Raw genomic sequence first — 53,397 nt, forward strand, 5'->3', positions numbered from 1 at the left:
CTGGTGGCGATGATCATCTCGGTGATCTCGCCGGCATCGAGCCGCTGGCCGAGCAGCTCCAGACCCAGTTCGCGCGGGCCGATGCCATCCAGCGGCGACAGCCGGCCCTGCAGCACGAAGTACACGCCACGGAAGCCGGTTGCATTCTCGATGGCCAGGCGATCCGCGGGGGATTCCACCACGCACAACTGGCTGCGCTCGCGGCTGTTGTTGGCACAGGTCGCGCACAGCTCGCTTTCACTGAAATCGCGGCACTGCGCGCAATGGCCGATGCGCTCCATCGCCTGCGCAAGCAGCGAAGACAGCTTCTGGCCGCCCTCGCGCTCGCGTTCCAGCAGGTGGTAAGCCATGCGCTGGGCGGTCTTCTGGCCCACGCCGGGCAACACGCGCAACGCGTCGATCAACTGGTCAAGCAGGGGTGCGGACATCATTCGGCTCGGGTAGAGCCGGGCCATGCCCGGCTGCGCTGCATCAGAACGGCAGTTTCATGCCCGGGGGCAGCTGCATGCCGGCCGTGGCCGAACCCATCTTCGTCTTCGACTCGGCATCGATCTTGTTGGACGCATCATTGAAGGCTGCGGCCACCAGGTCTTCCAGCATTTCCTGGTCGCCCAGCAGCGACGGATCCAGGCGTACCTTGCGGCACTCCTTGGCACCGGTGAGGGTGACGCTGACCATGCCGCCGCCGGCACTGCCGGTGACTTCAAGCTTGGCGATTTCTTCCTGGGCCTTCTGCAGGTTCTCCTGCATCTTCTGGGCCTGCTGCATCATCTGGGCGATATTGCCGCGCATGGTTCTTTACTCTTCAAAGGGACGGATGGAATCGGACACGAGCCGCGCGCCGTGCTGTTGGATCAGCACCTGCACTTCCGGATCGGCCATGAAAAACGCCTCGGCCGCCTGCTGGCGTTCACCACGCTGACGGTCCGATCGCTGGTGCAGGGTCTCGGCCGGCGCCTGCGTGGCATCGACCACGATCTTCGGCGGCGAACCCAGCGCCTTGCCCAGCATTTCCGACAGCGCGCCCAGCGCGCGTTCGGAACTCAGGTACTCAAATCCGGGCGACAGCCCCAGTTTCAAGACCCCGTGCTGGAAACTGATGAACGCCGCGTTGGCCGCAAGCTGGCGCGACGGCCCGCTCAGGCCGCTGGCTGCGACCAGTTCCAGCCAGTCTTCGGCGCAGGCCAGCGCCACCGACGCACCACCCGGGGCAGCTGCTTCGGCCCCCTTGGCGGTGGGCGCGATATCGATGCCTTCGGCGCGGAACGGCTTCGGCGGTGCCACCACCGCAACGGCGGGTGCAGCGCGCGGTACCGGTTCGGCAGGCGGCTGCCACGGCGCCAGCATGGCCGCATCCGGACCGGCCAGTTCGGCCGCCAGTGCGTCGTCGCGCTGGTCGCTGTCATCGGCCGCCTCGATCTCCCACGGCGGCAGATCCGGCTCGTTGGACGCCGGCGGTGGATCTTTCACCGGTGCCGGCGGCGCCGGCTCGGGATCTTCCACCGGCGTGGTGTCCGGCAGCGGACCGGGCTTGGGCGCTGCGGCCTGCACGCTGGCTTCGGCAACAGGCGCCGGTGCGGCAGCCCCTGCGGCGGCGATGCCGGTCGAACCCGCCGAGCCGCTGGCCGATCCTGTCGAGCTCCCCGACTGCACGCCTTCGCCCCCCTCCGGCGCACGCGGTACCGGCGGCACGGCGGCGGCCGGACGGAACGCCAGCATGCGCAGCACGGCCATTTCAAAACCGGCGCGCGGGCTCGGCGCCAGCGGCAGGTCGCGGCGGCCGTTGAGGGCCATCTGGTACCAGAGCTGCACCACTTCCGGACGCACCCGCGCCGCAAAGCCGCCCAGGTCCAGGCCATCGGCGGCAATGGCGCCCGGCACCAGCTGCTGCACCTGGATCCGGTGCAGGGCATCGGCCAGCGCTTCCAGCACGCCGCTCCAGTCCGGCGAGAACTCCGCCAGCGCGGCCACCACCTTCAGCAGGCGCTGGCCATCGCCTTCGGCCAGCGCGTCGAGCATGGCCGCCACCTGGGTACGATCCACCGTGCCCAGCATGGTGCGCACCACGTCCTCGCGCAGCGCACCGCCGGCGTAGGCGATGGCCTGGTCGAGCAAGGACAGCCCGTCGCGCAGGCTGCCATCGGCGGCCTTGGACAGCTGCACGATGGCACTGTCGTCGGCTTCGATTTCTTCCGCCGCCAGGATCCGGGTCATCTGCCCCTGGATCTGGTCTTCGTCCAGACGCTTCAGGTTGAACTGCAGGCAGCGGCTGAGCACGGTCACCGGCAGTTTTTGTGGATCGGTGGTGGCGAGCAGGAATTTGACGTGCTCCGGCGGCTCTTCCAGCGTCTTCAGCAGCGCATTGAACGCCGCCTTGGACAGCATGTGCACTTCGTCGATCAGGTAGACCTTGTACTTGCCGCGCGAGGGCATGTACTGCGCGTTTTCGATCACTTCGCGGACATCGTCCACGCCGGTGTTGGACGCCGCATCGATTTCCAGCAGGTCGATGTAGCGGCCGGAATCGATGTCCAGGCAGGCCGGACACTGACCGCAGGGATCAGCACTGGTGCCCTGTTCGCAGTTCAGCGATTTGGCGAAAATACGCGCGATGGTGGTCTTGCCCACCCCGCGGGTACCGGTAAACAGGAAAGCGTGATGCACGCGACCGCTGTCCAGCGCATTGGTAAGCGCGCGGACCACGTGTTCCTGGCCCACCAGCTCGGCAAAACGCTTTGGACGCCACTTGCGGGCAAGGACGAGATAGGACATCAGGCCACCGTCTTCATCAGGACGACCATTGTGCCACGCCTGTCCAGCCCCCTACGTCGGCAACTGCAGGGCCTTGTGTCCTGCCGCGCAGCCAGCTAGAATCTGCGGCCCCTGCAACGGCATTGTCGTTCCGCGGGGGAATCCGGAGAGGTGTCCGAGCGGTTGAAGGAGCACGCCTGGAAAGTGTGTAAGCGTCTAAACCGCGCTTCGGGGGTTCGAATCCCCCTCTCTCCGCCAGACAAATAAAAAGGGCTGCCCGATGGGCGGCCCTTTTTATTTGCCTGGCGGGGAGAGCGGCAGATGAGAAGCCACGGGGTTCGACGGATCTGCAGGAGCAGATCCGGACAGCCGAAGGCTGGCCCCGAAGCGCAGCGTAGGGGCTGGGTGCAGGGATGCACCCAGCAATCCCCTCTCTCCGCCAGACAAATGAAAAGGGCTGCCCATCGGGCGGCCCTTTTTATTTGCCTGGTGGGGAGGGCGGCAGATGAGAACCCCCGTGGTTCGACGGATCTGCAGGAGCAGATCCGGACAGCCGCAGGCTGGCCCCGAAGCGCAGCGTAGGGGCTGGGTGCAGGGATGCACCCAGCAATCCCCTCTCTCCGCCAGACAAATGAAAAGGGCTGCCCATCGGGCGGCCCTTTTTATTTGCCTGGTGGGGAGGGCGGCAGATGAGAACCCCCGTGGTTCGACGGATCTGCAGGAGCAGATCCGGACAGCCGCAGGCTGGCCCCGAAGCGCAGCGTAGAGGCTGGGTGCAGGGATGCACCCAGCAATCCCGCGGCCCTCAATCCCCCGACGCGTACAACAGCGCGATGTCCCGATGGTGCGACTGGCATTGCGGCCCCTCCTGCTTGACCACCGCTCGCTTGGCTTCGACCACCACCACGCAGCCGTTGGCGAAGCGGTAGGAACGCTCGCCCGACGCGGTCGCCTCCTCGCGCGGCACCTCGTCCATCGGGCGCTCCGGCGCCGGGGCCGCTGTGTCGGCTGGATGCCCGCCATCGGCCGCCACGGGTGCAGGGTCCGCTGCAACGGGAGCCGCAGGCGCCGGCGCCTGTGCCGTGCATGCGGTCATCAGGCACAGCGCCGCTGCCGACCCGACGATGTGCAGCAGGTGGGTCGGCGCACGGCGCTGCAGGGCGGTATCGGGTGAAAACAGCATCGGCAGTCCTCGCGTAATGGGTGATCACCCGACACTACCTGCGCGTGCATTGGCATCCTGCGAACAACGCGTTGTGCCCTGCCATACCGGCCTTGCTACGCTGGCCAGCCGTTCCCCCTCCGTGTACCGCATGCCCTCTAACCCGCCGTCCAGCCCAAGGCTCTACCAGTTCTACGTCGGCGGCACCGCAGGCCGCGCCAACATCGAACTGCACGACGTGCAATTCGCTGCCGTGCGGCGCGTGCAGGACGCCTACCCTGCCCTGCGCGAAGCCTGGTTCGGCGACCCCGGCAGCCTGCACCTGGACGGCTACAGCGTCATCGACTGGGCCGACGGCTTCGACGTGCATCTCGCGCCCGGGCCCGACCCGTCCGGACTCACGCTGTTCTTCGTCAATATGGGCGGCTATCGCGAGGACAGCCTGGCCGAGTTGCATGCGTTCGGGCTGTTCGTGGCAGCCGATGCCGCAGGCGCCAAGGCGAAGGCACGGCGCAGCCTGCTGCAGGGCGCGCGGCAACTGCACAAGGATGATCTGCGCGAGGTCGACAACTGCCTGGCCCTCGGCGCATTCGGCGAGCTGCACGTGCATCTGCGGCCCAACGGATCCGGCAAGCCGCCGCGCCCGGAATGGCAGGGCTACCGGCCTATTGCGCGCAAAACCGGGACCGGATGAGGTGGCAGCGTTCCACCAGAAGGGCTGTCGCGGCATTGATAACTACTTATAGTAAGTTACTTAAAGTAACCAACTGAAGGCTATCCATGCACACGCTCATCGTGGTTCCCCACGCCAATCCTGACGCTCTCACCCACGCCATTGCCAAGCGGGTGGCAGAGGGCATCATGCACGCCGATCCCAGCGCCAGCGTCGAGATCGCAGACCTGTCCGCGGAACGCTTCGACCCGGTGTTCAACACGGCCGACATCGCCCATTTCGAAAAGCGCGCCGCCGCCCCCGATGACGTGGCCAGGGAACATGAGCGGCTAGACCGCGCCGATACGCTGGTGCTGGTATACCCCCTTTACTGGTGGTCGTTCCCCGCGCTGCTGAAAGGTTGGATCGACCGTGTTTTCACCAACGGCTGGGCCTACGACGAGAGCCCCGACGGAAAGGTGTTGAAGAAACTGCAGCGCCTGCGGGTACACCTGGTCGCCAATGGCGGCGCCGACGCAGGGATGATCGAACGCCACGGTTACGCCAAGGCCATGACGACCCAGATCGACCACGGCATTTTCGACTACTGTGGTGCGACGGTTGCCGGTTCTACGCGCCTGCTCGCATCGGATCCCGGCTTCCCGGCCGCGCACCTGGACACCGCTTTTGCGATTGGACGCCGCATCGCCACCCCCGAGGACTGAGTCGTTGTCAAAGCACCCTGCCGCCACCACGCCGAGTGCGCGCCGTCGCCTGCCGCGCGAACAACGCACACGCCAACTGCTTGACGTGGCGTGGGCGCTGATCAGCGAAGAAGGCACCGACCAACTGACCTTGGCGCGGCTGGCCGAGGCGGCGGGTGTCACCAAGCCGGTCGCCTACGATCACTTCGGCACCCGCAATGGCCTGCTGGCCGCGCTGTACGAAGATTACGACGCGAGGCAGACGGTGGTGTTCGATGCCGCCGTCGATGCGGCGCGCGCCACCCTGCCGGAAAAAGCGCGCGTGGTTGCCACCAGCTACGTCGAGTGCGTGCTGACCCAGGGACAGGAGATCTCCGCGGTCGTCGCCGCGCTGGGCGGCTCACCGGAACTGCAGGCGGTGAGGCGCCGCTACCAGCAGGCGTTCATCGAAAAATGCCAGCGCATTCTTGCTCCCTTCGCAGGCCCGGGAGGGGTTACGGCTGCCGGCATGTGGGCGGTGCTCGGCGCTGCCGATACGTTGTCGCAGGCCGCAGCCGATGCCGATATCAGCAAGGCGCAGGCCTGCGACGAACTGCTGCAGACCCTGCTTGCGGTGGTGAAGCGGAGCGCGTGACGCCCCGCCATCACCTTGTCGCGCATCAACTGCTGGACAGCTTCATCAGCACCAGTCCACACACGATCAGCACGGCCGCGCCGATGCGCATCGCACTGACCTGCTCGCCCAGGAACACGATGCCCGCCACGAATGCACCGACCGCGCCGATGCCGGTCCAGATGGTATACGCCGTGCCAAGCGGCAGGCTGCGCATGGCCACGGCCAGCAGCCAGAAGCTGGCAATCATGCCGACCAGCGTGATGAGCGTGGGGGTGAGCTTGCTGAAGCCCTCGGACTGTTTCATCGAAACGGCCCAGACAATTTCCAGCAGGCCGGCGAACAGAAGGTAGATCCAGGCCATGGCGGCCTCCTTTGCAGGGGCCAGGCCGTCCTGGACATTTCAACCCGGTATGGGGGAGGCCGTTCCTCCGGGGTGGATTCTAGCAACAGCAGGATCACCGCCCCACGTGGGGCCTTCCGTGGTTACAACGGATTCATGCAGTTCAGGCATACAGGATGTCGGCAAGCACGGTCAGCTGACCTATGTGCCGTGGTCGCTCCGGCGCGACGATATCGTCGCCCACCTTCAATGCGACGCATTTGATCAGTTCGGTCCTGGTCAACGAGGAGCGCTGCAGGACCGTCTCGATGCGCTCATTGGCGAAGGCACTCAACTTCATCGACAACCGCTTGGCCGGTCCGCCCGCCTCCAGTTCTGCCGATCGTTTGGCCAGCGTCGCGAGCCCGGCTGATGTCTCCTGGCCGTGCGCGTAGCGGTTTACGTAGAAGAAGAACAACCGTTTGCGGAAGTCAGGCGTCGCCAGGGGCGTGATGCGGGCGGCAGCGGCATCCAGCATTTCAACGAACACTGATGGCACGTTGACCTCGAACGAGCACTGCTGCGCCGAACGCGCATTGGCCACCGCCGGCGTTGACTGGGCCGGGACAAGGATCACATCACCGCAGGTGTCGCACCGCCCCACCAGAATGTCGCGCGCGATCGCGCGCCCATCAGAGAACGGCACGTCACGGTATTCAAAGGTCGCGGTGACCCGACCGTCCTGATGACATAGGGCCTCCCTGTGATCCCCTTCGCGGTAGAGCTTCATGGCCGTGTGGACTCTTGTCGGTGAACGCTGATGAACGTCGTATCGAAAAGGAAGTAGAACTTCACGTACCAGCCACCGGTGAGGATCTCGTGCACCCGGATGCCAGCATCCCTGTGGTGGGGCGAACTGCGGTGATCCTGCCCCCGCGCACGCTTGAGAATTGCGGCTAGTTCCGAGGCTCCGATACGCCCGGTCAGCAGCAGATTCTTGCTGCTGATGTCGCGGCGGACTTCGTGCAAGAAGTTGCCCGCCTGCAGGTCTCGGATCACCTGTTGCTTGGCTTCGTTGAATCCCACCATACACCATCCCATACGATACGTATCGTATCGAACACAGGCGCGAGCACCGTGTTCAGCGTAGGCATGGGGCGCAGCGCCGGAAGTCAGCCAATCCATTGTCGTGGTGCAGGGGAACATCGCTGAGTGCGTGCTGGCTAACGCAGGCGCGCATGCGCTAGAATGCGCGCCTGCCATCGCCCAGCGATGTGCAGTCCGGACCGGGTTCCAGGCGCTTCGCGCTGCGCCCCATGGCCGTGACAGGTCGCCAGCAAGGTGACCACGTCTCTATGGTGGCCCCGTCGGCCCCTCGCGACGCTAGATCGAAAATCCCGCCAGGGCCGGAAGGCAGCAACGGTATCGATCGACGCGGGCGCCGAGGTCAGCCGGCGGGGTCGCCACCTTTTCAGCCCCACCCTTCCAGCGCCGAAGGCTGCGGCAGGAGCCGCTGCCAACGTCGCTTGCGACGGCCCGAAGGGTGCCGGTCAGGAAGACCGGCATAGCCATGCCCGGCGAGCGCGAAGCGCGGCCAGCGTCAGTTCCTGCGATCCCGGAAAAATCCCGCCGCCGAGCACGGCTCGGCGCTGCCTGTTCGTAGCGCGCGTCAGGGCGCCTGCATCGCCGTCGGCGCTGCCAGCGGCACGCATTCGCCCGGCATCGCAACGCGGTGGCCACGCGCGCGCAGTGCATCGCCGTCGGCCTCGCTGGCGTAGTGGTAGAGCATCATCCGCGCCTGCAGTGCCGCGCTGTATTCGCGCTCCAGGTCATCCACGCCGGTGTGCGACGGGTTGCCGTGCAGGCCGCAGTCATGGGCGATCAGTTCGTTGTCATCGGCAAAGCGCGCGAGCATTTCCGGGATCGGGCGGGTATCCCCGCTCCAGGTCAGCGCGCCCTTCAGGCGCAGCCCATAGGCCGTCTCCGGCCAGTGATGGCGCGCGGGGAATACCTCTAGCCGCACCCCCTCGTGCCAGAACGCATCACCGACCACGATCAGCTGGAAGGCATCCCAGAAGTTGGCGCCGCCCTCGGCCAGCACGTTCGGGTAATCGCCGATGCGCCTGTGCAGCAGCGGCACTACCGGCGCCGGCACATACAGCCGCACCTTGCCGCGGCGCTGCGCACTGAAGAAGGTATCCACGAACAGGCGCTCGAAGCCTGCGACGTGGTCCAGGTGCACATGGGTGACGAACAGCGCCTGCGGCATGTGGCCGTAGTGCGCCTGGAACGCGGTCAGTCCTTCGCCGCCGCAGTCGATGGTCAGCCACGGCCGGCCATCGCGTTCGATCACCGACATCGGCGAACCCAGCTCCACCGCCGACGCATTGCCGACGCCGAGGAAACGCAGCGACCAATCCATCAGGTTCCCCGGTTCCACGCCAGGTCGTAGGCACGGCGCAGGCGGGCGAAATCTTTTTCCACGTCATCGGTGCTGCGCTCGCCGCGCAGTTTCAGCAGTGAACGAAGCAGGCGCTTGAGATTGCGCTCGCGCCAGGCGGTGGCCGGGATGCGCTGCACGCCCCGATCGAAGTCGATCAGCCAACCATGCCCGTTGCCATCGAACAGGATGTTGTGCGCGTTGAGGTCGGCGTGGTCCAGCCCGGCGCGATGGAAGCGCGCAATCAGGCGTCCGGTTTCTTCCCACGGCGCGCCGCGGCCGGCGACCAGGGCACGGTCGGCCAGCGAACGGACGTCTTCGATGCGCTCCATCAGGATCGCGCAGCGGTAACGCAGGCCTTCGCGCATGTAATACGCAGCGATGGGCCGTGGCACCGGCAGCTTGAGTTCGCGCAGGGCACGCATCAGCCGGAATTCGGCGAAGCTGCGGGTGTGCTGCGAGCCGCGCCACAGGTACCTGTCGCGGCTCAGCTTGGCCACCAGGCCACCGCGCAGGTAGTGCCGCAGCACGCTGGGGCCGAACGGCGCGTCGATGAACCAGGCACTGCCGCGGCCGCCCTCACCCACCGGCCGCGCCCGCTCTCCCCAGTGCTGGGGCGAGAACAGACTGGCGTCGGCTTGCCGCAGCCGTTCGCGGTCGAACAGAATGGCACCCATCCCGCGACCATCACGGCAAGGCGTCAGCGCTTCATTGGCGTCGAATGCGACCATTCCTTCGAGTCTAACAACACCATGGCATCACCGTCCCCTTCCCTGTGCCTTTTGCGTTTGTCCGCGCTGGGCGACGTGACCCATGTCGTGCCGCTGGTACGCACTTTGCAGGCCGCGCGGCCGGGCTTCCCGATCCACTGGGTGATCGACAAGGTCGGCTTGAAACTGCTGGACGGGCTGCCCGGAGTGACCTTCCACGCCTACGACAAGAAGACAGGACTGGCAGGCATGAAGGCCCTGCGCGCGGAGCTTCCGGCCGAGCGCTTCGATGCCCTGCTGCAGATGCAGGTGGCGTTCCGGGCCAACGTGTTGTCGGCCTTCATACCCGCCCGTCGCCGGATCGGTTATGACCGCAGCCGCTCCAAGGATCTGCATGGGCTGTTCATCAACGAACGCATCCCGGACCGCCCCGGCATCCATGTGCTGGATGCCATCGGCAGCTTCTGCGAGCCGCTGGGCCTGACCCAGACCGAGGTCAGCTGGGACCTGGCGGTACCGGACCAGGCGCATGCCTGGGCGCAGGCGCAGTGGCAGGACGATGGGCGGCCGGTGCTGATGATCTCCCCGTGTTCCAGCCATGAGCGCCGCAACTGGTATGCCGAGCGCTACGCCGCGGTGGCCAACCACGCCAGCGCGCGCGGGTGGCGGGTGGTGCTGTGCGGCGGCCGGAGCGAACTGGAACGGCGCACCGCCGATGCCATCCAGGCCCAGCTGGTGCAGCCGGCGCTGGACCTGGTCGGCAAGGACACGCTGAAGCAGTTGCCGGCCCTGCTGGCCCGCGCGGCGCTGGTGATGACCCCGGATTCCGGGCCGATGCACATCGCCAACGCGATGGGCACCAAGGTACTGGGCCTGCATGCGGCCAGTAACCCGCACCGCAGTGGGCCGTATTCGGACCGCCGCTACTGCGTGGACCGCTATGACGATGCGGCGCGCAAGTACCTGGGCAAACCGGCCAGCGCGCTGAAGTGGGGCACCAAGATCGAGTTCGACGACGTGATGGAACTGATCACCGTGGAGGACGGGATCGCTGCGTTCGAACGCTACGCCGCCGACCGGCAGTGACGGCCCGGTAGTGACGGCCGCTGGCCGTCACCCTGGAAGCATGACGGCCAGCGGCCGTCACTACCCGTCAATCTTGAAGCATGACGGCCAGCGGCCGTCACTACCCGGGCTGTCAGCCAGCGCGGTAGTCCTTGTATGACTTCTCTTCCACATACGCCGAACCCAGCGCCAGGTTGATCGCCTTCTTGATGCGCGCGCGTTCGTCGTTGCGCAGGTAGACGCTGCGCGCCAGCGCGACGAAGGCATCACCGAAGTCACCGGCCTTGTCCTGCAGGCGGATGTTGTCTTCGATGTCCCACAGTTCTTCGTTGACGGCCTTCAGCTCGGCACGCAGCTGGGCCACGTCCTTGCCGCCGGCCGGGTGGGCCATCCAGGTCTTTTCCAGCGCGGAGAGCTCGGTGCGCACGTTGGCCAGCTTGGCCTCGTCACTGATGCGCTCGGACTTGATCTGCAGGATGGAGATCTTGTCGAGCAGTTCGCCGAAGGCGACGGGGACGAGGATTTCAGCGGTCATGGGAGCACTCTCTGGAAGCAGAGGGACATGATAGCGCGCGGGGGATGGTGGGCCAGCCTGCGGCTGTCCGGTTCTGCTCCTGCAGAACCGTCGAACCCCGCGGGGGTCTCTCTCCTGCCCCGCTCGGCCAGGCAAAAAAGAAAAGGGCCACCCGTTGGGTGGCCCTTTTCTTATTGTCTGGCGGAGAGGGGGGGATTCGAACCCCCGAGGCGCTATAAACGCCTGCCTGATTTCGAGTCAGGTACATTCAACCGCTCTGCCACCTCTCCGGTTCCCCCGGCGTACCGGGGACGCGCATGATACGAGGATGCGCGGATATTCACAAGCCATCACCAGCAAGAAAGTGAAACTGCGCTGACTTCGCGGCTTGTCGGATGTCCGCCCCACCGCGATGATGGCGTTCTCCCTGCTGCATCCCCCTTTCCTGCGCGCTCCCCCATGATCGAATTCGGACACCTGACCCACCCCGGCCTGCGCCGCGCGCTGAACGAAGACACCTACTACGGGGACGGTGAGCTGGCACTGTGGCTGGTCGCCGATGGCATGGGCGGACACGCCTGTGGCGAGGTGGCCAGTGCGCTGGCACGCGAAACCATCGTGCGCGAGATCCGCCGCGGCGCGCCACTGGCCCAAGCCATCCGCACCGCGGACGAGGAGATCATCCGTGCCTCGCGCCGCCGCAACGACACCCTGCCGATGGGCACCACCGTGGTGGCCGCCCGCGTGCAGGGCAACCGCTACGAAGTGGCGTGGGTCGGCGACAGCCGGGCCTACCTGTGGCGCGACGGCCAGCTGGCCCAGCTCAGCCAGGACCACAGCGTGGTGCAGGAGATGCTGGCCCAGGGCAACCTGACCCCGGAACAGGCGCGCGCGCACCCGCATCGCAACGTGGTCACCCAGGCACTGGGGGTGACCGATCCGGCGCATCTGAACGTGGCCACCACCGCCGGCGAGCTGCGCCCGGGCATGCAGCTGCTGCTGTGCAGCGACGGGCTCACCGAAGAGCTGGACGACAGCGGGATTTCCCGCACGCTGGCCTTCGATGACACCAGTGCGCAGGAATGCGTGGATTCGCTGGTGGCCGCCGCACTGGATGGCGGCGGTTCGGACAACATCACCGTGGTGCTGGTGCGCTGCCACTGAGGCAGCGGTCAGCGACAGGCAGTGCCGACGCCGGGCGTCAGGCGACGGCGGCCTCTTCCTGCTTCGGGCCATCCCACAGCGCGTGGCCGGCCTTCTTGCGCAGGCGCTCCAGGCGCGCGGCGTGGGCTTCCAGTTCCGATGCGGTGGCCTGCACGCGCGGGCGCGGCAGCAGCTTGGCCGGGTCGAACCCTGCCAGCGCCAGCGCCGCCGCACTGCCCTCTTCGCCCAGGTCGAAACCGAGGTCGTCCTGGCCGGAGGTCAGCGCGATGTACACATCGCCGAGGATCTGCGCATCGAGCAGCGCGCCGTGCAGCTGGCGGTGCGAATTGTCCACGCCCAGCCGCTTGCACAGCGCATCCAGCGAATTGCGCTGGCCGGGGAACCGCTCGCGCGCCAGCGCCAGCGTATCCACCACCGTGCAGCGGTCGGTGATCTTGCCGAACTGCGGCCCCAGCTTGGACAGTTCGTTGTCCAGGAAGCCCAGGTCGAAGGCCGCGTTGTGGATGATCAGCTCGGCGCCGTCGATGAAGGCCAGGAAGGCTTCGGCCACCTGCGCGAAGTCCGGCTTGTCGGCCAGGAAATCCAGGGTCAGCCCGGTGACTTCCTGCGCGCCCGGTTCGAAGTCGACGTCCGGCTTGAGATATTGGTGGTAATGGTTGCCACTGGGGCGGCGCTTGAACAGCTCCACGCAACCGATTTCAACGACGCGGTTGCCCTTCTGCCAGGCCAGGCCAGTGGTTTCGGTATCCAGGATGATCTGACGCATGGGCTCAGTTTACCGCCATGCCGGTGTCGCGCACCCGGGTGGCCGCTTCACGCGCCAGCACGTCCACGCGTTCGTTGTCCGGGTCGCCGGAGTGGCCCTTCACCCAGCGCCAGTCGATCTGGTGGCGCAGGGTCGCCGCGTGCAGGCGCTCCCACAGTTCGCGGTTCTTCACCGGCGAACCGCCGGCGGTCTTCCAGTTCTTGCGGATCCAGCCGGGCAGCCATTCGGTCAGGCCCTGGCGCACGTACTGCGAATCGGTGAAGAGCACGATCTGGCAGGGTTCGCTCAGCGCTTCCAGGCCGGAGATGGCGGCCATCAGCTCCATCCGGTTGTTAGTGGTGTTGGGCTCGCCGCCGCTCAGTTCGCGTTCGTGCGCCTTGTAGCGCAGCAGGGCCGCCCAGCCGCCCGGGCCAGGGTTACCGAGGCAGGAGCCGTCGGTGTGTACTTCAATGGTTTTCATGCGTTTCCAGGATCGAACGGGTCATGCCGGGGGTGGCGATCGGCCCCTGCCAGCGTACCTTCAGGGGCGTGGGCCCCGGCAAGGCAAACGTGCGCTTTTCGGCGCTGAACAGACACGCCGCGCGCAGCGGCGCCATTGTGCCGCCGCCAGCGCCGGACGGCCACAGCGGGCCGATGTAACGAGTGGGCCCGCATTCCAGGCCGACCTGCTCCAGCAGCTGGCGCAGGCGCTGCGGGGTGCGCACCACCATGCCATGCCGCCGCCACTGGGTGCGGTAGGGGCTGAACGGGTTGAGGCTGCTCAGGAACAGCTTGCCGCTGGGCATCAGCACGCGATCACACTCGGCCAGCAGCAGCGCCGCATCGGCGGCCGTCACGTGCTGCAGCACGATGGCGTGGACGCTTTCATTGGGCAGCGGCAACGGCAGCGCGCAGCGCGCTTCACCGGCATACCCGGTGCCGTCGCGGTACAGCCGCAGGCCACGCCCGCCCAGCGCCGCGCCCTGCAGCCAGCGCGGGCTGGGGCTGATCCACAACCACGGCTGCGCGGGCAGTCCGGCCAGCTGTGGCAGCAGCAACTGCTGCTCCAGCTGATACAGCAGCTGCGCCGGTTCGCTGTCGAACCACGTTTCGGGTGTCGCTTGACGGAGGCTCTGCAGCGCGGGCATGGTCCGATTCTATGCGACTCACTGCCCTGCCCGCATTGGCGGACAATTACATCTGGTGCCTGGCCGGCGACGACGGCGCGGCCGTGGTCGTCGATCCCGGCGATGCCGCGCCGGTGCTGGCTGCGGTCGAGGCCGGACTGCGGCCGCAGGCAATCCTGCTCACCCATCACCACGACGACCACATCGGCGGTGTCCGCGCGCTGCAGGCGCGTTTCCCCGGCATCAGGGTGATTGCGCCAGAGGAACCGCGCATTCCGATGGCGACCGAACGCGTAGCCGATGGTGAACGCGTTCAGGCAGTGGGGCGGACGTTCCACGTAGTATCCGTGCCCGGGCACACCCTCAGCCATGTCGCGTTTCACACTGATGAACACCTTTTCAGTGGAGATGCATTGTTCAGCCTGGGCTGTGGGCGCCTGTTCGAAGGTACGCCGTCCCAGCTGCTCGCCACCATGCGCAGCCTGGCGTCCCTGCCGGCCCAGCTGCTTGTCTGCTGTGCCCACGAATACACCGTGTCAAATGCCGTCTTCGCGCGGCATGTCGACCCCGCCAACGCTGCCCTGAGGCAGCGCCATGAGGAGGCACTGGCCATGCGCCGCGATGACCGCTCTACCCTGCCCGTGCTGTTGGCAGACGAATTACGAAGCAATCCGTTCCTGCGTACCCACACCGCGCCCATCCGTGCGGCGGTGTCGGCTCATCTGGGGCGGGAGATCACCGACGATGTCGAGGTGATGGCCGGACTTCGGCACTGGAAAGACGGCTTTCGCGCATGAGGCGCCGAAGTACATCGCTCGCCCTGGGGATCATGCTGGGGCTTGCCGGAACCGCCAACGCGCAGTCTTTGGGCGCGGGCCTGACCCAGAACCTGGCCGGCGCCGCCGCCTTGCCGCTGGATGCGTCGACCCTGCCCGCCCCCAGCGTGCGCAATGGCCAGGACATCTTCGCCAGCTTCCGCGAAGGCCTGGCTGAACCGACCTGCGATGCGGAGGCCACCAGCCCGCGCTGGCAGAAGCAGTTCGCCCATGCGCCGGCCCGGCTGGCCAACCAGAACGATGATGCGCTGGTGCTGTTCGGCTACGTGGTGGAAGAACTGCGCAAAGCCAGCCTGCCCACCGAGTTCGCCCTGATTCCGTTCGTGGAAAGCGGCTACCGTCCGAGCGCGCGCAGCGCGGCTGGTCCGGCCGGCCTGTGGCAGTTCATCGCCACCACCGCGCGCAACCATCGCGTGCCCATGAGCGAAGGCTATGACGGCCGTCTGTCGGCGGTGGATTCCACCCAGGCCGCAGTGCGCTACCTGAAGACCCTGCACGGGATGTTCGGCGGCGACTGGCGTCTGGCCACCATGGCCTACAACGCCGGCGAATACCGTGTGCTGCAGGGCCTGCGCAAGGCCGGCATGAATGCCACCAATGCGGTGCCGGCGGAGCTGCCGGGCCTTTCGCCGGTCACCCATGCCTATGTTGAAAAGCTGCATGCCCTGGCCTGCGTGCTGGAAAACGCGGAAGAGCAGCCGTCGGTGATGGCCTCGCTGGACCGCACCGTGCCGGTGCTGAAGAGCCACACCCTGCCGGCCGGCACCAGCGTGCAGCAATGGGCGGCCCAGCGTTCGCTGGACCCGGCGCGGATTGCCCGACTGAACCCGGCCGCCAGCGGCCGTGGCCGTCCGCAGAGCGCCCCGGTGCGCCTGCTGGCACCGGTCAATACGCCGGCCGTGGATGCGTCGGCGATGGTGGCCAGCCTGGATGAGGCCGCGATGCCGGCCGTCGCCGTTGCATCGGCCCAGCCGGCGCCGGCCGCAGCACGCAGCGTGGCCAGCGCGGCAGACCGCCCGCGCAACCGCCGCCATACCGTGCGCAACGGCGAATCACCATGGACCATCGCGCGCCGCTACGGCATGCCGGTCAAGGCGCTGCTCAGCCTGAACGGCCTCAGCGGCAAGGCCGTGCTGAAGCCCGGCGCGGTGCTGCGCGTCGAAGACTGATCGTCAACGTACCTCGGCGGCGCCGGGCACGGCTTGGCGCTACCAATGGAACGCGCAACAAAAAGCCCGGCAGTGCCGGGCTTTTTGTTTGCCGCCGCGGCCAACCCTTACAGGTTGGCTTCGGTGGTCTGTACGACGAAACGCTTGCGGGTCGACTTGATGAAGGCGTCGGCCGCGGCCATGCCGTCGATCTGGCTCAGCTGCTGCTTGAGCTGCTGGCGCTGTTCGGCGGTGACTTCCTTGACGTCGCCCGGGGTGACCTTGGTCACCGCGAACACCACCGCACGACCCTGCACGTCCACCTTGCCGTAGCTCGGCTTGCCTTCGGCCGGCAGCGCCGCACCGAACACCGCGCGGTTGATCTCCGCGGTCGGTACCGGCTGGGTGCGCGGCAGGCCCGGCATCGGGCTGACCTGCAGCTTCTCGCTTTCAGCAAGCGCCTGCAGCGTCTGGCCGCCCTTCAGCTTGGCCAGCAGCGCATCGGCGGCCTTCTCGGCGGCCTGGCGGGTGCGGTCGGCGTGCACGGCGGCGATCACCTGCTCGCGTGCCTTTTCCAGCGGGATGGCCTGCTCCGGGGTATGTTCGGCCACGCGGATCACCACGCTGTGGCTACCCGATTCGTCCAGCGCGATCGGATCGCTGGAGGTGCCGTCCTGGACCAGGATGTCGGAGAACGCAGCGCGCAGCACGGCCGGGTTGGCGGCGATGCCGGTGGCATCCTGGCGGGTGAACGGACCGACGGTCTGCAGCGGCAGGTTCACCGCCTTGGCGGCAGCGGCCAGGTCGCTGGGGCTCTTGTTGGTCGCATCGACCACGCGGCCGGCCAGCTCGGTGTAACCGCGCTCGCCATCAGCCTTGGTCTGCTCGGCCATCAGCTGGTCGCGCACGTCTTCGAACGAACGTCCTTCACCACCGCGCACTTCGCGCACCTGGATCACGTGGTAGCCGAAGTCGGTCTTGACCGGGCCGATGATGTCGCCGGCCTTGGCCGCGAACACGGCATCTTCGAACGGCTTGACCATCGCACCGCGATCGACCCAACCCAGGTCGCCGCCCTGCTCCTTGGACCCGGTGTCATCGGAGTTGGCCTTGGCCAGCGCGGCGAAGTCGGCGCCTGCCGCCTTGGCTTCGGCAGCCAGCTTGGCGGCCTTGGCTTCAGCGCCGTCGCCGGTGCTGATCAGGATGTGCGAGGTCAGGCGCTGTTCCGGCGTGGCGAAGCGTGCCTTCTCTTCGTCGTAGCGCTTGCGCAGGCTGGCTTCGTCCGGCGCGGCCGGTGCCGGCAGCGTGGCGCCATTGATTTCCACGTATTCCAGCTTGACCGACTCGACCTGGCGGAAGTCCTTGGTGTGCGCGTCATACCACTGCTTGATCTGCGCATCGGTGACCGGTGCGGTGTCGGCCGGCTGCTCGGGCAGCATGGCGATTTCGACGTCGCGGGTTTCACCCAGCAGCTTGAGCAGGCGCTCGGTCTCGGCTTCGGTGACGAAGCCGGAGTTCTGCAGCGCGCTGGGAATGATCGACTGCTGCAGGCTGGTGCGCACCAGCTGTTCGAACATCGCCGGGGTGCGCGGCGGATTGCCGCTGGCCAGCGCGATGCGGTACTGGTCGCCGTTGAACTTGCCATCGGGGCCAAGGAAAGCCGGGATGGTGGCAATGTATTCGCGCACGGCGGCATCGCCGATCACCACGCCGGACTGTTCGCCAGCCAGGCGCACGACCTGTTCGTCGATCAGCTGGTCCAGCACGGCGAGCTTGTTCTCGGCGCTTTCAAAGGCGCGCGGATCGAAGTCTTCACCCTGCTGCTGGCGCACGCGGGCGCGCTCCTGCTCGAAGCGCTCGCGGAATTCCTGCGACGTGATTTCGTGGTGCTTCCACAGCAGGCGGGCCGGCCACCAGGACGGTGCCGAGGACCACCAGGACGGCGGTGCCGATACTTTGGCCACGTTCTGCGCACCGACGCCACCGAGGTAGCTGCTATCGATGACGAACAGGAACGGGATCATCAGCAGCCCCAGGATCACGGTGACGATCCAGCCCGAGGTCTTGTCGCGAAGTTTCTGCAGCATGGGAAAAATCATGGCCTTGGTGGCGAGCCGCGCAGTGTAACCCGCTTCAGGCGCAGGCTCCAAAGCAGGTGCCACGCGGGGCGCGGCGCGGCCCTATGCAAGGCATAAAAAATGTCCGCTGTCAAGTCTTTGATGAAGGTATGCGGCGGTGCGAAAGGTCTTGCGGAGCAACAAGTTAGGCCAGATTTCGGCCATCGAGTGCTCTTGCTGCTTTTCTGGCTAGGTGCCGCATAGGTGCTTCGCGGTAGCAAGCCCAGGGGCGGCGCAGCGGGCAAGGTCGCACTGTCATCATAGCCGTGGCTTGTCGCAAGCAGCCTCTCAAAACGAAAGCGCAGCCGGTGGGCTGCGCTTTCGTTTTGGGGCGGATGGTGGATGCGTCCGCATCGTCAGCTTGGCTTCGGCGGCGCGCCCTTACCCGTGCCTCCCTTCCTGAATCCCCGGTCGCCCGCGATGAACGCCTCCAGCATGTGCGGGATCAGCGTCACGGCATCGACGGCCTCGCCATACGCCTGCGCGTGCAGCGCGGCGTAGTGATCGAGGTCGGCTTTCAGTCCGGCCGGGCAGGCAAAGGTCAGCTTTGTGGATTCCGTTTTCGGTAGCGGCCCGAGCCGCAGCTTGCGCGTCGTCATCGTGAAGTCCCCTTGTTGAAGAACAACGGCTGGTAGGGCCGCAGCACCAGGTCGCGGTTGGCGATGATGCGAACCGGCAGGCCCGGCCGCTCGGTCAGCGTCGTCTGGATGTTCATGTTCCGCCGGGTCATCTCCTGCCCGACCTGATTGATGCTGTCCTGCGCGCTGTCGCGCCCGGCGATGATGATGCGGTCGCCATTCTGGCGGTTCTCGGGCGCGGCCAACTCGGCGCCGACGCCCAGCAGCGTGGTCAACGCTGCGCCAGCGAAGATGCGGCCCCAGTGGTAGTCCACGTCGTCTTCCAGCCCGGCATAGCCGGCCGGGTCGGCTCCGACCAGGTTGTCGAGCGTGAGCGAAGACGTGTCAGGCAGGATGATCCGGTTCCACACCAGCTGCACGCGACTCTGCCCGTAGCTGACCTGGCTGTTGTAGCGACCCAGGATGCGCGAACCCTGCGGGATCAGCAGAAAGCGCCCAGTAGCTGTGTCATAGACCGGCTCCGTCACCGTGGCGATCACATCGCCCGGTAAATCCGACTTGATGCCCGTCACCAGCGCCCCGGCGATGACCGTCCCGGCCATCACCTGATACGGCGAGGCCGGCAGCGTCAGATTGCCGGAATTACGGGTTTCCGTGGTTCCGGCTTTCTGGAACGCCTCTTTCTGGTCTTGCCGGTTCTGTACCGCCGTCGGGTCGGCAGGCTGGGCCGCCGTCGAGGCCGGCCCGGCCGCGATCGGGTCGAACGCCGCATTGGCGGCGAAGCCCGGCGCGGCGGCGACCTGCGACTGAGCCGTCGGCGCGGCCTTCTGCGTGCCTGAGCGGAAGAACACCGACGAAGCCGCAGCCGCTTCGGCCTCTTTGCGCAGCGCATCGTTCGGGTCGTTGCCAGGCGCCGCATAGGTGGCCGTTACCGGCTGCTGCGACTTGACGATGGCCGGGCCAAGATCGCCTGGCAGCGGTGGCCCCAGCTCGGGAACGGCAGGCGGCAAGGCCGGCGGCAGCTTGGAGTAGTCCGCCGGCAGCGCATCCAGCCCTTCGGACTTGGAGACACGATCGACGTTGTAAAGCTCGGTCTGCTCGTTGGCCCCGCGCCGCTGCGGTTGCAGCGACCACATCAGCGCGCCGAGTACGGCGACCGACAGGCCGCCGGTGAGGATGGCCAGCGTGCGTCGGTTCAGGCGCGTGACCGGGCGCGGCTGGGCGCGCAGCGCCACCGCCTCGGGTGCGATCTTGCCCGCCGCCTGCGGCGCGGCAAGGTCGGGCGTGTCGTCCTGACTCATGGTCAGTTCCTCCGCGCCACGCCGTCGGTGCGCTCGATTCGCACCACGTCGCCGCCATCACCGCCCAGGCGCAATTCGGCCGCACCAAAGAGGCGATCCACGATGTAGTACGGCGAACGGAAACGGTAGTTGACGAGCTGGCCGTCACCCTGCGCGCCGATAACGAACAGCGGCGGCAGTTCGCCTTGCGCGATACCCGGCGGAAACTGGATATAGACCTTCTCGCCATCATCGAAGGCCCGCTGCGGTTTCCACGGCGGATTGCTGCCGCTGATCGCGTAGCGAAAGCGGATCTTCTCCAACGCCAAGCCGGTATCGACCGGTGCGGCTGTCTGTGCGGCCTGCGACTGGCGCTGCAACGCCAGCATCCGGTCTTTCGGGTAGTCCCATGACACCGACGCCATCCATGCCTTTTCCGTTGAGGTCAGTTCCAGCAAGTACGTCCGCCGGCTGGTGGTGATGACCAGATTGGTTTTCAGGCCCGAGCGGGTGGGCTTGACCAGCACGTTGACGCGCAGCGCCTCGCCGCTGCCGCTGGACGTGTCGCCGACGATCCAGCGCACGGTGTCGCCAGCGGCGACCGTCACCAGTTCCTCACCGGGCTGGAGCGAAACCACAGTGACGCGCCCCGGCGCCGCATAGACCTGATACAACGCGCCGTCGCTGTACGGCCACACTTGGATCGCATTGACGTAGCCCTCGCGGGTCGGCGCGATACGCGCCTCGGCATTGGCGCGCGAGACGCGCACCTTCTCGTCGGCCGGCTCCGGCACGGTCGCTGCCCCGTCTAGCTCCGGCAGCGGCTTCAACTGCGCCGGCAGCGCCAGCGGCTCAGGGACGGCGACGACTTCGATGGGCTTGGGTGGCTCGGGCAGCGGCTGCGCCCGTACCGGCTCATCGAGCGAGATGGTCGGCGGCGGCTTGCCTTGCGAGGCGCAGCCCAGCAATGACGACGTGGTGGCCGCGAGCATCAGCACGAAAGCGTAAAAGCGAAAAGGCAGGTTCATGGTTTGGCTCCTTCGGAAGAATCCAGTTCGCGGCTCCACGACAGGCCGTTGACGTAGATCCCCAGCGGGTTCTTGCGCAGGCGCTGTTCGGTGCGCGGGGTTTGCAGGACGGTTGAAAGCACCGCGTTCCAGCGTTCGGTGCCAGCGGGTGCGCCATTGACGAACCGCTGTTCCGTCCAGCGGACGTTGAACGAGGCATCGCTCGCGCGCGTGACGCTGGTGATCTGCACCGTCACCGATTCGCGGCCGACGCGGGCGAACGGATCGTTCTTGCTCGCGTAGTCGTTGAGCACGGCCGCGCCCTTGTCGGTGGTGTAGTCGTAGGCATCGAGCCAGTTCTGCCGCACCACGATGGGGTCGATGGACAGCGAGCGCACCAGCGTCACGAAGCGCGCCAGGTGGTGCGCGATCTGCGCATCGGCGGGCCGATACGGCGTGGCGGCCTCGCCCACGGTACGCACCTGGCCGGATTGATCGACCTCGATCACGTAGGGCGTGACGATGGACTGGGCCGAGCGCCAGACCAGACCGCCGGCCATCAGCAGCGCGAGCGTGAGGCAGCCGAAGGCCATCAGCCGCCAGTTCTTCGCCTGCACACGGGCCGAGCCGATGCGTTCGTCCCACACTTGGGCGGCGGCTTGATACGGAGTGGCAGGCTGCGGCGTATCGGCATAGCGCACCTGCGGTCGTTTGAATCGCATGGTCAGTTCTCCTTGTGAATCGCTTTAGTCGTCGGAGCCGCGCAGGCTCGGGCCTTGCCCGGAGCCGCCGCCATCGCCACCGCGCAACGTGTGTGCGGCAGTGGTCGCGGCATGGGTGATCTGCTGGCGGCGGTGCATCCGCTTGGCCCATGCGGGTTGCTCTTGCTTCTGCGAGCTGGCGGAGCTGTCTGTGGCTTCGCCTGCGGCCGCCTGGCCGGAGCCAGCACCACCGGGCGCAGCACCGGCACCGGCTTCTGTGCCGTTCCATCCAGCGCGGAAAGAGCCGGCCATCTTCTGCGCTACGCCGGACGCGCCAGATGCGGCGCTGCGCCCGGCAGACTGCGCGCCGGTCTTGGCGACATTGCCTAAGCCGGCCATTGCGCCCTTGGCGCCGCCGCCCGCAGCGGCGGAACCGGCCTGGAACGCCGAGCGTGCGCTACCGGCCGCCGAGGTGGCGGCACGCGCACCTGCGCCGGCCAGCTTGGCGGCCGCCGGCGCCATGCGTGCTCCGGCCATGACCGCACCGCCCACGCCGGTTGCGGCAGCACCAATGGCAACGGCCGTGCCGGCGGCGCCAATGGCAGCACCGGCCATCGCGCCGGCGCCAAGCTGCGGCGCACCGGATACCAGGCCGGTGGCGATGCCGGGGCCGAAGATGCCCAGCGCCAGCAGCGCGAGCGAGGCCAGCATCACGACAAGGGCGTGGTCGATGGAGGGTTCGTCGGGATGAACCTGGAACTCCGCGAACAGGCCCGAGCCAATGCCGACGATGACGGCCAGCACCAAGACCTTGATGCCCGACGACATCACATTGCCGAGCACTTTTTCCGCGAGAAACGAGGTCTTGTTCCAGAGCGCGAACGGCACCAGCACGAAGCCGGCGAGCGTGGTCAGCTTGAACTCGATCAGCGTGATGAAAAGCTGGATCGCCAGCACGAAGAAACACAGGATGACGGTGAGCCAGGCGAGGAACATCACCACGATGGGGTCGATGTTCACGAAGACTTCGGGGAATCCGGCCATCTCGCCGATCTGCTCCAGAATCGGTGCGCCAGCGTCGATGCCCGTCTTGGCCAGCCGGCCCGGCTGAAGAAAGTTCTCCATCGTCATGGCCGAGCCGGTGGCCGTCAGGCCCAGCCCGGCGAACGAGCGGAAGACGATGCCGGCCAGCCAGTTGAAGTTGCCGATGATGTAGGCGAAAGCACCGACGTAGAGCACCTTGCGCAGCAACTTGGCGATCACGTCCTCGCCCTGGCCGGTAGCGTGGCTCATGGCCCAATACAAGCCGGCGATGGTCATGTCGATGACGATCAGCGTGGCCGTCAGGAACGCCACTTCACCTTGTAGCAGGCCGAACCCCGAGTCGATGTAACGAGAGAACGTATCGAGGAAGCGGTCGATGATGGTCACGTCGTTCATGGGGTGTCCTCTTCAATGGGTTCATCGAAGCTCGCCGGAATCGGCGGCAGCTCGGCCAGCGTCCGGTATTCGTCCGGCCCGGCCTGGCCGGAGAAGAAGCGCCGCCGGAAGGCTTCGGCGGCGGCGCGGCAGTCGTCTTCGTCCACGGCCTGCCGGTCGTCCGCGCACTGCGCACGCAACGCCTTGAGCCGCACAGGATCGGCAACCAATGCGTCGGCCAAGTTCTCGGCTGGCTGCTGGCCGCACGCGGTCAGCAGCAGGGCCAGCAGCGAAACCGACAAGATGGGAGCGCATCGCATGGCGGCCTCCGTCAGTTGTTGTAGAAATTGATGGACTGCGGCGTGTACGGCGTGCCGGTGCCGAGGAAGCGCCGGCGCACTTCGCGGGCGCGCTCGGTGGCTGCCGCCTGCCGCGCCAGTTCCAGCGACGCCGCGCGGTCTTGCGTGATCCGGAGCTGCTGGGACTGGATCGACTGCTTGGCCTGCAAGGCAAGAAGCTGGTTGGTCGCCTGCTGCGCCTGCAAAGCGCCGGTGGCCGATTGGCTCTGGCTGACCAGATCGGCCAGCGCGCTTTCGTCTTGGGCCAGGTTCTGCGACACCTGCGCCTGCATCCGCATTGCGGTATGCAAGCCATCGAGCGTGTGCTTCCAGCGTTCGCGGGCGTCCTGCGCCATGCGGTCGCCGCTGATGGTCGCGGCGTACTGCTCCGGGTACAGACGGGCGAACGTGGCATCCATGCTTTGCACGTCGTAGGCCAGTCCCTGCGCCTCGGCGATCAGGCGTTCGGTAGTGGCCAGCGTGGAGCGCAGCCGGTTGACGATGTTGAAATCGAGGCTCGCCAGATTGCGCGCCTGGTTTATCAACATCTGCGCCTCGTTCTGAAGCTGATTGATCTGGTTGTTGATCTGCTCCATCGTGCGGATGGCGGTGAGCGTGTTCTGCACCAAGTTGACGGGATCAACGAAGGTCAGCGCCGCCGCCGGCTGGGCGAGCATCAGCGAGCCGGCCAGCGCGGCGGCGAGCGAAGCGGAAAGCACACGGGTCTTCATAGCGAAACCTCCAGCGGTTGAGAAGCGAGGAAAGAAGCCGCCGCCGGCGAGGACGGCAGCAGGTCGGCGGCCCAGTCGAGGCCGCGATGGCGCAGCCACGCCCCGGCAAAGCCGGGAGCGCCGGCCTGCGTCAGTACGCGGTCAATGTCACGTTGGTCTTGCGGTGTGGACGCGCCCGCGAAGGCGAGCGCGGCCGGCCCCAGGTCGAGGTCGAACAGGCGATTGCCGAGACGCGATTGGTAGTAGTAGTCGCGCTTGGGCTGGGCGGTTGCGACGATCTCGATTTGCCGGCTGTTGAGGCCGAATCCCTCGTAGATCGTGCGAATCTGCGGTTCGGTCGCCTGCGGGTTCGGCAGGAAGATGCGGCTGGCGCAGCTCTCGATGATCGCGGGCGCGATGCTCGAATCCTTGATGTCGGCGAGCGACTGCGTGGCGAAGATCACCGACACGTTTTTCTTGCGCAGCGTCTTCAACCATTGGCGAATGCGCGCGGCAAAAGATGGCTCATCGAGGAACAGCCATGCCTCATCGAGAATCAGCAGCGTGGGCGCACCGTCAAACCGTTCATCGAAGCGGGCGAACAGGTAGCGCAACACCGCCTGTACGGCGGCGGGGCTGTGCATCAGTTCTTCCATCTCGAAGCCCTGCACGTCACCGAAGCCGAGACGATCGGTTTCCGCGTCAAGCAGCTTGCCGTGCGCGCCGCCGAGCACGTAGGGCGCGAGTGCCTGCCGCAGCGAGTTCGATTGCAGCAGCACGGACAGCCCTGTGAGCGTGCGTTGTTCCACCGGCGCACCGGCAAGGCTGCCCAGCGCCGACCAGATGATCGCCTTCTCGTCGGGGCCGACCGTGACACCTTCGTGCAGCAGGCGGCCCTCCACCCATTCGGCCGCCCAGGAGCGATAGCTTTCCCGGTCGATACGCGCGAGTGGCTGGAAGGCAATGCCGCCATCGGCACCCAGGTCGTAGTGCTCGCCGCCCAGGCCCAGGATGGTGGCGCGCATCGAGCGGCCCATATCGAAGGCGAACACGCGCGAGCCGCGATAGCGGCGGAATTGCTGCACCAGAATGGCAAGCAACACCGACTTGCCCATGCCAGTCGGGCCGGCGACCAGCGTGTGCCCCACGTCGCCGATGTGCGTGACCAAGCGGAACGGCGTCGCGCCATCGGTGCGGGTGACGATCAGCGGCGGGCCGTCGAGGTGGTCGTTCTTCTCCGGCCCGGCCCACACCGCCGACAGCGGCATCATGTGCGCCAGGTTCAGCGTCGAGACGATGGGCTGGCGCACGTTGGCGTAGGCATTGCCGGGGATGGACGACAGCCAGGCATCGACCGCATTGAGGGTTTCGGGGATGGTGACGAACCCCCGGCCCTGGATGACGCGCTCCACCATGCGCAGCTTCTCGTCGGCCGCGGCCGGATCGGCATCGAGCACCGTCACCGTGGCAGTGAAGTGACCGAAGGCCACCTGATCACTGCCCAGTTCCTGCAAGGCGGCATCGGCATCGGCCGCCTTGTTGTTGGCGTCGGTATCGACCAGCGGGCTTTCTTGCTGGAAGATGGTTTCGCGCAGCAGCGCCACCACGTTCTTGCGCTTGGCGAACCATTGGCGGCGCAGGCGGCCCAGCTCCTTTTCTGCTTCGGCTTTGTCCAGGCAGAGAAAGCGCGTGCTCCAGCGGTAGGCGAAGCCCAGGCGGTTGAGGTCGTCCAACAGACCCGGCCAGGTCGAGGTCGGAAAGCCACGCACCGACACCACGCGCAGGTGCTGGTCGCCCAGCGTGGGCGCCAGGCCGCCGACCAGCGCGGAGTCGGCCAGCAGCGCGTCGATGTGGAACGGCACTTCGGGAACGCCCACGCGGTAGTGCCGCGTGGACACCGTGGCGTGCAGGTAGGTCAGCGTCTGGGCGTCATCGAGCCAGGCGATTTCCGGCATCACGCCATCGAGAAGGTCGAAGACGCGATCGGTTTCCGCCACGAAGGCATCGAGCCGACCGCGCCAGTCCACGCCGTCGCCCGGCGAGTTCTCATAGAGCAACTTGGCCGCGCGGGCGCGCGATCCCTCGGGCGGCAGGTAAGCCAGCGTCAGGTGATAGCCGCTCTCGAAGTGATGCCCTGATTCCTCGAAGGCGGCACGGCGTTCCTCATCGACCAGCCACGACAGCGGCTCAGGAAAGTCGGAGTGTGGGTAGTCCGCCGCCGACCGGCGCTCGGCTTCGATGAACAAGGCCCAGCCCGAACCCAGACGGCGCAGCGCGTTGTTGAGCCGCGCCGATGTGGCGATCAACTCGCCTTGCGTGGCGCTGTCCAGATCAGGCCCGCGAAAGCGCGCCGTGCGTTGGAAACTGCCGTCCTTGTTCAGCACCACGCCCCGCGCGATCAAGCCGGCCCAGGGCAGCCAGTCGGCGAGCAAGGCGGGCCGCTGGCGGTATTCGGCAAGGTTCAACATGGCATCCCCCTCACACGTCCAGCAGCGGCTTGTGCTTGATGTGCCGGGCGAAGACCTGCATGAACTGCGGATCGACGCGCGCGCCCCAGACCGCCAGCGAATGGCCGACGATCCAGAGCACCGCACCGGGAATCCACAGTTGCAGGCCCAGCCCGACGGCGGCGGCCAGCGTGCCGTTGGCGATCGCCACGGTGCGCGGCGCACCGCCCAGCAGGATCGGCTCGGTCAGCGAGCGATGCAGCGGAATCTCGAAGCCTGCCGCGAAGGCGTCCGGGGCACTCATACGACGGCCCCGCCGGAGAACGAGAAGAACGACAGGAAGAACGAGGACGCGGCGAACGCGATGGACAGGCCGAACACGATCTGGATCAGCTTGCGGAAGCCGCCGCTGGTATCGCCAAAGGCCAGCGCCAGGCCGGTGGAAATGATGATGATGACCGCGACGATGCGTGCCACCGGCCCCTGGATGGATTCGAGGATGGAGGTCAGTGGCCCTTCCCAGGGCATCGAGGAACCGGCGGCCTGCGCGGTGCCAGCCGTCATCAGCATGACGGCGGCCAGCAGCAGGCCGTGCTGCGCCGGCGCGGCCAGGCGCCGCAGGCGCGTGAAGGCCGAAGCCGGATTTACGGAAATGCGGAAAGCATGAATGTGCATCTGCGTCATGGCAGTTCTCCAGAGGGTTCAGGGGACGGGGAAGAAACTGGCGGCAGCTCGGGAAACGGCGTTTCCAACGCATCCGCCATGCGATAGCCCGCGCCGTCGAAACCGACGACGCGTGCGATGCTTTCGACGTGGCGCTTGCGGCCACGCCCGGCGATGTGGACGACGACGTTGATGGCCTCGGCGATCAACGCGCGCGGCGGATTCACCGCCACTTCGAGAATCAGTTGCTCCAGGCGCAGCAGCGCGCCCAAGGCGGAACCGGCGTGAATCGTGGCGATGCCGCCGGGGTGGCCGGTGCCCCACACCTTGATGAGATCAAGCGCCTCGCCGCCACGCACCTCGCCGACGATCACGCGATCAGGGCGCAGGCGCATCGTGGCGCGCACCAGCTCCTGCATCGACACGACGCCTGCGCGCGTGCGCAGCGGAACATGGTCGCGGGCGGCGCATTGCAGCTCGATGGTGTCTTCGAGCACCAGCACGCGGTCGCCCGTGGCCGCGATCTCGGCCAGTAGCGCGTTGGCGAGCGTGGTCTTGCCGGTACTGGTGCCGCCGGCGATCAGGATGTTCTGGCGCTCGCGCACGGCGCGGCGCAGGAAGTCCGCCTGCCCAGCGGTCAGGATGCCGTCGGCCACATAGCGACCCAGGCCGATGATGCTCACGGCGCGCTTGCGCAGCGCGAACGCTGGCCCCGGCGCGGCCGGCGGCAAGATGCCTTCAAAGCGTTCGCCCGTCTCGGGCAATTCAGCGGTCAAGAGCGGCTGGCCGCGATGCACTTCCGCGCCAACGTGGGCGGCGACAAGGCGGATGATGCGTTCGCCGTCGGCTTCGGGCAGTTCTACGCCCAGCGGCGCGCGGCCCATTGAGAGCCGATCCACCCACAGGGTGCGGTCGGGGTTGAGCATGATTTCCACCACGTCCGGGTCTTCGAGCGCGGCGGCGATCAGCGGCCCCATTGCCGTGCGCAGCATCTGGATGCGGCGATCCTGTGAAGTGGTGGCCGACGAACGCGGCTCAGGTGGGATCTGCGGAACGGCGCTCATGAGGCACGCTCCGCGGCACGTTCATGGGCTTCGGCCAGCGCCGCCGCGTCTTCCATGCGCGCGGTGTCCGGGTGCAGTTCTTCCACCACGTCGCGCACCAGACTGCGACCGCGCAGCAGGTGCCTGCCGAGCTGTTCGATGAACTGCTCGAAACGCGCCTTGCCCTGGGCACGAGCCGCGTCTTGATGCGCCTCGGGCACCGGCGTGCTGACGGTCAGGAAGTAGCGGATGAACAGCGCCAGCGTTTCGATCTGGATGTTCTGGTCGCGCTCCAGGCGCTCGGCCTGCCGCGACAGGCGATCCAGCCGCTTGGCAATGGCGGCTTCGCGCTGGTCACCCGCGTCCGGCGATAGCCAGGACGCCAGCGCCGCCGCGACGATGCTGGATTTCGAGACGCCTTTCTTGGCGGCCAGTTCTTCCAGCCGCTTGGCGTGCTCGTGTTGGATAAAAAGATTGAGGCGGTATTGGCTCATAGGTCGATTCCGTCGTTGGGGTCGAGGGAGGCCAGCCGCGCCGTGCGCTGCATGGCCGGGTCAAGCTGGCCTGAGAACGGCAGCGGTAGGTCGTCGTCGTCATCGAGCAGCGCCAGGTCATCGGGCGCATCCAGCTCGGGGTCGTAGGCGACGGATTCGGAGAGTTCGGGTTGGCGGCGCGGGCCGCCGTCGTCGGTGCCGCCCAGTTCATCGGCGGATGCCGTGACCGATGCGGTGGGCTCGGCCGGAATCGCCAGGCCGCTCCAGTCGTCGGCGCGGGCCGGTGGCACGTCGGCGTACTGCCCGGCCGCCAGCGCAGGCGGTGGCAGCACGCGCTGCTTGAAATTGGCGTCGGCGTAGTAGCGCAGCTTCTTGGCCTTGATCGGCGCCACGCTGGACACCATCACCACGGATTCATCGGGCGGGAGCTGCATCACCTCGCCAGGGGTGAGCAGCGGCCGGGCCGTCTCCTGCCGCGACACCATCAAGTGCCCGAGCCACGGCGCGAGCCGGTGGCCGGCGTAGTTGCGCTGCGCGCGTAGCTCGGTCGCGGTGCCCAGCGTTTCCGAAATGCGTTTGGCCGTGCGTTCGTCGTTGGTGGCGAACGTCACCCGCACATGGCAGTTGTCCAGAATCGAATGGTTTTGGCCGTAGGCTTTGTCGATCTGGTTGAGCGACTGCGCGATGAGGAAACTGCGGATGCCGTAGCCGGCCATGAAGGCAAGCGCCGTCTCGAAGAAGTCGAGCCGGCCCAGCGCCGGAAACTCATCGAGCATCAGCAACAGCTTGTGGCGGCGTTCGATGCCGTCGCTGCCATCGAGCGATTCGGTCAGCCGCCGCCCGATCTGGTTCAAGATGAGCCGGATCAACGGCTTGGTGCGGCTGATGTCCGAGGGCGGCACCACCAAGTACAGCGACACAGGTGATTCGGACGCGATCAGGTCGGCGATGCGCCAGTCGCATCGCGATGTGACTTCGGCCACCGTGGGGTCACGGTACAGTCCCAAAAACGACATGGCCGTGGACAGCACACCCGAACGTTCGTTGTCGCTCTTGTTGAGCACTTCGCGCGCGGCGGACGCGACAACAGGATGCGGAGTGTCACCGAGATGGCGCATCGTCATCATCCGGTGCAGCGTTAGCTCGAATGGGCTGGCCGGATCGGACAGGAAGTTGGCGACGCCGCGCAGCGTCTTGTCTTCGCTTGCGTAGAGCACATGCAGGATGGCCCCGACCAGCAGCGCGTGCGAAGTCTTTTCCCAGTGGTTGCGCTTCTCCAGGGCGCCTTCGGGATCGACCAGAATGTCTGCGATGTTCTGCACGTCGCGCACTTCATGCGCGCCGCGCCGAACTTCCAGCAGCGGGTTGTAGGCTGCCGACTTCGCATCAGTGGGGTTGAACAGCAGGCAATGCGAGAAGCGCAAGCGCCAACCGGCAGTGATCTGCCAGTTCTCGCCCTTGATGTCGTGGATCACTGCCGATGCAGGCCAGGACAGCAAGGTTGGAACCACCAGGCCTACGCCTTTGCCCGAGCGCGTGGGGGCGAAGGTCAGGACGTGTTCCGGACCTTCATGGCGCAGGTAATGTCCGTCATGCGAGCCGAGAAAGACGCCAGCAGACTGAATCAGCCCGGCCTTGCGAATGTCGGCGGCGTCGGCCCAACGTGCCGAACCATAGGTCGTAACTAGGCGCGGTTGACGCGAGCGCCACACCGACATGGCGATGGCGACCACCACGGCGACCAGGCCGCTGCCGCCCGCAATGGTGCCGCCCATGTCGAAGACGTCGGGCGCGTACGCATCGAAGAAGAACCACCACTCGAACAGCCGCCAAGGGTGATAGACCGGCGTACCGAAGAAATCGAACCAGGGAGAGCCAAGACGTAGTTGGTAGGCCAGTGCGGCGGCTGTCCATTGCGTGGCACTCCACACACCGACGATCACGATGCCGAAGACGACACCGACTTGTCCGAGCAATACACCTTGACCTTGCATTCTGACCTCCGCTTTCTCCCCGTTGGTGCGCGGCACAAAGGCGTGCCGTACACGTGAGGATCGAAGTCAGACCAAGGTTCGGTCAAAGACCGTTATAGAAAGAAATATCGAGAAAAATGCAAGAATTCGCGCATGGGCGAATGAAGGGAAAATGCGGCAAGTGATGTCGCGCGGCGGCGTATTTAGTTAAAAAGACGAGGTTTCGCGAAAGCCGAAGAGGATCAGAATGTCGGCGCTTTTTTCGGTGGGTTATAGGGTGTCTTTCCATCACCGAAGAAGCGTCGTTTCGTCGCTTCGGCCACGCGGTTGCAGGTTTGATCTCCCAGCTTCGCGCGGTCCGTTTTGCACTGCTCGCGCAGTTCCTTTAGCCGCACGGGGTTGGCAGCAAGCGCCTCTACAGTCTCGGTTGTGGGAGCCTTGCCGCATGCGGCCAGCACTACGGCGAACGCAACTAACATAATTTTGTTCATAGCTCGATTTCCTCCGAGGCATTGAGGTCGGCAGTACGACAGACTTTTTCATTCGGACGATTCAAGAGTACCAAGCCGCTCAATGAAACGAGCCAGCGTCTCCGAAGGACCACTGTCGGGGCGCAGTAGGTAGGTGGTGAGCATCGGTGTGCGGCCCGCCAACGGTCGGGCCACCACGCTTGATTCGCGGCTGGCAGCGATCTGTGAAGCACCTATCAAACCCAGGGCGAAACCTGCCGCCACCAGCGCCATCATTAGATCAGTGGAAGCCACCCTCTCTGCGATCAAAGGTTCTCGATCTACTCGTCGCAGCACACGTTCAATTTGCCGCGCATAACCTTCGCAAGCGTTGGGGTCCCCAAGCACCAGCGGATATCGTAGAACCTCATCCAGCGGAATGCGCTTGTACGCCAACAAGGGATGTCGAGCTGGCACCGCTACCATCAAAGGATCATTCCATATGGCTTCGGCGATGATGCCATCACCGACCTCATCCAGCCGAGCGAACCCAACGTCGAACAAGTCGTCGTGAAGCCCTTTGATCTGCTGTGCCAGTGGAACCTCGGTCAGACGTATCTCGATTTCCGGCTCCTCTTGGCGACACAAGGCTAGAAAGGTCGAGAAGCGCGATGGCGGGATGCCATCCGAAAGTGCAACACGCAACTGGCTCTGAAACCCACTTGCGGCCGCGTTCACGCTGTCGCGAGCCTGTTGCAAGGCAGTGAAGACGCGTGGCATGTGTTCCAGAAATAGCTGTCCGGCGCGGGTCAGTCGAGTGCTGCGTGTAGTCCGAGCAAAAAGCGGAGTGCCCAGGTCTTCTTCCAGTTCTTTGATCGCCCGCGATAACGGCGACTGCTCTATGTGCAGTCGTTCGGCAGCGCGTGCAAAATGCAATTCCTCGGCGACCGCGATGAAACATCGTAAGTGACGTAGTTCCATACTGCCTTCCCATCTTGATCACATGCACTACCAACTCAGGAGCCGATTTCACGTCCTTCTGCGGATGGATTCGCCCTGAAAAATGGAGGCTGTCGCCGCGTGGAGTACTGTAATTTTGGATTTATTTCCGATACGTCCAATGCCAACAATCCCTCAGGTCAGCCCAATTGGAAACGTTATTCTTGAATTAGATCGAAGTTGTTGCCTTCGGGATCTGTGAGGGTGGTGTAGCGGAACTCTGGGAAAACATATTTCTCCTCAACGCTCGCACCGAGAGCGACTAGGCGCTCCGTTTCCTTATCGAGGTCTGGGGTTTTGAAATCCAGGTGCGCGCGGCTCCGCTGCCTCGTCACCTCGTTGATTTTGAAGAACTGCAACGGGAGTGAATTGGGGGGCATGGCCAAAGTAACTAGCATGCCGTGGTCGATGCCTATAGCGACACCGAGGGCTTTCGACCACCAAGCCGCCAGGGCTTGAGGGTTTTCGCTGTCAATGGTTAGTGCGTGTGTCTTCATGGTGTTCTCCTTAATTTAACTGTCTAAAAAGGACGCTGTGCTTTCCGCCTCAACGCGCGCTGTCGATAACCATGCCGCCATCCGGGGAGAAGGTATAGCCGGTCAGGAACTGTGCATCCTTGCTCGCCAAGAACAAAAGGACCGGTGCAATGTCGTTCTCCGGTGATCCGTAGCGTTGGAGCGCGTTGTTTGCTGGTGGCACCTCAATATCTCCCCAGGTTTCGGCAACCGGCTGAACGTTGTTCACGGTAATCTTGTCAGGGCCCCACTCGCGCGCGGCGGTTCGCGTCAAAGCGCGGATCGCTTCCTTCGCCATGTTGTACGCAGCGTAGGGCGTCATTCCGAGCATGGCGGCGGGCGAACCGAAATTAATAACGCGGCCCGCTCCGCTGGCTTTGAGATACGGATAGCAGGCTTGCATCGTCAGAAGCGCGGCGATCGGTCCGGTATCGAAATTGCGCTGCAATTGGTCGACCGACAGGTCGATCACTCGTGACGCAACCACCGAGGGATCGAAGGCGTTGTTCACCAGAATGTCGATTCCGCCGTAGGCGGCTACCACCTTGCTTATGGCCGCCTCGATCTGCATAGCGTCACTAATGTCACATGGCACACCGAGCGCCGTGCCTCCGGCAGCCTTAATGTCGGCGACAACCGCATCAACATTCGCAGGAGTGAGCGAAAGGACAGCCACATTTGCGCCTTCCTCTGCGAATAGCTTGGCGGTGGCGCGGCCGATGCCGCGACCAGCACCTGTGACGATGGCTACTTTTCCTTTAAGACGGGACATGCATTTTCCTTTTTTAATTGCCGACTTGAAGTGGCGCTGCAGTGACCAACCCATACGGCGAGGGGACATCGCGCGCCGCGTTTTGGGTGGTGAATGAGAAGATCACGAGGGCAAGGCCGATGACGGCCGGCAATGCTCCCTTAGGCTTGCGCACACCGAGGTGCGCCGAACCGGACAGAAGCAAGTGAAAGAAGATGCCGGCATAGGCGAGATCGCTCAAGGGAACGCTGATCCGCGACAGGATCGCCAATGGCCCTAGAACCTTCACGACCACCATGAGTGGCACAAGGTAGTGGGCCGGATAGTTCAGCTCGGCAAGGGTCTGGCGGACCCAATCCTTCTTGACGACGTATAGCGTCGCGGACGCAAGGTAGAGCAGTGCCAGCAAGCCAGTGCTGATCCAGTAGGCGTAATTCAATACCACGAGAGGGTCCTTAGAGTTGACCGATATGGACTTTCCTCAAGCATGTCGGCTAACATGAAATTCATCAAGCAGGATGAATAAGTGGTGCCTAGTATGAAAAAACAGACTAATGGCAGTGACGAGGTCAGCATGCACGACGAAGTGCGCCGAGCATTTGCCTTGCTTTCGGGCAAGTGGAAGTTAGAAATCATGTGGCTGCTCAGTGAGCGGGTCTATCGTTTCGGAGAACTGCGCAAAGCAATTCCCGGCATTACCCAGCACATGCTGACGGCTCAACTTCGTGAGCTTGAGGCGGATGGCCTGGTATCGCGCACCGTTTTTGCGGAAGTGCCTCCGCGGGTCGATTACGAGATTACTGAGAAGGCCCGTGGACTTGGGCCCACGATGGAGGCACTCACGACTTGGTGGAACGAGTACGGTCGAAGCCTCCCGGGAAAGCCGACTTCACGCGGCCGGAAAGCCAAAGCAGCTAGCTGACCCCACGTATTTGTACTGAGCCGCGCCATCACCGGAACTATCACGGTATGAAAACCGTCACCGTCTACGTCCGATAGGTCACCTTTGGCGGAAAATACACCCCGCTGGAAGCTCGGGTACCGTGGCGTCGGCATTGGCAGCGAATCCCGACCGATGATGAACGCTTCCGATGTCTGCACGACCCTCGGTACCGCCGTGAAGCCTTAAACGTCGCGCATCGTTGCTTGGAAGTTCAAATTCGGCGATTCGACTTCGATGATCGTCGCTGGTGCTAACTGGCGGGCAACCGCTTCGGCTGAATCCTCGGGCCGCGTGTTAAAAGCGATGGCCGCACCGGGTGCTGTTGCGTGCACCGCGTTGATCACCCTCTCGAACAGGATCATTCTTTTGGGCGGGACGCGCAACCTGGCTCCGATCAGCACGCAGTCATAGGGCCTGCTGCGCAACTGTCCGCCGATCTGCAAGATACCGATGTCATCAGGCGAGATCAGGCACAAATCCACCTGCCACCCGCGCGCTTGGACCGCCTCAATGGCAGTGGCGATCCCTGCGTTGATCTTTGCTGCATCAAGTCCAGGCGGCAGTGCAGGGTCGGAAAAATCGACCGTTTCGGGTTTCTGTCCGATAAATAGAACATTTGTCACAGGTTCATCCTTTGCGACCAGGTTGGCCTTCGCGCCGCTTAGTGCAAGCAGAGAGCCGAGATGGCAGCAAGGACTGCGGAAGAAATTGCACACTTCAGACAGGTCGCTTTGGACGGTCATAGCGCTCACAGGAAGCCTACGCATCCAACGGTCCGCCGCGGCGCTGGCCTGCACCAGATTTTGGATCAGCAGCAAACTCAACCTTCGCCTCTGCGCTTCATCGGCAGAGCGACGCCGGGCGGACCCGTCCAACTAATGACCGGCCGCCCAGCGCGCAACGGTTAACGCAAGCCGCCGCTAGCCAGAATGTTCTCGCCGGTCACGAACCGCGCATCGTCGGATGCGAGGAACGCAACGACGCGGGCGATGTCATCCGGCTCTCCGGCGCGGCCGAGCGGCGTTTGGGAGACGATGCCGGCCTCCATCTCTGATCCAGCGATGCCAGCTGCCGTCGTCCCTTCGGTGACGACGAATCCGGGACTTACAACGTTGACCCGGATTTTGCGCGGTGCGAGTTCCTTGACCAGCACGTCCGAGATCGCGTTCACCGCTGCCTTGCTCGCGGTATAGAGCGCCGTGCCCGGCGAACGCAGGGTGGTGATCGACGAGGAGATGTTGATGACGCTACCGCCTTCCTGAAGGTGCTTGATGGCGGCCTGAGTCGTCAGCAGTACGCCTAGCACGTTGATGTCGAACACATGCCGATACTGATCCTCGGTGAACAGTTCGACCGGCCCGGCCTCCCAGACGCCTGAATTGTTGACCAGCACATCAAGTCGGCCGAATTGAGACACTGCCGCCTCGATCAGCGCCTGCGCCTCGGCTGCGACGGAGACGTCGCCCTGGATGGCGATTGCCTTGCCGCCGGACGCGGTGATGGCTTCGACGACGGCGTTTGCGCCTGCCTTGCTGGAGGCGTAGTTGACGACGACGGCCGCGCCATCCTTTGCCAAAGCCTTGGCAATGCCAGCGCCGATGCCTTTCGACGCCCCGGTGACGACTGCTACCTTACCTTCAAGTTTGTTCATTCTCGCTACCCTTCGTGCGTTAATTTGATGACGTATGGAGCAAAGAATGCGTGCCCTAGCTCCATAGTTCGGATAATGTGAACTATTGAACAATCTGTCAAGCTCGTGGTTGAATGCGCTATGAAGCCACTATTTCACCCTGACATTGAGTCCCTTCAGCCGGAAGCAATCCTTCACGCGCTGTCAAATCCCAGTCGTGCCGCGATTTTCGTCAACATCATGCGAGCAGATGGCATCAAGACGTGCTCGGCAGTCTCGGCCTTGGGTGATCGAGTTATCCCGAAGTCGTCGTTGTCCAACCACTTCAACGTGCTGCGCGAAGCCGGCTTGATCCGGAGCGAGCGCCACGGCGTGGAAATGCGAAATCATCCTCGCTGGGCAGAGGTGGATGCGCGCTTTCCCGGCCTGCTCGCGGCGATCATCAGCGCCTACGCTTCAGACTCCAGTGATAAATCGCAAGCGTCCGGTGAATAGTGCGTGCCAACAGCGCCACGCCAGTTCTTCTTCCAGTGTCAGTGAAAGCACAGCGAGCCTTTTGCTGGGCTACGGCGTGATGGCCGCCATCGGCAAAGCGGGCAATCAGCATGGACGTTAGCGCATAGGCTGTGACCGCAGTGCCGACCTGGGCAACGCTGGCATGCAGATGAGCTGAAGGAGTTTCCAGCGGAGCACAGCGTTGCCGTGCTTCCTGATGCTCAGACAGGGGGTGTCACCCTGGCGCAGGTGGCGGCGCTCGGGTTGATCCTGTTTCCGGTTGCCCAAGGGCCGGTACTTCATGCGCAGATATTGGACAGCTTCACCAAAGCCGGGCTCGATGTCAGGGTCCTTCAAGAGGCGACATGGGCGCTGACCATGTTGTCGCTGGTGTCCGCCGGGTTGGGGGCGGCGCTGCTTCCCAGTTCGATGCGACGCCTCGCCTTCGAGGGTGTTCGCTATGCCGAAATCACTGATGCCGTGCTGCCGACCTTGTCAGTGGCGCTGATTGCAAGGCGCAGGCTCCAGGCTTCGGTGGTACGCAGCGTGTGGCGACAATTTGCCGCCGATGGCGAGTAGCCTTCGTCGATTGATGGTTACCCACCGTGGCCGTGCAGTTACCCAACGGTGGGGCCTGGGTTCCGACCGAACCCCCATGACACTCCGCTCCCTCGCACTCCCGCACTCATGGCCTGCCCCAGTCGTTTTTCAATTACCGGATTCCACGGCACCAGGCTGAAGCCCATTCCGTCATCGAGCATCGCGTAGCGCCCGCTGGCGAGCATGATGGAGCGCCGGTAGATGCCAGCCACGCGCTGCCCATCGGTGACGGGGCGATGCGTCAGGCCGGTGTCGGCTGCAATGTCCTTCGCGGCCTGCGCCAGCTCCCGATTGCGCAGCGTGTCCAGCAGGTTCCGGGCGAGGATCACGCGATGTCCGCGCCTTTCGGCCAGCCCTTGTTCGGCCAGAAAATCGGCGCGCTGCTGCATGGCCTGCTTGGCATCGCCACCAAAGCCCAGGTCGCCCAGCCCTCGGCCACCGCCGATCAACTGCTGATCCAGCCAAGTCGCACCGATCACGCGGGCCTGTCGCTCGATGGGCAAGTGCGATTTCAGCTCCACCGTCACGCCGCCCAAGCGTTGTGCGTCGTACTGGCGGCCACGCTCGGCCAAGTCGTCCGGCACCGTCCATAGCCCATCGGCCACGCGCTCCACGATGCGAACCCGGCGCAGGACTTCCAGCCGGCGGACGTGGGCCGCGACAACCTCCTGCGGATCGCGCCCAGGTTTGGCCCGGCCCTGTTCGATCACTAGGTGATGATCGGTGCGATACAGGCCGTCGCTCGCCAGCGCGGCGATGTTGCGGTCGGCCGCTCGCACCTCGGCGGAACCGCGTACCTCCACCACCGCGCCGGTGGGATAGTTTGCCAACTCGTCGCGGGCGTTCAGTGCGACGTAGTGGGCCTTGCCGTCGGCGCCGTCGATGACCAGATAGCCGCGGTCGTGCAACTCGTCGGCCAGCCCCTTCGCAGCCACGCGGCCGACGATGCTGCGGCCATCCTCGCCCGGCTCGAACACCGCCAGTTCGCGCGGCTGGCCGCTCATGGCCCGCTGCATCGTTCGGATGATGTCGCCACGCTCGCCCAGGGCGCGCAAGGTCTTCTCGGCATCCGCATGAATGGCCCAAGTGCCGGGCTCCACTTCGTCGGCCAGGCCCAGCCGCTGCAAGCGTTGCAGTCGGCCGATCAGCAGCAGACGCTGGCGTTGCAGTCGGGGTTCGTTGAAGTGTTCGATCTGCACCCCGCCGTCGTCGCTAGCCTCGCGTTGCAGCGTGCGGTCGAGGCTCGTCCAGCGCTCTTGCTGCACCTCGCGCTGCAAGGTCTGCTGGATCTCCAGTTCGGTGCGCGGCCCCAGCCACTCCGTCGCCAGCTCGGCGGCGCGATGGCGGAAACCGTGGGCGATGTAGTCGCCCGCGATGATGAGGTCTTTGCCCGTATCGTCGCGCCCGCGCACGATCAGGTGCGTGTGCGGGTTGTCGGTGTTCCAGTGATCGACCGCCACCCAATCCAGCCGCGTGCCCAGGTCGGCTTCCATGTGGACCATCAAGTGCCGGGTGTAAGTGCGCAGATCGTCCAGCTCGGCCCCATCCTCGGGTGAGACGATGAAGCGAAAATGGTGCCGGTCGTCGGCGCAGCGCTCCTTGAAGGCATCGAGGTCGGCGGCATCGGTCTGTGGCCCATAGGCTCGGCCCGGTTCGCCATCGCGGCCCGCGCCGTCGCGCTCGATGTAGCGCAGGTGTTTGGCGAGTGACTGCGGGCTGGCGTTGCGCTGATTGACCAGCAGCGTCTTGATGGTCACGCGCCGCGACATGGGCGTGAGCTTCGCGCCCGTGAAATGTGCCGCCGTGTGGCCGCGCCCCAACCGCGAGCCGGGCCGTTGGCCGGCGTGTGCGGCGGTGCCACCGGCTGCGAAATGACGCATCGAGGACTTGCCACCGCTGGCCTTGCCAGCCTGCTTTAGCACCTTAGAAACGAATCTCTGGCCCTGGCCCTTGCCACGGTTCCTCGGGGCGCTGGGGCGCACACGGAAGTCGTCGTCGCGACGGGCGTTCATGGCCGTTCTCCCTGCAAGCTGTGGCGTGTCCTGTCGTGCGAAGCACGCGGACATGCCTGTATTGGCGCGGCGCTCGCGCCCCACGCGGCACGGCGGCGAAACCGCTTCGTGCCGTGCCACCCCCACGTGCAGACTGGCTTTCGACGCGGCCCGGTGCCGCGTCCTTTTGTCTTGCCTTCCGCCTTTGCCCCTCGCTCCCGCTCCGGGCATCGTCGGCCCGGCGGCGTTGCTGCACCCGCAGCCAGCCCGCCGACAAACGCGCCAATGGCCGCAGGCCGAGCGCGTTCGAGGCAAGACGCCTGCACGTTGGACGACTGCGCCGAAGGCAGCGCGAAGTGCGGTGCCCAATGCGCAGGATTAGCACCCGCGCTGCACGCGCGACGACACAGCGAAGACCTGCAGAACAACGCGCCTGATATCACGACAAGAGGCACGGCAGCGTGCAGCGAATCGACGGCCATCATGGGCGTGTCTCCATCCAGACCGGATGCGCAACGCCGATCACGGCGGATGCGCTGACCGGGCCGAAATACCGGCTGTCGAACGATGTCGTATTGGTCACGCTCAACAGGAACAGTTCACCCGCCTCAAGGCGACGGCAAAGCTGCAAGGATGGCAGCGGCCGGCCCAGCCGATCGGCAGGCAGCGCGGCGGCCACCGGCACGCCGTCGATGCGAACCTGCCCGGCGACGATGCAGACGTGTTGCGGCGCGACCGCGCCCACACGTTTGAGCAGCGGCACGCGCGTCGGCAGGTAGCCGCGCTTCGCAGCGAGCGCGGCTACATCTGGCGGCAATGTGGTCAGGACAACGCTGCCCACGGACAAGGGACGTGGCAGCGAGCCGGTGTCGTGGCGCTGCGGATCGACGCGATACCAGCCGACCGGAACGCTGTCGGACGGGTTGTAGATCAAGCGCGGCAGCGGCTGCACGAAAGCCGCCCAGGCCAGCGCAGCGAGACCGACGGCGGCGAAGCCCGCCAGCACGAGGCGAGCGCGCAGGTACGAGCTAGGAAGCGGCGCGGCTTCGGGTGGGCGTGCGGCGGTGGGATGAGCCGTCATGGCAGTGCCCTCCCGGCCAGCCAGGCGGCGTGCCTCTCGGCGGTGTATTCGGGCAGCGGCGAATACGCGGCGAGCCGGTTAGCGAGCGTGCGCCAGTACGCGGGCGACACGTCGATGGCAGCGATACCCAGCGCCTCGATGCCGTCGATGCGTTCCAGCACGGCGCGCACATTGGCGTCACCTTCGGCATGCAGCAGCAGGCACGCGCCTGGCTGCACGCCGGGGATGCGCTGCACGGCATCAAGCGGTGTAGCAGCCTGCATCACCATGAGCTGCCAGCGGATCGTGCCGTAGTCGTTGGCCTGCCAACGAACGCGGCAGAACACTGCGCCCGGCATGAACATGGCGCAGCGCCGCCAGCGGTCGAGCTGGAGCGTGCGCGCTGGTTCGCCGAAGCGCAGATAGAGCTTGAAGCGCGGTTCAATGTAGGCGAGCGATACGCGCGTCGACGGCGCGCTGCTAGGCTGGCTGGACGGCGCAGCGTGCGCAGCCGTGATCGCGATGGCGGCAGGTGCGGCAGCAGACAATGCAGATGTGGTCATGGCGTGTTCTCCCTGCGGTGTTCTGGAAACTCGCGCTCCAGCAAACCGCGCAGCAGGTCGGCCACGGTCACGCCTTGCGTGAAGGCCGACACCTTGATGCGCGCCCGCATGGCGGGCGTGATGTCGAGGGTCAGGCGAGCGGTGTAGAGGTCGCCCTTGTTGAGCGAATCGGCGTCGCCCTGGCGAATCCAAGCCTCGGCGTGCGGATTGGCTGGCGGACGCGCACCGATGCCGACCCGCTTGGCCGGGCGTTTGCCGTTGGGTGGGTTGCTGTTGTCGCTCATGACGGCCACCGCAGCAGTTCATCGACCAGCGTGGTGATTTCCTGCGCCGCCGCACTATCGGGGGCTGTCTCCCGCGCCAATCGACCGGCAGCCACGCTGTCGGCAAAGACGATGCGCTGGCGCACCTCGCTGCGTAGCGCTGGCAACGGCTGTTCGGTCAAGGCTTGCCGTACTTCGCGCCCGATTACCGTGGTGCTGACGCGCCGGTTGATGACGAAGGCCGCGCGTAGCGCAGGCCGGAACACCTGGGCCTCACGGATCAGCGCCACCATCTCGGCGCTGGCCCACAGGTCATAGGGGCTGGGTTGTACCGGTATCAGCACCCGTTCGGCCGCCAGCAGCGCAGAGCGCGCCAAGGCGGCGATCCTGGGTGGCCCGTCGATGATGACGTGATCGGCCCGCCTGGCGAGTTCTGGGGCTTCCTGGTGCAGTGTTTCTCGCGCCAGGCCCACAGCGCCGAACAGCCGGGGCAAGCCCTGCTGGCTTCTGCGTTGCGTCCAGTCCAGTGATGAACCCTGCGGGTCGGCATCCAGCAGGACGACGTGCAAGCCGCGCAAGGCCAGTTCACCCGCGATGTGCGTGGCGAGCGTGGTCTTGCCGACACCGCCTTTCTGGTTGAGCAAGGCGACGATCATGGCGCGGCCCTCCAGCTTGGAAGACCGGACTGTTTTTGCCGCGTCGAACGGGGTGTTTTTTGCAGTTCTTGCTGGCTGTTTTTTCGGCCTGCGGCAGTTGTCCAGCGCGATGCTGCTTCTCTACTAATAGTTAGAGAATTTAAGTTAGTAATGTTAGAGGGATCGCAAACCCGCGCCGTTACTGGCTTTCCGGCGTTTTCGTACTCCTGATAGCACGATAGGCGTACTCCTGATAGCACGACACCTCTTACTCCTGATAGCACGACCCCATCCACAGCTTGTCCCGCTGTTATCCCCGTGCCGTCTGCGGCACGGGCCGGAAGGTCAGCAATTCCATGTCGTCCTCGGGAATCCGCACGATGCCCAGCTCGTATCCCGGCAGTGATTGCCGGGCGACCAGCGCCCGCAGGTCGTAGGCGAAATCCGAAAACCGCGTGCTGCTGCCCGACTTGCGGTGCAGATGCCGGAAGTCGAACTGCCAGCCGTATTCCTGCCGGCCGCCATGCTTGCGCACCAGGCGGTACAGCCAGCGCTCGATGCCGCCCGTGAGTCGGAAGTACGTCGGGTCGATGGTCAGCACCAGGGCGGCGTCCAGCACGCCCGCATAGAACCAGTCCGGCAGGATCAGCTCGATGCCCAGCGGCGTGCCTCTGGCATCGGCCAGTTCCTTCCATTCGTTGATCCACGAAAAGCGGTGCAAGCGCCTTCCCGTGGTTTCGCGGATGGACGTGGCCACTGTGGTCGATTGCAGCCGATCCAGCGCGGCCTTGAGACGCTGGTAGTCGCGCAGCGACTTGCCGCGCCCGATGAAGCGCAGGATCTCGTAGGGCGTAGCCTGCATCCGCCGGGACGGCTGGATGCCCGCATCCTTGGCTTCGACGATCTGGCTGGCCGCCCAGATCAGGATGTCGGCATCCCAGATGGTGGCGATGCCATGCTCCTGCGTGCCTTCCACGCGAATGGTGATGTTGCCGCTGCGGAAGTCGATCGGCGCGGTGCGCCGCGACTTCGCCAGCGAGAAAAACGGATAGGCCATCAAGTCCTGGGCATCGCGCGGTGCCATGTCCTCGCCCGGCAGTGCGCGGAACAGGTCGAGCTGTTCGCGCTGCTGCAAGGCGTGCCCTGGTGGGCGGGACATGGCGATGGCCACCGGCGATGCGCCGATCAGCGCGCACGGCTGTCAGCCGAGTGGTGCTCGGCATATTCGGGGTCGGACGTGGTCTCGAAGCTGCGCGTTTCCGCCCAGGCATCGAGGTCGGCCACGGCGTACATGACGCGGCGACCGAACTTGCGAAACTTCGGGCCACCACCGATGACGCGCTGTTTCTCCAGCGTGCGCGGTGACAGGCGCAGGTAGTCGGCAGCCTCATCGTTGGTGAGATAGCGTTGGGGTTGTGCGGGTGTGGCAACGGGAGCGGCGGCAGGCCGCAAGGGAGCGGGTCGCATGGGATGTACCTCCATCAAGCCCGGCCACACAGCGCAGCCGGATGGAGGCAGTCTCAAGAAACTTGGGGCTCTTGCTCAGGGACGTTCTGCAGGGGTTGCGAAACGTCCCCCCTCATGCGAAGTGACAACCGGAAGCTGTGCCAGACGGCGATAACCGCCGCGCATCAGCCCATCGCCCCGGCGCACCAGCCGTCGCACGCGCGCGCGCAGAGCGCTGTCGGCGTGCCAGTCGGCGGTAACGGCATCCACACCAAACAGCCCTTCGGCCACCTCCCGCAAGGACGCACCCGCCAGGGTCGCGTCCAGCGCCTGAAGCGTGTGCAGTTCCAGCAATGCGGACAGCGGCGGACGTGGCCGGACGGTCGCCGCAGGTACGGCACCGGCGGCTACGGCGATTTTGTTCAATTCGCTCGCTAGGGCCGCATAGCGTTCGCAAGGCGCGGCGCAGGCCCGGATGGCATAGGCGTAAGCCATGCCATCGGCCAAGCCTGGCGCGAGCACGAAGCGCAGGCAGCAACCGGGCCAGCGCGCCACCAGCACCAGGCGCTTGCCGTCATGGATCAGGTGTTTGTGGCCCGGCAGCTTCCAGAACTCAAAGCACAGGGCATCGGGCGGTGGATCGGCATCCGGGTAGAGCTGCACCACGGCATCGTGATCGGGGAACCAGGCCGGGTGCGCGTCCCGCGCATCCAGGGCAGGATCTTCCAGCAGGCGCAGCCCCCAATGCCCGGCGGCATCCGGTTGGCGACGACGGCGCAACCAGTCGTGCCGATAGTCTGGATGACGGCGCAGGTACTCCCAGGCCAGCGCCGGGCCATCCAGGTGCAGAACGTAGAGATAGGCCGCCGTGGCATACCACGGCTCGGCACTGCGATCAGCCATACGGCAACCTCCCTGTGCTGGGGGTGCGTCGCCACGGCGAAACGGCGTGCTACGAGGCCATCGTCAAAACGTCATGGGTGAAGCGTAAACTGGCAGTGTCAAGACCGATGAACTCCGATGCGTTGCTGAAATCGTCCGAGTGCGACGGCGGCAACGCTCTCCAATGGCATGCCGCGTCGGTCAGCTTGCCGCAGCCCGCGCCAGGCATCATGACCGTTTCGATCTGGCACGCACCGCTTCGGTGCAACACTGCCGATTCAGACCGAACGGGTCACAGACCAGACCGAAATAGACACAGTGCGCCCCGCTTGGCGGTGGCGCTCAATCGGTGATCGAGCCGTTGTCTTCGGCCAGTCGCAGGTATTCCGACAACCGCCGCAGCGGCTGGAAGTAGCGATCCCGCATCACGGGCTGCTGGCGCGGCCCGACGATGGCGGCCAGGTCGGACAGCTTCACCGTTCCCAGTGCAGGCATGCCAATCCCCAAGTCGATCAAGCCGTGGGCAGTATCGCCATCGGCGGGGTCGAGCGAAGCCAGCAGCCAAGTGGCATGCGCATCTGGCGTAAACAGGCGCACCACAGGCATCGGATCGGTGTCCTGCCCGGCGGCGCGGGCGTGGCCGTTGGCCAGTAGGCACATGCGCTCGTCGGTGGTGATGAGCGTGGTCATGGCTGTACGTCCACGGACTTGCGGAGCAGCAGAGGCGCTTTCACGCATTCCAACGAAAGCACCAATGTGCAATCCCACGTATCCGCAGAGACGTAGAGGCACGAAGGCACATGCACGTATGTCAGGAAAGACACGGATCAGGCTCTCCGCTTTTGAAGAAAGCCGCCGATGCGGATTTCAGTAAAGGCACAAAAACAGGTGAGATTGGATGAATGAGTTAAATATAACGTGGTTTTAATTGTGCTGCGAATCGACGCTTCTGTCTATGCAGAAGCGAACCGTCCAGCGCGGCCGACCGGCCGGCTCCACCACCTTCGACGCCGAGCTGGCCCAGGCCTTCGGCGCGGCGGTGCGCGCACTGCGGGTCGAGCAAGGCGTGGCGCAGGAGACCTTGGCACATCAAGCCGGTATCGAGCGTTCTCACATGGGCAAGATTGAGCGCGGCGAACACATGCCCACGCTGGCGATTATTTTCAAGATCGCGCGTGCGCTGGGGCTCAGCGTCGCCCACTTGATGGGGGCCGCTGAAGAAGTCCTGGGCGAAATGGCTAATTGACTCTGCATCGCATAGCTTCGCTTGGCGTGGTGCAACTTTGGAAAGGAACTCAATGGCGAAGACATGCATCGTGTGCGGACAGGCCGCAGGCTCTGGGGAGCACGTTTTTCCGGCGTCTCTTGGAGGCCGGCGGGTCAACTCCGGCATCTATTGCCCCAAGCACGACAACAGCTATTCGGGTCTCGTCAATGAGATTGCCGAGCAGCTCGACTTCCTCAATGCATACTTGGGCGTTCGGCCGGATCACTCCAAGCACCCCAAAACTGCCTATGGCGAGCACACGCTGACGGGAGAGACCGTTTCGATCTCTGCCAAGGAGATCAAATTCACGAAGCCCCGCGTCATATCCCGCACCGCAGTTGGCGAAGGTGAAGAGTTGCATCTGGCATTTCCCAACCAGCAGTCCGTCAAACAGTTCGCAAAAAAGATGGAGGACGATGGACACGAGTGGACACCCTTGTCGAAGCCCTCCGCTCGGCCGTATATCACCGGTTCCATTCACCATAAGCGCAAATTTGGCGGTGCCTGTGGTCTGGGCGCCATCGCGTACATGACGCAGACATTCTTCGCGCAGGAATTCCCAGAGCTCGCGCGATCAGGGACGCTTTCCAACTTCATCAACTACACGCAAGCCATCGCCAAGGTCGCAGCGCTGGGCGGCTGCGAACAGCAGCCGGAAGAGCGCGAGGAATTGATCGAGGCACGCGCGGCGGTGACGGTTGCGCTGGAGCCCTTTGGAGGCACGGCACCGATCTGGTGGGATTTCAGCCCGCCCGCCGGAGCGCGCGCCAACAAGTTTGAATTTGGGCATCGAGTGACGGTTGGTATTGATGGCTTTGACGGCCAAATCTACGGCCGTGTCGCGCTGTTCTCCACTTTAACCTTTGCCGTACACCTGGGCACGGCACCGCAGGGTTCCGCCACGCGAGAAGTGACCGTGGACATTGATCCTCTCGCGGAGCATCCGCCACACGATATCGACAAACATCAGGTGCTCTCAGCGCCAGGCCGCGTTCAAGTGCCGGAACACGCTACCGAAGGGCTTGCGAATGCGCTCGCCGACGGCACGCAACAGCGTGCGTTCGCAAACCTGCTGGAACGCTTGGAAGAACATCAACTCCTCAAGCTGGCGCGCACCATGAGTACGGCGCTCGCGCCATGTTCCACGTTGTCGCTATTTGAAGCGCGAACACTGATCGAAAAGGAACTTGACCAACAACCACAGCAAATTTGGCGTTTGGTCACTGCTGTCGTTGAAGGCTTACGGGCGGAAATGGTCAAAGGCGGCATGGAAAACATTGCCCCAGTGCTCGATAACCTGATTGCGTATGACGCTCAATCAGCAAGCGGTCTATCGCAGCAGGCCGAGGCCACGTTAGCCCTGGCCAAAGCCGCATTAGTTGCACAGATGGAGCAAGACTGCGCAGCAGGCGTACTCCACGAGGAACGCATTGCGGAACTCATGGGCAGAGGCCCAGGCCTTTATGCCGTGGGGCAGTTGGTGCTGGCCCCTGTCTTGCAGGTGTTTAGTGAATCCGCTCACCCCAATGAAGTGAGCAGGTAAGCCAAGCGCCTCGCCATAGTGGGCGAGGCGCTGATGTGGTTACGCCGCCTTGGGCTTGCTGCGTGACCAGATCAGGTCATGCGTGCCATCCTCGTTTTCGATCATGCGGGCATAGACCGTTGCAGGGAACGAAGGATCGTCCAGGGTCACGGACACATAGGGGCGTCCTGCCTCGCTGGTCTTTTTCCACGCTGCGCCGATGTCGTGGCCAGCCGCTTGCAGGCGGTAGTCGGGTGCGCTTTCGTTGTCACCCTTGTCATTGGGAACCAGCTTGACCTTGACGTTGAGCGTCAGGGTGCGAAGCGTGCCGGTGAAGCCGTCTTTCTCTGCGGTGAAGGTGCCGATGTTAGCCATGATGATTTCTCCTTTCGGGTTGAACAAGGTCGCGCCAGTGCGTCCTTGTTGTGATCCGCCCGGCGGGGGATGGGTTGGCCGCACCGCGGAGCGGTCGCAACAACGTGGAGAACCTGGAGGCGAAAAGAATTTGTCCCGCGAGGAATGCGCGCAGCGCAGGGGAAATTGTTTTCGCCTCCAGGTTGCGGTCATAAAGCCAAAGGCGCAGCCGCGCCACCGCCAGGATTCGCAACAAGACAAGGACGCACGGGCCGCCCGCTCCCGAATGGAAACATGGCCGACTCGGCATCCTCGCATGACAACTTCACCGGCTTGTTCCCTTACGCGGCCAGGTCAATGCCCCAGCAACAAGGTACGAGCGCTCCTGCCACAACTTGCGGCCACATGCTTGATGCGTGGCGTGGAAGCTCCACATCGAGGCCAGGTGGTGTGTCGGTGAACCGTCCTTCGTGACGTACAGGCAACGAACGCGCCAGCGTCGAGCACGGCACGCTTTCGTGCAACCTGCCGCAGCAAGCCGGGGCGTAGCCCCACAAGCGCCGCCCATTGCGGTGAGGTGCTGTCGGGATGTCGGCGGCGCGTGCGCCGCTGCACTTGCATGGCTTCAATGGCTTTTGCGCACAAGACGACTTGTGCGCGGCCCCTTTGCCGCCTGACCGAAGGCGGCAAAGGGGCGTTTTGGCTTTGAGCCTTGAAACCGGGTGCGGCCACTGCCTCGCGCGGAGTTTTGGCATTTCCCGCGCCCAAGACGGAACGGCTTGGGCGCGGGGGGCTTCCTATTCTTTGGTTTCGATGATCCGCCAAACGGCACGCGGCAAGGCGCGGCCCGTGATGGGGTGTAGGTCGGTCAGGTCGGCACGGGCTGTCCAGCCGCGAGGCGGACGATAGCCGCGCACGTCGCCATCGCCATGCCAGCGGCGGGCGCGTATCGTGCCGGGGGCGTAAGTCGCGGCCATGCGCGGGCGGTTCGTGGTGTCGTGGCTCATGGGGGAATCCCCGGCATGAAAGCGCCCCGGCCGGAACCGGGGCGCTATCTGTGGTGCGGGGTCAAGCGGCCAGTGCCTCGGCTTGCGTCTGCTCATCCGCCACGGCGGCGACTTCCTCCTGTGCTTCGGCTTCCTCGTCTGCCTTCACGTCCTGCGCGGCCTGCTGCGTGGCTTTGGCGGCGAAGATGGCGGGCATCCAGCCGGTGCCATCGGCCAGCCGTTCGGCTTCGCTGGCAATGTCGCCTTTCTTCAACTTCGCCAGCCGGGTGACGTGCTCCGGGGCGTAATGCTCCACGGCGTCCAGAATCGCGGCCTTCGGCACATGCTGGAAATAGCCATCTGCGGTGGGTTGCCACCATACCGCCATGTCCAGCCCCACCGCCTGCGCCAGTTCGGCACCCGGCTGGTGCTGCGTGGCGCGGGGCGTCACCACATCGACCGTGGATGCCATGCATACGGCCAGCAGGCGCACCAGTTCATCCTGCGGCTTCGCCAGCAGCGCGGCGAACAGTTCGGCGCTGTCCCCCGGCAAGGCTTCACCCGCTACCTGTTGCAGTTCGCGCAGTGCCACGGCGGCGGGCGATTCCGGCCAGTCCGGGGCCATGCCTTCCAGCCGATCTTGCTGGGTCAGTTTCACACCCAGCGGCAGATCGTGGCCGTAGTGGCTGCCTTGCAAGACAGTCTGCACCATGCCATGCACCAGTGCGGCCAGCGCCACTTGCGGATGCCGGGCGACTTCGATTTGCAGCGCGGCGGTACGGTGGGCACTCAACCGCTGCGCCAGCCGGTCGGACATGGCGCCGGGCTTGGGGGCGTTGTCCGCTTCCTCTCCTTCGTCGTCTTTGTCGGCTTCGCCCTCGCTGCCGAAACCTTGCCGCAGCCGTTCAAGCGTGCGCAGTGCCTTGGCCTCGGCTTCGCGCAGCAGGCCACGATGAATCACGGCTTCACCGTTGCGGTCGATGGTGACGATGGCACCAGCAGCAGCTTTGACGGCTTCCGCGTAGTCCTGCAAGCCATCTTCCAGCGCCTGCAACTGTTCGCCCAGGCGTTCGCCTTCCTCCTGCAAGGCGTCGGCCTTTTCCTCGTCCTCGTCGTCCAGCGCGGCATTCACGACCTCGGCCAGCGCCTGCATCTTGGTTTGCAGCTTCTCGATGCGTTGGGCTTCGCGCTTGTTCGGGCTGCGGCGCTGCCTCGGCGCGCGCTGGAAGGCTTGCAGGTCGGCATGGGTCGTGCCGGGGGTGGCATCCACCCATGCCCAGCCTTCGGCCTTCACCTTAGCGGCAAGGCTGACCAGCTTGTCCTGCGCCAGCCGTTCCAACAGCGTGGCATCGGTCAGATACACGCCGCTATCGGTGTCCGCGAACAGATCGCGGCGGGTGCCACCGCCTGCGGCCTCGTAGGCATCCAGCCCGACAAAACGCACCAGCGGATGCCGGCGGGCATCAATCTCGCGCTCGGTCAGGCGGTCGCGCAGGTTATGCGGGCTGCGCTGCCATGTCGGCGCATCGTAGAACGCGGCTTCCTGCGCGGTGTGGTCGTCAGTGATGGCAAGGGCCATCAACTGGTCAAGGCTCACGGCTTCGGCCCGGTAGTCTGCCAGCAGGCGCGGCGACACGTTGGCGAGTTTCAGGCGGCGCTGCACCACCAGCGGCGTGACGCTGAAATCGGCAGCTATGTCCTCGACGGGGCGGCCTTCGGCCACCAGCGCGGCAAATGCCTCGAACTGGTCGGCGGGGTGCATGGCTTCGCGCTGCACGTTCTCGGTCAGGCTGGCGGTGCGGGCGGTGCCATCGGCCACCAGCAGGCAAGGCACCTCCCATTCCTTGCTGATGCGGTGCTTTTTCGCCAGCAGCTTGAGGGCGGCAAGGCGACGGCCTCCGGCCACGACTTCGTAACGCTCGCCGTCAGCGGTCGCGGTGACGATCAGGTTTTGCAGCAGGCCGACACGCTGGATGCTGGCGGCGAGTTCGGGAATCGACATGCGCGGGGTCTTGCGCACGTTGCGGCCCGTGGGGCGCGATACCAGCCGCGACAGCGGCACCAGAATCAGATTCTTGCTCGGGTCGGCGGCTTCCAGCAGCACGGCAGGGGCGGCGATGGCCGTGGCGTGGATGGCTTGGGCTTCGGTGTGGTTGATGGCGTTCATGGTGAAGACTCCTTGCGATGATGGAATGCAGCAGCGAATGACGCGGCAAGGGTTGCTGCCTGCCCCTGCCGCGCAGGGAAATCAGGCTTTCAACTGGCGCAGGCCGTCAGCCAGCAGCCACAGGGCGCGATTGAGGCGAATATCGGAATCAATGCCCTGCACCGGGCGGGTCTGCTGGCGGCGTCCGTTGGCGCTGCGTCCGTGCAAACCGCCTTTGGTCAGGTTCTCTTGGGTGCGGTTGAACACGCTCCACAAGTCCGGGCGGCGGTCGTCGAAACGGCGCGGCATCAGGATTTGCGATTCGGTGATCGGTGCGGGCTTGTCCGGGTCGTCGTACTTGAGCGACAGCGCGGCGCGGGCGAACACTTCGGCTTCGCCTTCGTCCAACGTGATGGCCTGCATGGATTCGCGGGATTCCAGCGCACGGTCAAAACCGTGCAGTACCTGATAGGCACCTTCGATCACTTGCCCAGCCACATCGCCCTTATGCGGCACGCGCACATCGGCCACGGTGTCGCCGCAAACAAGGCCATTGCTGCACACGAAACGGAACATGCCGGCCAGCATCTGGTAACTGCTGGTGCCATCGTGCGAGTTCAGCAGGATGATTTCGTTGGCTTCGCCTCGGGCGTTGATCTGGCTGGCATGGCGCAGCCGGATCATGTGCTTGGTGTAGTCGCGCCGGTCTTCGTGGCGGGTGCGGGTCTGCGTCACCATGAAGGGCTGAAACCCTTCCTTGCGCAGTTCGGTCAGCACCGTGGCGGTGGGGATATAGGCGTAACGCTGGGAGCGGCTTTCGTGGGGTGCTTCCGCAAAGATGGACGGGGCCACGCGGTGGATCTGGTCATCGGACAGCGGGGAATCGCTGCGCAGTACCGGGGAACGGGAAGCGAAACGGGATGCAAGCATGGTCTTTCTCCTGACGAAAATGGTTTGCTGTTCAAGCCACACACCGGATTCCTAGATTCGGAGCCCAGCCTTTCGGCTGTTCGGTGCGGTTGGCACGAGGAACCCGGTTGGCCCTGTTGCCACCGTCTTTCCTGAGTTCATCGCCCGCGACGGTCAGGAGCCCACGGACGTGGGCCGTCAAGGAGGAAAGCGTCAGGTTGGTGCGGCCCGCAGGCGCAGCCGAGGACACGGCCTGGCGCGCCTTGATGGCACACGGCCACGGGCTACAGTCGCGAGCAAGGTGATGGAGTCAGGAGAGACGGCTGGACATGGCAACGGCCGCCGCGATGTGCAGACCGCACGCAAGCGCAAGCGCGCAGGCCCGAAGCTGGAAGCCGGGCCGTAGGCGTCAGGGATGTGGAAGGCTGGCGAATGCCAGTCCCGTCAGGGATGAGCGAATAGCGAACCTGGAGCAGCGCGGTCTGCGAAGCGGAGACGCCAGTGGCTTCAATGGTTACTATTCAATGCATAACTATTTTGGAGGAAAAATGAAAAATATATTTGAAGAAATAGACGGCATTCATCTCGAAGAAGATGAGCGGTCGAGCTTTGGGAGATTCTGCGATGCATTTCTTGGGGAAAATCCGACTGTTGTCAAAAGACTATTTCCCCTCATTGATGCCTCATCCACAGACGAAAAATTTCAGTCCGACGTGATGCAGGCTTACACCAATGAATGCATCAATGAAAAGCAAGCAATAATGGAAAAACTAGATGCAACGAGAGGTCATCCGGATGCATTGAGGTTTTACACTCCGCAACTTGATCTTGTTGATAGCAAGCTTTCTATAAAGACATTTCAGCAGCTTATTGATTCTCTAGGCAGCCACCTAGATAAGTACGCAGGATCGTTAGAGGTGTTCAATAACGCTTACAAAATAATCCACAATGCAGACGGTACTAAATATATAAGAAATAACTATGTCAATTACTCGATTGGCTCCATTTTGTATCGAAAACACCAGTCCGAAAAAGGCAGGGGCGACATGCTGAGCATGAAATATTCTGATGTCGTCAGGTCTGAATATGAAAAGTTGGGAATTGACATAGAGAAGGAGGATCTCCAGTTTTCAAAATACAAACTCATTAGCCTCAGTGACAATATTCAAATATTCAATGACAAGGACAGTCAAACGATACAGGACAGCCGGCTAGATAAGTATTTCTGGATCAAAGTACCAAGAGGCTTGCTAGCGAGCATTGAATCCCTGATTGAACAAAGAATGATTGCTGAAATTGCATTCAGGGTGGATTATGTTTCCGATTATGTTCCTTCGATGGAGGAGAAGGAGTTTGGATCTCCAATGAAATTGAATATTTCATCCCTGCCCGAACTATCCAAATTCTACTCTACAGATAATTACAACAATAATCTGTGGATTCAGCATGACCAAATAAAGCAGAGTTTGACATTTGAAGAACTCCTGGAGGATTTTGAGGTGGCTGATGACAATGTCGTCACGCAGGTTATTCACCTTGAATACACATCAAGAGGTGATGAGTTCTTTATAACCCACCTGGATCATGAGTTCATTATTTACACCATTGAACAGTATGGGGAAAGAATGGGCAATGCAGGAGTAAAGGGGCATAGAAAGGTAAAGACATTCAAAGTCGATGGATCAATGATCCCATTCAATTCCAGGGTCAACGGAAATATATTCTTGATTCAGGTTCTCGACGCTTATTTTAATAATAGAGACTTGATTCAAGAGTATTTTGCAGAGGCGTCGGCCTAGAGTTCAAGAAGACTACCGCCCCATGCTCGGTTTGTTTTGAGAGAAGGGGCCGAAGCCCCTAGGATCAAATAAGGCCGTATTCCGCAAACGACGTCGTTTTCGTGCCACCCACAACGATGTGATCCAGCACGCACACGTCCACCATCGCCAGCGCCTCCCGAAGTCGCTTCGTCAGCAACTTATCGGCTGCGCTAGGCTCGGGATTCCCGCTCGGGTGGTTATGAGAAATGATGACTGCCGCTGCATTGAGCCGCAGTGCCTCCTTGAGAACTTCACGCGGGTACACCGATGCACTGTCGATGGTGCCCCGGAAAAGCTCGCTGTACTCGATCAGCCTATGTTGCGTATCGAGGAACAACACTGCGAAGACTTCATGCTCCAGGCACGCCAGCTTGGTGCTCAGATACTCCTTTACCGCCATCGGTGATGTAAAGGATTCGCCGCGCGGCATTTTCTGGTCGATGACCAG

General features: G+C 64.5%; 61 protein-coding genes, 2 tRNA genes and 1 other RNA gene (2 of these 64 running past the window's edge). 15 read left to right on the forward strand and 49 right to left on the reverse strand.

What is annotated here, in order from left to right; all coding sequences use genetic code 11:
• The 3 genes in view from recR to dnaX are tightly spaced (at most 43 nt apart) and all read right to left on the reverse strand, a layout consistent with a single transcriptional unit that may run on beyond the window.
• Positions 1-428, reverse strand: the 5' portion of a protein-coding gene (gene recR, locus RTX79_RS08985; RefSeq protein WP_312683277.1) for a recombination mediator RecR. The gene continues 172 nt to the left of window position 1, outside the view; only the first 428 of its 600 coding nucleotides appear in the window; it begins with the start codon at positions 426-428; its stop codon lies beyond the left edge, outside the window.
• Positions 429-471: 43 nt separating this feature from the next.
• Positions 472-792 carry a YbaB/EbfC family nucleoid-associated protein gene (locus tag RTX79_RS08990; protein WP_057506961.1) on the reverse strand — a complete coding sequence of 107 codons (321 nt, stop codon included), beginning with the start codon at positions 790-792 and terminating at the stop codon, positions 472-474.
• Positions 793-798: 6 nt separating this feature from the next.
• A complete protein-coding gene (gene dnaX / locus RTX79_RS08995; protein ID WP_312683278.1) occupies positions 799-2,772 on the reverse strand; it encodes a DNA polymerase III subunit gamma/tau in 1,974 nt (657 codons plus the stop codon).
• Between the two features lie 144 nt (positions 2,773-2,916).
• Here dnaX and RTX79_RS09000 point away from each other — a divergent pair.
• A tRNA-Ser gene (locus RTX79_RS09000) sits at positions 2,917-3,009 on the forward strand.
• A gap of 547 nt (positions 3,010-3,556) precedes the next feature.
• On the opposite strand, the gene RTX79_RS09005 is transcribed toward RTX79_RS09000, so the two are convergent.
• On the reverse strand, positions 3,557-3,934 hold the full coding sequence (locus RTX79_RS09005; RefSeq protein WP_309687673.1) for a hypothetical protein: 378 nt from the start codon (positions 3,932-3,934) through the stop codon (positions 3,557-3,559).
• A gap of 130 nt (positions 3,935-4,064) precedes the next feature.
• Here RTX79_RS09005 and RTX79_RS09010 point away from each other — a divergent pair, with 130 nt between their 5' ends.
• The 3 genes from RTX79_RS09010 to RTX79_RS09020 all read left to right on the forward strand — a co-directional run bounded on the left by RTX79_RS09010 (position 4,065) and on the right by RTX79_RS09020 (position 5,903).
• Complete coding sequence (locus RTX79_RS09010; protein WP_312683420.1) at positions 4,065-4,607, forward strand: DUF1543 domain-containing protein; 543 nt, start codon at positions 4,065-4,067, stop codon at positions 4,605-4,607.
• Positions 4,608-4,693: 86 nt separating this feature from the next.
• Positions 4,694-5,290, forward strand: coding sequence for an NAD(P)H-dependent oxidoreductase (locus RTX79_RS09015; RefSeq protein ID WP_312683282.1), 597 nt, complete (start codon positions 4,694-4,696; stop codon positions 5,288-5,290).
• Between the two features lie 4 nt (positions 5,291-5,294).
• Positions 5,295-5,903: a TetR/AcrR family transcriptional regulator gene (locus RTX79_RS09020; RefSeq protein WP_312683284.1), complete on the forward strand. Its 609-nt coding sequence runs from the start codon at positions 5,295-5,297 to the stop codon at positions 5,901-5,903.
• Positions 5,904-5,928: 25 nt separating this feature from the next.
• On the opposite strand, the gene RTX79_RS09025 is transcribed toward RTX79_RS09020, so the two are convergent.
• The 3 genes from RTX79_RS09025 to RTX79_RS09035 all read right to left on the reverse strand — a co-directional run bounded on the left by RTX79_RS09025 (position 5,929) and on the right by RTX79_RS09035 (position 7,293).
• Positions 5,929-6,246 (reverse strand): DMT family transporter, encoded by a 318-nt coding sequence (locus RTX79_RS09025; RefSeq protein ID WP_312683286.1) that lies wholly within the window; start codon positions 6,244-6,246, stop codon positions 5,929-5,931.
• A gap of 142 nt (positions 6,247-6,388) precedes the next feature.
• Positions 6,389-6,994, reverse strand: a complete 606-nt coding sequence (locus tag RTX79_RS09030; protein WP_312683288.1) for a hypothetical protein — start codon at positions 6,992-6,994, stop codon at positions 6,389-6,391.
• Positions 6,991-7,293: a hypothetical protein gene (locus RTX79_RS09035; protein WP_312683290.1), complete on the reverse strand. Its 303-nt coding sequence runs from the start codon at positions 7,291-7,293 to the stop codon at positions 6,991-6,993. Before RTX79_RS09035 ends, RTX79_RS09030 begins: the two co-directional genes overlap by 4 nt.
• Positions 7,294-7,568: 275 nt before the next feature.
• Here RTX79_RS09035 and ffs point away from each other — a divergent pair.
• Positions 7,569-7,665: signal recognition particle sRNA small type (gene ffs, locus RTX79_RS09040), an RNA gene on the forward strand.
• 208 nt (positions 7,666-7,873) lie between these two features.
• Here ffs and RTX79_RS09045 read toward each other — a convergent pair.
• Together RTX79_RS09045 and RTX79_RS09050 are read right to left on the reverse strand one after the other, a co-directional pair.
• Entirely contained in the window at positions 7,874-8,626 is a 753-nt protein-coding gene (locus tag RTX79_RS09045) for an MBL fold metallo-hydrolase (protein ID WP_312683291.1), read from the reverse strand.
• Positions 8,626-9,375, reverse strand: coding sequence for a 3-deoxy-D-manno-octulosonic acid kinase (locus RTX79_RS09050; protein WP_123700539.1), 750 nt, complete (start codon positions 9,373-9,375; stop codon positions 8,626-8,628). The genes RTX79_RS09045 and RTX79_RS09050 overlap by 1 nt, the downstream gene beginning before the upstream one ends.
• A 21-nt stretch (positions 9,376-9,396) precedes the next feature.
• Here RTX79_RS09050 and RTX79_RS09055 point away from each other — a divergent pair, with 21 nt between their 5' ends.
• A complete protein-coding gene (locus RTX79_RS09055) occupies positions 9,397-10,440 on the forward strand; it encodes a glycosyltransferase family 9 protein (protein WP_312683293.1) in 1,044 nt (347 codons plus the stop codon).
• Positions 10,441-10,552: 112 nt separating this feature from the next.
• On the opposite strand, the gene RTX79_RS09060 is transcribed toward RTX79_RS09055, so the two are convergent.
• Entirely contained in the window at positions 10,553-10,954 is a 402-nt protein-coding gene (locus RTX79_RS09060) for a DUF6165 family protein (protein WP_057506969.1), read from the reverse strand.
• Positions 10,955-11,132: 178 nt separating this feature from the next.
• Positions 11,133-11,223, reverse strand: a tRNA-Ser gene (locus tag RTX79_RS09065).
• Positions 11,224-11,392: 169 nt separating this feature from the next.
• On the opposite strand from RTX79_RS09065, the gene RTX79_RS09070 reads away from it, so the two are divergent.
• Complete coding sequence (locus tag RTX79_RS09070; protein ID WP_309687693.1) at positions 11,393-12,097, forward strand: PP2C family protein-serine/threonine phosphatase; 705 nt, start codon at positions 11,393-11,395, stop codon at positions 12,095-12,097.
• 37 nt (positions 12,098-12,134) lie between these two features.
• Here the strand turns inward: RTX79_RS09070 and dnaQ are convergent, their stop codons facing one another.
• From dnaQ to RTX79_RS09085, 3 genes are read right to left on the reverse strand one after another with little or no spacing between them, the layout of a single operon-like run.
• Positions 12,135-12,863 (reverse strand): DNA polymerase III subunit epsilon, encoded by a 729-nt coding sequence (gene dnaQ / locus RTX79_RS09075; protein ID WP_057506971.1) that lies wholly within the window; start codon positions 12,861-12,863, stop codon positions 12,135-12,137.
• A 4-nt stretch (positions 12,864-12,867) separates the two neighbouring features.
• A complete protein-coding gene (gene rnhA, locus RTX79_RS09080) occupies positions 12,868-13,323 on the reverse strand; it encodes a ribonuclease HI (RefSeq protein ID WP_057506972.1) in 456 nt (151 codons plus the stop codon).
• Positions 13,310-13,990, reverse strand: coding sequence for a hypothetical protein (locus RTX79_RS09085; RefSeq protein ID WP_312683299.1), 681 nt, complete (start codon positions 13,988-13,990; stop codon positions 13,310-13,312). The genes rnhA and RTX79_RS09085 overlap by 14 nt, the downstream gene beginning before the upstream one ends.
• Positions 13,991-14,001: 11 nt before the next feature.
• Between RTX79_RS09085 and gloB the strand changes: the two genes are divergently transcribed.
• Together gloB and RTX79_RS09095 are read left to right on the forward strand one after the other, a co-directional pair.
• On the forward strand, positions 14,002-14,766 hold the full coding sequence (gene gloB, locus RTX79_RS09090; RefSeq protein ID WP_312683300.1) for a hydroxyacylglutathione hydrolase: 765 nt from the start codon (positions 14,002-14,004) through the stop codon (positions 14,764-14,766).
• On the forward strand, positions 14,763-15,974 hold the full coding sequence (locus RTX79_RS09095; RefSeq protein ID WP_312683301.1) for a lytic transglycosylase domain-containing protein: 1,212 nt from the start codon (positions 14,763-14,765) through the stop codon (positions 15,972-15,974). The genes gloB and RTX79_RS09095 overlap by 4 nt, the downstream gene beginning before the upstream one ends.
• A gap of 107 nt (positions 15,975-16,081) precedes the next feature.
• On the opposite strand, the gene RTX79_RS09100 is transcribed toward RTX79_RS09095, so the two are convergent.
• The 19 genes from RTX79_RS09100 to RTX79_RS09190 all read right to left on the reverse strand — a co-directional run bounded on the left by RTX79_RS09100 (position 16,082) and on the right by RTX79_RS09190 (position 33,882).
• The gene (locus tag RTX79_RS09100; protein WP_312683302.1) at positions 16,082-18,040 is read right to left on the reverse strand and encodes a peptidyl-prolyl cis-trans isomerase; all 1,959 of its coding nucleotides are present in this window, start codon (positions 18,038-18,040) and stop codon (positions 16,082-16,084) included.
• A gap of 386 nt (positions 18,041-18,426) precedes the next feature.
• A complete protein-coding gene (locus RTX79_RS09105; protein WP_312683303.1) occupies positions 18,427-18,669 on the reverse strand; it encodes a DUF2274 domain-containing protein in 243 nt (80 codons plus the stop codon).
• The gene (locus RTX79_RS09110; protein WP_312683304.1) at positions 18,666-19,949 is read right to left on the reverse strand and encodes a TrbI/VirB10 family protein; all 1,284 of its coding nucleotides are present in this window, start codon (positions 19,947-19,949) and stop codon (positions 18,666-18,668) included. Before RTX79_RS09110 ends, RTX79_RS09105 begins: the two co-directional genes overlap by 4 nt.
• 2 nt (positions 19,950-19,951) lie before the next feature.
• Positions 19,952-20,956, reverse strand: a complete 1,005-nt coding sequence (gene trbG / locus RTX79_RS09115) for a P-type conjugative transfer protein TrbG (RefSeq protein ID WP_428695982.1) — start codon at positions 20,954-20,956, stop codon at positions 19,952-19,954.
• Positions 20,953-21,657: a conjugal transfer protein TrbF gene (gene trbF, locus RTX79_RS09120; RefSeq protein WP_031692087.1), complete on the reverse strand. Its 705-nt coding sequence runs from the start codon at positions 21,655-21,657 to the stop codon at positions 20,953-20,955. Before trbF ends, trbG begins: the two co-directional genes overlap by 4 nt.
• Before the next feature lie 24 nt (positions 21,658-21,681).
• Entirely contained in the window at positions 21,682-23,076 is a 1,395-nt protein-coding gene (gene trbL, locus RTX79_RS09125; RefSeq protein WP_312683305.1) for a P-type conjugative transfer protein TrbL, read from the reverse strand.
• Complete coding sequence (locus RTX79_RS09130; protein WP_312683307.1) at positions 23,073-23,375, reverse strand: EexN family lipoprotein; 303 nt, start codon at positions 23,373-23,375, stop codon at positions 23,073-23,075. Before RTX79_RS09130 ends, trbL begins: the two co-directional genes overlap by 4 nt.
• 11 nt (positions 23,376-23,386) lie before the next feature.
• Complete coding sequence (gene trbJ, locus RTX79_RS09135) at positions 23,387-24,124, reverse strand: P-type conjugative transfer protein TrbJ (RefSeq protein ID WP_312683424.1); 738 nt, start codon at positions 24,122-24,124, stop codon at positions 23,387-23,389.
• Positions 24,121-26,571, reverse strand: coding sequence for a conjugal transfer protein TrbE (gene trbE / locus RTX79_RS09140; protein ID WP_312683308.1), 2,451 nt, complete (start codon positions 26,569-26,571; stop codon positions 24,121-24,123). The genes trbJ and trbE overlap by 4 nt, the downstream gene beginning before the upstream one ends.
• Positions 26,572-26,581: 10 nt before the next feature.
• A complete protein-coding gene (locus RTX79_RS09145) occupies positions 26,582-26,854 on the reverse strand; it encodes a VirB3 family type IV secretion system protein (protein WP_312683310.1) in 273 nt (90 codons plus the stop codon).
• On the reverse strand, positions 26,851-27,234 hold the full coding sequence (locus RTX79_RS09150; RefSeq protein WP_312683313.1) for a TrbC/VirB2 family protein: 384 nt from the start codon (positions 27,232-27,234) through the stop codon (positions 26,851-26,853). The genes RTX79_RS09145 and RTX79_RS09150 overlap by 4 nt, the downstream gene beginning before the upstream one ends.
• Complete coding sequence (gene trbB / locus RTX79_RS09155; protein ID WP_428695984.1) at positions 27,231-28,205, reverse strand: P-type conjugative transfer ATPase TrbB; 975 nt, start codon at positions 28,203-28,205, stop codon at positions 27,231-27,233. Before trbB ends, RTX79_RS09150 begins: the two co-directional genes overlap by 4 nt.
• A gap of 68 nt (positions 28,206-28,273) precedes the next feature.
• Positions 28,274-28,750 carry a CopG family transcriptional regulator gene (locus RTX79_RS09160; RefSeq protein ID WP_312683315.1) on the reverse strand — a complete coding sequence of 159 codons (477 nt, stop codon included), beginning with the start codon at positions 28,748-28,750 and terminating at the stop codon, positions 28,274-28,276.
• Positions 28,747-30,744 (reverse strand): conjugal transfer protein TraG, encoded by a 1,998-nt coding sequence (locus tag RTX79_RS09165; protein WP_312683317.1) that lies wholly within the window; start codon positions 30,742-30,744, stop codon positions 28,747-28,749. Before RTX79_RS09165 ends, RTX79_RS09160 begins: the two co-directional genes overlap by 4 nt.
• A gap of 221 nt (positions 30,745-30,965) precedes the next feature.
• Complete coding sequence (locus tag RTX79_RS09170) at positions 30,966-31,214, reverse strand: EexN family lipoprotein (RefSeq protein ID WP_312683318.1); 249 nt, start codon at positions 31,212-31,214, stop codon at positions 30,966-30,968.
• A gap of 48 nt (positions 31,215-31,262) precedes the next feature.
• Entirely contained in the window at positions 31,263-32,153 is an 891-nt protein-coding gene (locus RTX79_RS09175; protein WP_312683319.1) for a LysR family transcriptional regulator, read from the reverse strand.
• A 176-nt stretch (positions 32,154-32,329) separates the two neighbouring features.
• Positions 32,330-32,668 carry a VOC family protein gene (locus tag RTX79_RS09180; RefSeq protein ID WP_312683320.1) on the reverse strand — a complete coding sequence of 113 codons (339 nt, stop codon included), beginning with the start codon at positions 32,666-32,668 and terminating at the stop codon, positions 32,330-32,332.
• 49 nt (positions 32,669-32,717) lie between these two features.
• A complete protein-coding gene (locus RTX79_RS09185; protein ID WP_312683321.1) occupies positions 32,718-33,458 on the reverse strand; it encodes an SDR family NAD(P)-dependent oxidoreductase in 741 nt (246 codons plus the stop codon).
• A 13-nt stretch (positions 33,459-33,471) separates the two neighbouring features.
• Positions 33,472-33,882, reverse strand: a complete 411-nt coding sequence (locus RTX79_RS09190; protein ID WP_228419506.1) for a DoxX family protein — start codon at positions 33,880-33,882, stop codon at positions 33,472-33,474.
• 93 nt (positions 33,883-33,975) lie between these two features.
• Between RTX79_RS09190 and RTX79_RS09195 the strand changes: the two genes are divergently transcribed.
• On the forward strand, positions 33,976-34,359 hold the full coding sequence (locus tag RTX79_RS09195) for a winged helix-turn-helix transcriptional regulator (RefSeq protein WP_312683323.1): 384 nt from the start codon (positions 33,976-33,978) through the stop codon (positions 34,357-34,359).
• Positions 34,360-34,562: 203 nt separating this feature from the next.
• Here the strand turns inward: RTX79_RS09195 and RTX79_RS09200 are convergent, their stop codons facing one another.
• Together RTX79_RS09200 and RTX79_RS09205 are read right to left on the reverse strand one after the other, a co-directional pair.
• On the reverse strand, positions 34,563-35,204 hold the full coding sequence (locus tag RTX79_RS09200; protein WP_312683324.1) for a hypothetical protein: 642 nt from the start codon (positions 35,202-35,204) through the stop codon (positions 34,563-34,565).
• Between the two features lie 80 nt (positions 35,205-35,284).
• Positions 35,285-36,031, reverse strand: coding sequence for a glucose 1-dehydrogenase (locus RTX79_RS09205; protein WP_312683325.1), 747 nt, complete (start codon positions 36,029-36,031; stop codon positions 35,285-35,287).
• A gap of 120 nt (positions 36,032-36,151) precedes the next feature.
• On the opposite strand from RTX79_RS09205, the gene RTX79_RS09210 reads away from it, so the two are divergent.
• The gene (locus RTX79_RS09210) at positions 36,152-36,505 is read left to right on the forward strand and encodes an ArsR/SmtB family transcription factor (RefSeq protein ID WP_312683326.1); all 354 of its coding nucleotides are present in this window, start codon (positions 36,152-36,154) and stop codon (positions 36,503-36,505) included.
• Between the two features lie 174 nt (positions 36,506-36,679).
• A complete protein-coding gene (locus tag RTX79_RS09215; RefSeq protein WP_312683426.1) occupies positions 36,680-37,084 on the forward strand; it encodes a LysR family substrate-binding domain-containing protein in 405 nt (134 codons plus the stop codon).
• A 38-nt stretch (positions 37,085-37,122) separates the two neighbouring features.
• Here RTX79_RS09215 and RTX79_RS09220 read toward each other — a convergent pair whose 3' ends face one another.
• From RTX79_RS09220 to RTX79_RS09260, 9 genes are all read right to left on the reverse strand, one after another.
• Positions 37,123-39,117: a relaxase/mobilization nuclease domain-containing protein gene (locus RTX79_RS09220; protein WP_312683327.1), complete on the reverse strand. Its 1,995-nt coding sequence runs from the start codon at positions 39,115-39,117 to the stop codon at positions 37,123-37,125.
• 460 nt (positions 39,118-39,577) lie between these two features.
• Positions 39,578-40,177: a S26 family signal peptidase gene (locus RTX79_RS09225; protein ID WP_312683328.1), complete on the reverse strand. Its 600-nt coding sequence runs from the start codon at positions 40,175-40,177 to the stop codon at positions 39,578-39,580.
• Entirely contained in the window at positions 40,174-40,719 is a 546-nt protein-coding gene (locus tag RTX79_RS09230; protein ID WP_312683329.1) for a DUF2840 domain-containing protein, read from the reverse strand. Before RTX79_RS09230 ends, RTX79_RS09225 begins: the two co-directional genes overlap by 4 nt.
• Positions 40,716-41,003, reverse strand: a complete 288-nt coding sequence (locus RTX79_RS09235; RefSeq protein ID WP_312683331.1) for a chromosome partitioning protein ParB — start codon at positions 41,001-41,003, stop codon at positions 40,716-40,718. The genes RTX79_RS09230 and RTX79_RS09235 overlap by 4 nt, the downstream gene beginning before the upstream one ends.
• Positions 41,000-41,638: a ParA family partition ATPase gene (gene parA, locus RTX79_RS09240; protein WP_312683332.1), complete on the reverse strand. Its 639-nt coding sequence runs from the start codon at positions 41,636-41,638 to the stop codon at positions 41,000-41,002. Before parA ends, RTX79_RS09235 begins: the two co-directional genes overlap by 4 nt.
• Positions 41,639-41,927: 289 nt before the next feature.
• Positions 41,928-42,788 carry a replication initiator protein A gene (locus RTX79_RS09245; protein ID WP_105747904.1) on the reverse strand — a complete coding sequence of 287 codons (861 nt, stop codon included), beginning with the start codon at positions 42,786-42,788 and terminating at the stop codon, positions 41,928-41,930.
• A gap of 14 nt (positions 42,789-42,802) precedes the next feature.
• Entirely contained in the window at positions 42,803-43,084 is a 282-nt protein-coding gene (locus tag RTX79_RS09250) for a helix-turn-helix domain-containing protein (RefSeq protein ID WP_014995090.1), read from the reverse strand.
• 75 nt (positions 43,085-43,159) lie between these two features.
• The gene (locus tag RTX79_RS09255) at positions 43,160-43,966 is read right to left on the reverse strand and encodes a DUF2285 domain-containing protein (protein ID WP_022960614.1); all 807 of its coding nucleotides are present in this window, start codon (positions 43,964-43,966) and stop codon (positions 43,160-43,162) included.
• A gap of 321 nt (positions 43,967-44,287) precedes the next feature.
• Positions 44,288-44,635: a DUF2958 domain-containing protein gene (locus RTX79_RS09260; protein WP_022960615.1), complete on the reverse strand. Its 348-nt coding sequence runs from the start codon at positions 44,633-44,635 to the stop codon at positions 44,288-44,290.
• 265 nt (positions 44,636-44,900) lie between these two features.
• Here RTX79_RS09260 and RTX79_RS09265 point away from each other — a divergent pair, with 265 nt between their 5' ends.
• Positions 44,901-45,191, forward strand: coding sequence for a helix-turn-helix domain-containing protein (locus RTX79_RS09265; protein ID WP_022960616.1), 291 nt, complete (start codon positions 44,901-44,903; stop codon positions 45,189-45,191).
• Between the two features lie 52 nt (positions 45,192-45,243).
• Complete coding sequence (locus RTX79_RS09270; RefSeq protein WP_312683337.1) at positions 45,244-46,755, forward strand: hypothetical protein; 1,512 nt, start codon at positions 45,244-45,246, stop codon at positions 46,753-46,755.
• Between the two features lie 39 nt (positions 46,756-46,794).
• Here the strand turns inward: RTX79_RS09270 and RTX79_RS09275 are convergent, their stop codons facing one another.
• The 4 genes from RTX79_RS09275 to RTX79_RS09290 form a co-directional block, all read right to left on the reverse strand.
• Positions 46,795-47,109, reverse strand: a complete 315-nt coding sequence (locus RTX79_RS09275) for a DUF736 domain-containing protein (RefSeq protein WP_312683339.1) — start codon at positions 47,107-47,109, stop codon at positions 46,795-46,797.
• A 776-nt stretch (positions 47,110-47,885) separates the two neighbouring features.
• Positions 47,886-48,095, reverse strand: a complete 210-nt coding sequence (locus tag RTX79_RS09280) for a hypothetical protein (RefSeq protein WP_022960619.1) — start codon at positions 48,093-48,095, stop codon at positions 47,886-47,888.
• Between the two features lie 61 nt (positions 48,096-48,156).
• Positions 48,157-50,241 carry a ParB/RepB/Spo0J family partition protein gene (locus RTX79_RS09285; protein ID WP_312683340.1) on the reverse strand — a complete coding sequence of 695 codons (2,085 nt, stop codon included), beginning with the start codon at positions 50,239-50,241 and terminating at the stop codon, positions 48,157-48,159.
• An 81-nt stretch (positions 50,242-50,322) separates the two neighbouring features.
• Positions 50,323-51,150 carry a DUF932 domain-containing protein gene (locus RTX79_RS09290; protein WP_022960621.1) on the reverse strand — a complete coding sequence of 276 codons (828 nt, stop codon included), beginning with the start codon at positions 51,148-51,150 and terminating at the stop codon, positions 50,323-50,325.
• A gap of 308 nt (positions 51,151-51,458) precedes the next feature.
• On the opposite strand from RTX79_RS09290, the gene RTX79_RS09295 reads away from it, so the two are divergent.
• Positions 51,459-52,928, forward strand: coding sequence for a hypothetical protein (locus tag RTX79_RS09295; protein ID WP_312683341.1), 1,470 nt, complete (start codon positions 51,459-51,461; stop codon positions 52,926-52,928).
• Between the two features lie 64 nt (positions 52,929-52,992).
• On the opposite strand, the gene radC is transcribed toward RTX79_RS09295, so the two are convergent.
• Positions 52,993-53,397, reverse strand: partial view of a RadC family protein gene (gene radC, locus RTX79_RS09300; RefSeq protein WP_022960623.1) — the 3' portion only. 105 nt of this gene lie beyond the right edge of the window; only the last 405 of its 510 coding nucleotides appear in the window; its start codon lies beyond the right edge, outside the window; the stop codon is at positions 52,993-52,995.

It is taken from the genome of Stenotrophomonas chelatiphaga, from assembly GCF_032054965.1.
Taxonomy (GTDB): Bacteria; Pseudomonadota; Gammaproteobacteria; order Xanthomonadales; family Xanthomonadaceae; genus Stenotrophomonas; species Stenotrophomonas chelatiphaga.

Excerpts from the sequence above, each read along its gene's own strand:
- RTX79_RS08990 (WP_057506961.1), bottom strand. The coding sequence starts at position 792 with ATGCGCGGCAATATCGCCCAGATGATGCAGCAGGCCCAGAAGATGCAG.
- dnaX (WP_312683278.1), bottom strand. The coding sequence starts at position 2,772 with ATGTCCTATCTCGTCCTTGCCCGCAAGTGGCGTCCAAAGCGTTTTGCC.
- RTX79_RS09005 (WP_309687673.1), bottom strand. The coding sequence starts at position 3,934 with ATGCTGTTTTCACCCGATACCGCCCTGCAGCGCCGTGCGCCGACCCAC.
- RTX79_RS09010 (WP_312683420.1), top strand. The coding sequence starts at position 4,065 with ATGCCCTCTAACCCGCCGTCCAGCCCAAGGCTCTACCAGTTCTACGTC.
- RTX79_RS09015 (WP_312683282.1), top strand. The coding sequence starts at position 4,694 with ATGCACACGCTCATCGTGGTTCCCCACGCCAATCCTGACGCTCTCACC.
- RTX79_RS09025 (WP_312683286.1), bottom strand. The coding sequence starts at position 6,246 with ATGGCCTGGATCTACCTTCTGTTCGCCGGCCTGCTGGAAATTGTCTGG.
- RTX79_RS09030 (WP_312683288.1), bottom strand. The coding sequence starts at position 6,994 with ATGAAGCTCTACCGCGAAGGGGATCACAGGGAGGCCCTATGTCATCAG.
- RTX79_RS09035 (WP_312683290.1), bottom strand. The coding sequence starts at position 7,293 with ATGGTGGGATTCAACGAAGCCAAGCAACAGGTGATCCGAGACCTGCAG.
- RTX79_RS09045 (WP_312683291.1), bottom strand. The coding sequence starts at position 8,626 with ATGGATTGGTCGCTGCGTTTCCTCGGCGTCGGCAATGCGTCGGCGGTG.
- RTX79_RS09050 (WP_123700539.1), bottom strand. The coding sequence starts at position 9,375 with ATGGTCGCATTCGACGCCAATGAAGCGCTGACGCCTTGCCGTGATGGT.
- RTX79_RS09055 (WP_312683293.1), top strand. The coding sequence starts at position 9,397 with ATGGCATCACCGTCCCCTTCCCTGTGCCTTTTGCGTTTGTCCGCGCTG.
- RTX79_RS09060 (WP_057506969.1), bottom strand. The coding sequence starts at position 10,954 with ATGACCGCTGAAATCCTCGTCCCCGTCGCCTTCGGCGAACTGCTCGAC.
- RTX79_RS09070 (WP_309687693.1), top strand. The coding sequence starts at position 11,393 with ATGATCGAATTCGGACACCTGACCCACCCCGGCCTGCGCCGCGCGCTG.
- dnaQ (WP_057506971.1), bottom strand. The coding sequence starts at position 12,863 with ATGCGTCAGATCATCCTGGATACCGAAACCACTGGCCTGGCCTGGCAG.
- rnhA (WP_057506972.1), bottom strand. The coding sequence starts at position 13,323 with ATGAAAACCATTGAAGTACACACCGACGGCTCCTGCCTCGGTAACCCT.
- RTX79_RS09085 (WP_312683299.1), bottom strand. The coding sequence starts at position 13,990 with ATGCCCGCGCTGCAGAGCCTCCGTCAAGCGACACCCGAAACGTGGTTC.
- gloB (WP_312683300.1), top strand. The coding sequence starts at position 14,002 with ATGCGACTCACTGCCCTGCCCGCATTGGCGGACAATTACATCTGGTGC.
- RTX79_RS09095 (WP_312683301.1), top strand. The coding sequence starts at position 14,763 with ATGAGGCGCCGAAGTACATCGCTCGCCCTGGGGATCATGCTGGGGCTT.
- RTX79_RS09100 (WP_312683302.1), bottom strand. The coding sequence starts at position 18,040 with ATGCTGCAGAAACTTCGCGACAAGACCTCGGGCTGGATCGTCACCGTG.
- RTX79_RS09105 (WP_312683303.1), bottom strand. The coding sequence starts at position 18,669 with ATGACGACGCGCAAGCTGCGGCTCGGGCCGCTACCGAAAACGGAATCC.
- RTX79_RS09110 (WP_312683304.1), bottom strand. The coding sequence starts at position 19,949 with ATGAGTCAGGACGACACGCCCGACCTTGCCGCGCCGCAGGCGGCGGGC.
- trbG (WP_428695982.1), bottom strand. The coding sequence starts at position 20,956 with ATGAACCTGCCTTTTCGCTTTTACGCTTTCGTGCTGATGCTCGCGGCC.
- trbF (WP_031692087.1), bottom strand. The coding sequence starts at position 21,657 with ATGCGATTCAAACGACCGCAGGTGCGCTATGCCGATACGCCGCAGCCT.
- trbL (WP_312683305.1), bottom strand. The coding sequence starts at position 23,076 with ATGAACGACGTGACCATCATCGACCGCTTCCTCGATACGTTCTCTCGT.
- RTX79_RS09130 (WP_312683307.1), bottom strand. The coding sequence starts at position 23,375 with ATGCGATGCGCTCCCATCTTGTCGGTTTCGCTGCTGGCCCTGCTGCTG.
- trbJ (WP_312683424.1), bottom strand. The coding sequence starts at position 24,124 with ATGAAGACCCGTGTGCTTTCCGCTTCGCTCGCCGCCGCGCTGGCCGGC.
- trbE (WP_312683308.1), bottom strand. The coding sequence starts at position 26,571 with ATGTTGAACCTTGCCGAATACCGCCAGCGGCCCGCCTTGCTCGCCGAC.
- RTX79_RS09145 (WP_312683310.1), bottom strand. The coding sequence starts at position 26,854 with ATGAGTGCCCCGGACGCCTTCGCGGCAGGCTTCGAGATTCCGCTGCAT.
- RTX79_RS09150 (WP_312683313.1), bottom strand. The coding sequence starts at position 27,234 with ATGACGCAGATGCACATTCATGCTTTCCGCATTTCCGTAAATCCGGCT.
- trbB (WP_428695984.1), bottom strand. The coding sequence starts at position 28,205 with ATGCTGCGCACGGCAATGGGGCCGCTGATCGCCGCCGCGCTCGAAGAC.
- RTX79_RS09160 (WP_312683315.1), bottom strand. The coding sequence starts at position 28,750 with ATGAGCCAATACCGCCTCAATCTTTTTATCCAACACGAGCACGCCAAG.
- RTX79_RS09165 (WP_312683317.1), bottom strand. The coding sequence starts at position 30,744 with ATGCAAGGTCAAGGTGTATTGCTCGGACAAGTCGGTGTCGTCTTCGGC.
- RTX79_RS09170 (WP_312683318.1), bottom strand. The coding sequence starts at position 31,214 with ATGAACAAAATTATGTTAGTTGCGTTCGCCGTAGTGCTGGCCGCATGC.
- RTX79_RS09175 (WP_312683319.1), bottom strand. The coding sequence starts at position 32,153 with ATGGAACTACGTCACTTACGATGTTTCATCGCGGTCGCCGAGGAATTG.
- RTX79_RS09180 (WP_312683320.1), bottom strand. The coding sequence starts at position 32,668 with ATGAAGACACACGCACTAACCATTGACAGCGAAAACCCTCAAGCCCTG.
- RTX79_RS09185 (WP_312683321.1), bottom strand. The coding sequence starts at position 33,458 with ATGTCCCGTCTTAAAGGAAAAGTAGCCATCGTCACAGGTGCTGGTCGC.
- RTX79_RS09195 (WP_312683323.1), top strand. The coding sequence starts at position 33,976 with ATGAAAAAACAGACTAATGGCAGTGACGAGGTCAGCATGCACGACGAA.
- RTX79_RS09205 (WP_312683325.1), bottom strand. The coding sequence starts at position 36,031 with ATGAACAAACTTGAAGGTAAGGTAGCAGTCGTCACCGGGGCGTCGAAA.
- RTX79_RS09210 (WP_312683326.1), top strand. The coding sequence starts at position 36,152 with ATGAAGCCACTATTTCACCCTGACATTGAGTCCCTTCAGCCGGAAGCA.
- RTX79_RS09220 (WP_312683327.1), bottom strand. The coding sequence starts at position 39,117 with ATGAACGCCCGTCGCGACGACGACTTCCGTGTGCGCCCCAGCGCCCCG.
- RTX79_RS09225 (WP_312683328.1), bottom strand. The coding sequence starts at position 40,177 with ATGACGGCTCATCCCACCGCCGCACGCCCACCCGAAGCCGCGCCGCTT.
- RTX79_RS09230 (WP_312683329.1), bottom strand. The coding sequence starts at position 40,719 with ATGACCACATCTGCATTGTCTGCTGCCGCACCTGCCGCCATCGCGATC.
- RTX79_RS09235 (WP_312683331.1), bottom strand. The coding sequence starts at position 41,003 with ATGAGCGACAACAGCAACCCACCCAACGGCAAACGCCCGGCCAAGCGG.
- parA (WP_312683332.1), bottom strand. The coding sequence starts at position 41,638 with ATGATCGTCGCCTTGCTCAACCAGAAAGGCGGTGTCGGCAAGACCACG.
- RTX79_RS09250 (WP_014995090.1), bottom strand. The coding sequence starts at position 43,084 with ATGCGACCCGCTCCCTTGCGGCCTGCCGCCGCTCCCGTTGCCACACCC.
- RTX79_RS09255 (WP_022960614.1), bottom strand. The coding sequence starts at position 43,966 with ATGGCTGATCGCAGTGCCGAGCCGTGGTATGCCACGGCGGCCTATCTC.
- RTX79_RS09260 (WP_022960615.1), bottom strand. The coding sequence starts at position 44,635 with ATGACCACGCTCATCACCACCGACGAGCGCATGTGCCTACTGGCCAAC.
- RTX79_RS09265 (WP_022960616.1), top strand. The coding sequence starts at position 44,901 with ATGCAGAAGCGAACCGTCCAGCGCGGCCGACCGGCCGGCTCCACCACC.
- RTX79_RS09270 (WP_312683337.1), top strand. The coding sequence starts at position 45,244 with ATGGCGAAGACATGCATCGTGTGCGGACAGGCCGCAGGCTCTGGGGAG.
- RTX79_RS09275 (WP_312683339.1), bottom strand. The coding sequence starts at position 47,109 with ATGGCTAACATCGGCACCTTCACCGCAGAGAAAGACGGCTTCACCGGC.
- RTX79_RS09280 (WP_022960619.1), bottom strand. The coding sequence starts at position 48,095 with ATGAGCCACGACACCACGAACCGCCCGCGCATGGCCGCGACTTACGCC.
- RTX79_RS09285 (WP_312683340.1), bottom strand. The coding sequence starts at position 50,241 with ATGAACGCCATCAACCACACCGAAGCCCAAGCCATCCACGCCACGGCC.
- RTX79_RS09290 (WP_022960621.1), bottom strand. The coding sequence starts at position 51,150 with ATGCTTGCATCCCGTTTCGCTTCCCGTTCCCCGGTACTGCGCAGCGAT.
- RTX79_RS09295 (WP_312683341.1), top strand. The coding sequence starts at position 51,459 with ATGGCAACGGCCGCCGCGATGTGCAGACCGCACGCAAGCGCAAGCGCG.